This is a genomic window from Halorhabdus amylolytica (assembly GCF_004944975.1).
Classification (GTDB): Archaea; Halobacteriota; Halobacteria; order Halobacteriales; family Haloarculaceae; genus Halorhabdus; species Halorhabdus amylolytica.
Map to the genome: position 1 here is coordinate 58,182 of NZ_SPQG01000004.1, position 56,614 is coordinate 114,795.

The 56,614-nt window shown below is 62.1% G+C and carries 55 protein-coding genes, 1 tRNA gene, 1 pseudogene and 2 CRISPR repeat arrays (1 of these 59 running past the window's edge); of the genes and pseudogenes, 29 read left to right on the forward strand and 28 right to left on the reverse strand.

Translation table 11 applies throughout. The features are described from left to right. Positions 1–514 precede the first annotated feature (514 nt). From E3374_RS07160 to E3374_RS07170, 3 genes and pseudogenes are all read right to left on the reverse strand, one after another. Positions 515–973, reverse strand: a complete 459-nt coding sequence (locus E3374_RS07160; RefSeq protein WP_136688399.1) for a type II toxin-antitoxin system VapC family toxin — start codon at positions 971–973, stop codon at positions 515–517. Next, entirely contained in the window at positions 970–1,218 is a 249-nt protein-coding gene (locus tag E3374_RS07165) for a hypothetical protein (RefSeq protein ID WP_136688400.1), read from the reverse strand. Before E3374_RS07165 ends, E3374_RS07160 begins: the two co-directional genes overlap by 4 nt. Positions 1,219–1,387: 169 nt before the next feature. Next, positions 1,388–1,758, reverse strand: a pseudogene (locus tag E3374_RS07170) (winged helix-turn-helix domain-containing protein). 189 nt (positions 1,759–1,947) lie between these two features. Between E3374_RS07170 and E3374_RS07175 the strand changes: the two are divergent. The 6 genes from E3374_RS07175 (at position 1,948) to E3374_RS07200 (ending at position 5,892) form a co-directional block, all read left to right on the forward strand. Beyond that, entirely contained in the window at positions 1,948–2,610 is a 663-nt protein-coding gene (locus E3374_RS07175; RefSeq protein ID WP_248299410.1) for a YqjF family protein, read from the forward strand. Positions 2,611–2,676: 66 nt separating this feature from the next. Further along, the gene (locus E3374_RS07180) at positions 2,677–3,354 is read left to right on the forward strand and encodes a histidine kinase dimerization/phospho-acceptor domain-containing protein (protein ID WP_136688402.1); all 678 of its coding nucleotides are present in this window, start codon (positions 2,677–2,679) and stop codon (positions 3,352–3,354) included. Continuing rightward, positions 3,351–3,698: a sensor histidine kinase gene (locus E3374_RS07185; protein ID WP_169051799.1), complete on the forward strand. Its 348-nt coding sequence runs from the start codon at positions 3,351–3,353 to the stop codon at positions 3,696–3,698. The genes E3374_RS07180 and E3374_RS07185 overlap by 4 nt, the downstream gene beginning before the upstream one ends. Positions 3,699–3,839: 141 nt before the next feature. Next, on the forward strand, positions 3,840–4,157 hold the full coding sequence (locus E3374_RS07190; RefSeq protein ID WP_136688403.1) for a thiamine-binding protein: 318 nt from the start codon (positions 3,840–3,842) through the stop codon (positions 4,155–4,157). Positions 4,158–4,214: 57 nt separating this feature from the next. After that, positions 4,215–5,147, forward strand: coding sequence for a methenyltetrahydromethanopterin cyclohydrolase (gene mch, locus E3374_RS07195; RefSeq protein ID WP_136688404.1), 933 nt, complete (start codon positions 4,215–4,217; stop codon positions 5,145–5,147). A 70-nt stretch (positions 5,148–5,217) separates the two neighbouring features. Further along, entirely contained in the window at positions 5,218–5,892 is a 675-nt protein-coding gene (locus tag E3374_RS07200) for an HAD family hydrolase (protein ID WP_136688405.1), read from the forward strand. On the opposite strand, the gene E3374_RS07205 is transcribed toward E3374_RS07200, so the two are convergent. Next, positions 5,893–7,530, reverse strand: coding sequence for a GTPBP1 family GTP-binding protein (locus E3374_RS07205; RefSeq protein ID WP_136688406.1), 1,638 nt, complete (start codon positions 7,528–7,530; stop codon positions 5,893–5,895). Positions 7,531–7,678: 148 nt separating this feature from the next. On the opposite strand from E3374_RS07205, the gene E3374_RS07210 reads away from it, so the two are divergent. The 3 genes from E3374_RS07210 (at position 7,679) to E3374_RS07220 (ending at position 9,653) form a co-directional block, all read left to right on the forward strand. After that, positions 7,679–8,020, forward strand: coding sequence for a dihydroneopterin aldolase family protein (locus E3374_RS07210; RefSeq protein WP_136688407.1), 342 nt, complete (start codon positions 7,679–7,681; stop codon positions 8,018–8,020). A 72-nt stretch (positions 8,021–8,092) separates the two neighbouring features. After that, entirely contained in the window at positions 8,093–9,136 is a 1,044-nt protein-coding gene (locus E3374_RS07215; RefSeq protein WP_136688408.1) for a DUF7544 domain-containing protein, read from the forward strand. Positions 9,137–9,239: 103 nt separating this feature from the next. Continuing rightward, positions 9,240–9,653, forward strand: coding sequence for a DUF5790 family protein (locus tag E3374_RS07220; RefSeq protein WP_136688409.1), 414 nt, complete (start codon positions 9,240–9,242; stop codon positions 9,651–9,653). Between the two features lie 31 nt (positions 9,654–9,684). Here E3374_RS07220 and E3374_RS07225 read toward each other — a convergent pair whose 3' ends face one another. From E3374_RS07225 to E3374_RS07235, 3 genes are read right to left on the reverse strand one after another with little or no spacing between them, the layout of a single operon-like run. Then, positions 9,685–10,413: a creatininase family protein gene (locus E3374_RS07225; RefSeq protein ID WP_136688410.1), complete on the reverse strand. Its 729-nt coding sequence runs from the start codon at positions 10,411–10,413 to the stop codon at positions 9,685–9,687. Between the two features lie 59 nt (positions 10,414–10,472). Continuing rightward, the gene (locus tag E3374_RS07230; RefSeq protein ID WP_136688411.1) at positions 10,473–12,395 is read right to left on the reverse strand and encodes an ABC transporter ATP-binding protein; all 1,923 of its coding nucleotides are present in this window, start codon (positions 12,393–12,395) and stop codon (positions 10,473–10,475) included. 45 nt (positions 12,396–12,440) lie between these two features. Beyond that, positions 12,441–12,965 carry a DUF192 domain-containing protein gene (locus E3374_RS07235; RefSeq protein ID WP_248299411.1) on the reverse strand — a complete coding sequence of 175 codons (525 nt, stop codon included), beginning with the start codon at positions 12,963–12,965 and terminating at the stop codon, positions 12,441–12,443. A gap of 84 nt (positions 12,966–13,049) precedes the next feature. Between E3374_RS07235 and E3374_RS07240 the strand changes: the two genes are divergently transcribed. After that, a tRNA-Val gene (locus tag E3374_RS07240) sits at positions 13,050–13,124 on the forward strand. A 434-nt stretch (positions 13,125–13,558) separates the two neighbouring features. Continuing rightward, positions 13,559–17,738: a CRISPR direct-repeat array (repeat unit 37 nt; unit sequence GTTTCAATCCCGGTTCGGGTTTTCTGACTCCTGCGAC). A 110-nt stretch (positions 17,739–17,848) separates the two neighbouring features. Here E3374_RS07240 and cas2 read toward each other — a convergent pair. The 9 genes from cas2 to cas6 are packed head-to-tail and all read right to left on the reverse strand — an operon-like array spanning position 17,849 to position 27,363. Further along, positions 17,849–18,121 carry a CRISPR-associated endonuclease Cas2 gene (gene cas2 / locus E3374_RS07245; RefSeq protein ID WP_136688412.1) on the reverse strand — a complete coding sequence of 91 codons (273 nt, stop codon included), beginning with the start codon at positions 18,119–18,121 and terminating at the stop codon, positions 17,849–17,851. Positions 18,122–18,123: 2 nt separating this feature from the next. Beyond that, positions 18,124–19,128: a CRISPR-associated endonuclease Cas1 gene (gene cas1 / locus E3374_RS07250; RefSeq protein WP_136688413.1), complete on the reverse strand. Its 1,005-nt coding sequence runs from the start codon at positions 19,126–19,128 to the stop codon at positions 18,124–18,126. Next, positions 19,125–19,733, reverse strand: coding sequence for a CRISPR-associated protein Cas4 (gene cas4, locus E3374_RS07255; RefSeq protein WP_136688414.1), 609 nt, complete (start codon positions 19,731–19,733; stop codon positions 19,125–19,127). The genes cas1 and cas4 overlap by 4 nt, the downstream gene beginning before the upstream one ends. Then, positions 19,730–21,835, reverse strand: coding sequence for a type I-D CRISPR-associated helicase Cas3' (gene cas3, locus E3374_RS07260; protein ID WP_136688415.1), 2,106 nt, complete (start codon positions 21,833–21,835; stop codon positions 19,730–19,732). Before cas3 ends, cas4 begins: the two co-directional genes overlap by 4 nt. Next, positions 21,832–22,539 (reverse strand): type I-D CRISPR-associated protein Cas5/Csc1, encoded by a 708-nt coding sequence (cas5d, locus tag E3374_RS07265; protein ID WP_136688416.1) that lies wholly within the window; start codon positions 22,537–22,539, stop codon positions 21,832–21,834. The genes cas3 and cas5d overlap by 4 nt, the downstream gene beginning before the upstream one ends. A 4-nt stretch (positions 22,540–22,543) precedes the next feature. Then, positions 22,544–23,539, reverse strand: a complete 996-nt coding sequence (cas7d, locus tag E3374_RS07270; RefSeq protein ID WP_136688417.1) for a type I-D CRISPR-associated protein Cas7/Csc2 — start codon at positions 23,537–23,539, stop codon at positions 22,544–22,546. Beyond that, positions 23,536–23,979, reverse strand: a complete 444-nt coding sequence (gene cas10d / locus E3374_RS17845) for a type I-D CRISPR-associated protein Cas10d/Csc3 (protein WP_136688418.1) — start codon at positions 23,977–23,979, stop codon at positions 23,536–23,538. Before cas10d (E3374_RS17845) ends, cas7d begins: the two co-directional genes overlap by 4 nt. Further along, positions 23,976–26,477, reverse strand: coding sequence for a type I-D CRISPR-associated protein Cas10d/Csc3 (cas10d, locus tag E3374_RS07280; RefSeq protein WP_136688419.1), 2,502 nt, complete (start codon positions 26,475–26,477; stop codon positions 23,976–23,978). The genes cas10d (E3374_RS17845) and cas10d (E3374_RS07280) overlap by 4 nt, the downstream gene beginning before the upstream one ends. Then, on the reverse strand, positions 26,470–27,363 hold the full coding sequence (cas6, locus tag E3374_RS07285) for a CRISPR system precrRNA processing endoribonuclease RAMP protein Cas6 (RefSeq protein WP_136688420.1): 894 nt from the start codon (positions 27,361–27,363) through the stop codon (positions 26,470–26,472). The genes cas10d (E3374_RS07280) and cas6 overlap by 8 nt, the downstream gene beginning before the upstream one ends. Positions 27,364–27,489: 126 nt before the next feature. On the opposite strand from cas6, the gene csa3 reads away from it, so the two are divergent. Continuing rightward, the gene (gene csa3 / locus E3374_RS07290; protein WP_136688421.1) at positions 27,490–28,164 is read left to right on the forward strand and encodes a CRISPR-associated CARF protein Csa3; all 675 of its coding nucleotides are present in this window, start codon (positions 27,490–27,492) and stop codon (positions 28,162–28,164) included. Positions 28,165–28,273: 109 nt separating this feature from the next. Continuing rightward, a CRISPR array of direct repeats spans positions 28,274–31,448; the repeat unit is 37 nt; unit sequence GTCGAAGCAGGGAGAAAACCCAGGACGGGATTGAAAC. Positions 31,449–31,565: 117 nt separating this feature from the next. Here the strand turns inward: csa3 and E3374_RS07295 are convergent. Continuing rightward, the gene (locus E3374_RS07295) at positions 31,566–31,913 is read right to left on the reverse strand and encodes a hypothetical protein (RefSeq protein ID WP_136688422.1); all 348 of its coding nucleotides are present in this window, start codon (positions 31,911–31,913) and stop codon (positions 31,566–31,568) included. Between the two features lie 180 nt (positions 31,914–32,093). Between E3374_RS07295 and E3374_RS07300 the strand changes: the two genes are divergently transcribed. From E3374_RS07300 to E3374_RS07315, 4 genes are all read left to right on the forward strand, one after another. Next, a complete protein-coding gene (locus tag E3374_RS07300) occupies positions 32,094–32,279 on the forward strand; it encodes an HVO_0416 family zinc finger protein (protein ID WP_136688423.1) in 186 nt (61 codons plus the stop codon). Between the two features lie 91 nt (positions 32,280–32,370). Then, on the forward strand, positions 32,371–32,721 hold the full coding sequence (locus E3374_RS07305; RefSeq protein ID WP_136688424.1) for an ArsR/SmtB family transcription factor: 351 nt from the start codon (positions 32,371–32,373) through the stop codon (positions 32,719–32,721). 149 nt (positions 32,722–32,870) lie between these two features. Further along, positions 32,871–33,173, forward strand: a complete 303-nt coding sequence (locus tag E3374_RS07310) for a DUF7521 family protein (RefSeq protein ID WP_136688425.1) — start codon at positions 32,871–32,873, stop codon at positions 33,171–33,173. 113 nt (positions 33,174–33,286) lie between these two features. Then, on the forward strand, positions 33,287–35,128 hold the full coding sequence (locus E3374_RS07315; protein WP_136688426.1) for a UvrD-helicase domain-containing protein: 1,842 nt from the start codon (positions 33,287–33,289) through the stop codon (positions 35,126–35,128). Positions 35,129–35,152: 24 nt separating this feature from the next. Here E3374_RS07315 and E3374_RS07320 read toward each other — a convergent pair whose 3' ends face one another. From E3374_RS07320 to E3374_RS07330, 3 genes are all read right to left on the reverse strand, one after another. After that, entirely contained in the window at positions 35,153–36,274 is a 1,122-nt protein-coding gene (locus E3374_RS07320) for an RNA ligase (RefSeq protein WP_136688427.1), read from the reverse strand. Positions 36,275–36,410: 136 nt separating this feature from the next. Beyond that, entirely contained in the window at positions 36,411–37,301 is an 891-nt protein-coding gene (locus E3374_RS07325; protein WP_136688428.1) for a hypothetical protein, read from the reverse strand. 61 nt (positions 37,302–37,362) lie between these two features. Beyond that, positions 37,363–38,262 (reverse strand): bile acid:sodium symporter family protein, encoded by a 900-nt coding sequence (locus E3374_RS07330; protein WP_136688429.1) that lies wholly within the window; start codon positions 38,260–38,262, stop codon positions 37,363–37,365. A gap of 132 nt (positions 38,263–38,394) precedes the next feature. On the opposite strand from E3374_RS07330, the gene E3374_RS07335 reads away from it, so the two are divergent. The 4 genes from E3374_RS07335 to E3374_RS07350 all read left to right on the forward strand — a co-directional run bounded on the left by E3374_RS07335 (position 38,395) and on the right by E3374_RS07350 (position 42,171). Beyond that, on the forward strand, positions 38,395–39,048 hold the full coding sequence (locus E3374_RS07335; RefSeq protein ID WP_136688430.1) for an RNA ligase partner protein: 654 nt from the start codon (positions 38,395–38,397) through the stop codon (positions 39,046–39,048). 196 nt (positions 39,049–39,244) lie between these two features. After that, on the forward strand, positions 39,245–40,459 hold the full coding sequence (locus E3374_RS07340; protein ID WP_136688431.1) for an NAD(P) transhydrogenase subunit alpha: 1,215 nt from the start codon (positions 39,245–39,247) through the stop codon (positions 40,457–40,459). Further along, entirely contained in the window at positions 40,456–40,737 is a 282-nt protein-coding gene (locus tag E3374_RS07345; protein WP_135664000.1) for an NAD(P) transhydrogenase subunit alpha, read from the forward strand. The genes E3374_RS07340 and E3374_RS07345 overlap by 4 nt, the downstream gene beginning before the upstream one ends. Continuing rightward, complete coding sequence (locus E3374_RS07350) at positions 40,738–42,171, forward strand: NAD(P)(+) transhydrogenase (Re/Si-specific) subunit beta (RefSeq protein ID WP_136688432.1); 1,434 nt, start codon at positions 40,738–40,740, stop codon at positions 42,169–42,171. A gap of 45 nt (positions 42,172–42,216) precedes the next feature. Here E3374_RS07350 and E3374_RS07355 read toward each other — a convergent pair whose 3' ends face one another. Together E3374_RS07355 and E3374_RS07360 are read right to left on the reverse strand one after the other, a co-directional pair. Next, positions 42,217–42,462 carry a DUF7533 family protein gene (locus E3374_RS07355; RefSeq protein WP_136688433.1) on the reverse strand — a complete coding sequence of 82 codons (246 nt, stop codon included), beginning with the start codon at positions 42,460–42,462 and terminating at the stop codon, positions 42,217–42,219. A 45-nt stretch (positions 42,463–42,507) separates the two neighbouring features. Next, a complete protein-coding gene (locus tag E3374_RS07360) occupies positions 42,508–43,524 on the reverse strand; it encodes a PrsW family intramembrane metalloprotease (RefSeq protein WP_136688434.1) in 1,017 nt (338 codons plus the stop codon). Between the two features lie 101 nt (positions 43,525–43,625). Here E3374_RS07360 and E3374_RS07365 point away from each other — a divergent pair, with 101 nt between their 5' ends. From E3374_RS07365 to hisE, 5 genes are all read left to right on the forward strand, one after another. Next, positions 43,626–44,660, forward strand: a complete 1,035-nt coding sequence (locus tag E3374_RS07365; protein ID WP_169051801.1) for an NAD(P)/FAD-dependent oxidoreductase — start codon at positions 43,626–43,628, stop codon at positions 44,658–44,660. 71 nt (positions 44,661–44,731) lie between these two features. Then, positions 44,732–45,310: a pyridoxal 5'-phosphate synthase glutaminase subunit PdxT gene (gene pdxT / locus E3374_RS07370; protein WP_136688436.1), complete on the forward strand. Its 579-nt coding sequence runs from the start codon at positions 44,732–44,734 to the stop codon at positions 45,308–45,310. 190 nt (positions 45,311–45,500) lie between these two features. Further along, positions 45,501–46,970 carry a cytochrome ubiquinol oxidase subunit I gene (locus tag E3374_RS07375; RefSeq protein WP_136688437.1) on the forward strand — a complete coding sequence of 490 codons (1,470 nt, stop codon included), beginning with the start codon at positions 45,501–45,503 and terminating at the stop codon, positions 46,968–46,970. Further along, entirely contained in the window at positions 46,963–47,967 is a 1,005-nt protein-coding gene (locus E3374_RS07380) for a cytochrome d ubiquinol oxidase subunit II (protein WP_211194927.1), read from the forward strand. The genes E3374_RS07375 and E3374_RS07380 overlap by 8 nt, the downstream gene beginning before the upstream one ends. Positions 47,968–48,041: 74 nt before the next feature. After that, on the forward strand, positions 48,042–48,335 hold the full coding sequence (gene hisE, locus E3374_RS07385) for a phosphoribosyl-ATP diphosphatase (RefSeq protein WP_136688438.1): 294 nt from the start codon (positions 48,042–48,044) through the stop codon (positions 48,333–48,335). Between the two features lie 134 nt (positions 48,336–48,469). Here hisE and E3374_RS07390 read toward each other — a convergent pair whose 3' ends face one another. Both E3374_RS07390 and E3374_RS07395 read right to left on the reverse strand, forming a co-directional pair. Beyond that, positions 48,470–48,871: a hypothetical protein gene (locus E3374_RS07390; RefSeq protein WP_136688439.1), complete on the reverse strand. Its 402-nt coding sequence runs from the start codon at positions 48,869–48,871 to the stop codon at positions 48,470–48,472. 128 nt (positions 48,872–48,999) lie between these two features. Next, the gene (locus E3374_RS07395; RefSeq protein ID WP_136688440.1) at positions 49,000–49,401 is read right to left on the reverse strand and encodes a hypothetical protein; all 402 of its coding nucleotides are present in this window, start codon (positions 49,399–49,401) and stop codon (positions 49,000–49,002) included. Between the two features lie 129 nt (positions 49,402–49,530). Between E3374_RS07395 and E3374_RS07400 the strand changes: the two genes are divergently transcribed. From E3374_RS07400 to E3374_RS07420, 5 genes are all read left to right on the forward strand, one after another. Next, positions 49,531–50,499 carry an NOG1 family protein gene (locus tag E3374_RS07400; RefSeq protein ID WP_136688441.1) on the forward strand — a complete coding sequence of 323 codons (969 nt, stop codon included), beginning with the start codon at positions 49,531–49,533 and terminating at the stop codon, positions 50,497–50,499. 153 nt (positions 50,500–50,652) lie between these two features. Then, complete coding sequence (locus E3374_RS07405; RefSeq protein WP_169051802.1) at positions 50,653–51,516, forward strand: basic amino acid ABC transporter substrate-binding protein; 864 nt, start codon at positions 50,653–50,655, stop codon at positions 51,514–51,516. A gap of 4 nt (positions 51,517–51,520) precedes the next feature. Next, a complete protein-coding gene (locus E3374_RS07410) occupies positions 51,521–52,282 on the forward strand; it encodes an amino acid ABC transporter permease (protein WP_136688442.1) in 762 nt (253 codons plus the stop codon). Next, on the forward strand, positions 52,279–53,010 hold the full coding sequence (locus E3374_RS07415; protein ID WP_136688443.1) for an amino acid ABC transporter ATP-binding protein: 732 nt from the start codon (positions 52,279–52,281) through the stop codon (positions 53,008–53,010). Before E3374_RS07410 ends, E3374_RS07415 begins: the two co-directional genes overlap by 4 nt. A gap of 40 nt (positions 53,011–53,050) precedes the next feature. Continuing rightward, on the forward strand, positions 53,051–54,091 hold the full coding sequence (locus tag E3374_RS07420) for an amino acid ABC transporter permease (RefSeq protein WP_136688444.1): 1,041 nt from the start codon (positions 53,051–53,053) through the stop codon (positions 54,089–54,091). Positions 54,092–54,139: 48 nt separating this feature from the next. Here the strand turns inward: E3374_RS07420 and E3374_RS07425 are convergent, their stop codons facing one another. From E3374_RS07425 to E3374_RS07435, 4 genes are all read right to left on the reverse strand, one after another. Continuing rightward, a complete protein-coding gene (locus E3374_RS07425) occupies positions 54,140–54,877 on the reverse strand; it encodes an SIMPL domain-containing protein (protein WP_136688445.1) in 738 nt (245 codons plus the stop codon). Between the two features lie 90 nt (positions 54,878–54,967). Continuing rightward, positions 54,968–56,254 (reverse strand): TIGR00341 family protein, encoded by a 1,287-nt coding sequence (locus tag E3374_RS07430; RefSeq protein WP_136688446.1) that lies wholly within the window; start codon positions 56,252–56,254, stop codon positions 54,968–54,970. Between the two features lie 130 nt (positions 56,255–56,384). After that, positions 56,385–56,540 (reverse strand): hypothetical protein, encoded by a 156-nt coding sequence (locus E3374_RS17140; protein WP_169051803.1) that lies wholly within the window; start codon positions 56,538–56,540, stop codon positions 56,385–56,387. After that, positions 56,540–56,614 carry the 3' portion of a zinc ribbon domain-containing protein gene (locus E3374_RS07435; RefSeq protein WP_136688447.1) on the reverse strand. 144 nt of this gene lie beyond the right edge of the window, so 75 of the gene's 219 nt are visible here — the last part of the coding sequence; the start codon falls outside the window, past its right edge; the stop codon is at positions 56,540–56,542. The genes E3374_RS17140 and E3374_RS07435 overlap by 1 nt, the downstream gene beginning before the upstream one ends.

Consider the following 56,614-nt stretch of genomic DNA (forward strand, 5'->3'; position numbering starts at 1 on the left):
TCGCACTTCTACAATTTCAAACCGCGCGGAGCTATGTCTCCGCGCCATGTTCTGAATTTGCTGTGTGCGTCAACCGAGATTTGAGCACGCCAGTCGCAGGCCCGCGCAGGCGAACGAAGTGAGCAAGCAGGAACGTCTGGCATCTGTTCAAATTCCGATCGACGGAGTCGATCGGCGTTCGCGAACGTGCAGCGTTCGCTCACTCTCGGCCGTCGCACCTTCTCAACATTCCAACTCCCGAGCGACGCGTTTCATCGCGTCGCGATCCAGAATGCTGTGTGGTGCGGATGAGAGATTTGAATGAGAGAAGTCACAGCCCGGAACGGCCCGTAGGGCCGCATGCCCGGACTGTCTTCGCGTAGTTCAAATTCCGATCGACGGAGTCGATCGGCGTTCGCTCACTCCCGAAAGACTCACTTCGTTCCTCTTTCGACGTGTGCTTCGCTTAGCTCAGCACACTCTCGGCCGTCGCACCTTCTCAACATTCCAATACCGCGGAACGTTCCTCCGCACCTCACCGCGGCAGCTGCTCGAATCCGAGCGTTCGGAAGTCACCGTCGTAGGCGAAGACGTGTCCGACGTCCCGCGATTGCATCTGGACGCCGCTGAGCTGGTCGGTGAACGAAATCTCGTGATCGTCGTATCGCTGGAACGCCTGCCGGGCGGCGTCGTACTCCTCTTCGGCTTCGGCGATCACGGAGACGTGGTCCGAATCGAGCGTCCGGTCGAGCGCTGCCGTCGCGAGTTCGTAAGTCCCTTTCGAGAGCAGCAACGTCGCCAACTCGTCGACGACGTACGTACTGGTGTACAACGGTCGATACGGAACCTCGTTCGACCCGACCGCCTGGAGGAACGCCGTCGCTTCCTCGTGTTCGTCAGCCTGTGGGTGAAAGTACGCGAAGAGTCCACTCGTGTCGAGAAACAGCGCCGTTGACCCGTTCGAGGACGGTCGAAAGCGCTCCAGATCAGTCATTCGTAGAGATAGTCGTCGGTTTTCGCCGCGGTGAGCGACGAATCGTCGTCGTCGGCCGGCACGTCCCCGGCGAAGAACGGGTCGTCGGGATCGTGCTTCTCCTGTCGCTTCGAGAACTCGATCGCCGCCAGTCGGAGGACCTCTTTCAGCGGGAGTCCCTCCTGGTCGGCCACTCGGCGAAGTCGTTCGTACTCTTGCTCCGTAAGTTGCGTCTGGACAACTTTCGCATCGGCATCTGTAGACATGGTATTTTTCATGAGTATCTACATGCGGAGTGCATATAGTTCCCTCGGCTCAGGAGTAGAATGGACGAACGAGCGCTGTGGTGTCCAGTAGATGGGCGGGAGTTCGTGATCGATCGATATCGCCGGCTGCGAGTGCTCCCGAGCGAAGCGGTCGCCGACAGAAGTGTGCTCACTCGCTGTACGTTTCCAGCAACTCCCACTCCTCGCGCATGAGTTCACGCACGCCGTGGGTGAGTACGCCCTCGCCGAGCGAGGTCGCCCGATAGCACGAGTACAGCCCCTCGGAATCGGGCTCCTTCCGCTTTCGGTTCTCGACGAGACCGACATCGACGAGTTCGTCCAGGTGGTAGTGGAGCGTGTTCGATTCGACCTCGAGGGCGTCAAGCAACTCCGCCGCGCTCTTCGCACCGCTCTCGACGAGGTAGTTCAGGAGCCGAAACCGGGTCTCGTGCCGGTCGCCCGCTGCATGTCCAGATACTGTTCCAAGGAGAGTAGACTGTGTTCGGACAGCACCGCGTCGGAATTCCCTTCGACCATCATATCTCCTAGTCACCCATCCTCATTGAAATATCAGGGGATGCATCTTCAGCAGGACTCAAATCCATTATCAAAATGCTTCTTCTATGGTAACAGAATCCAGTCTGTAAGTGAACGTTCCCGAACGACAAAGCGCCTGGCACTCGTAGCGAACACATGTTTCCCGGACTGAGTTCGCGCGACGTGCTCAGGATGGAGTGGCGAGACGTATTCTTCATCCACTGGCCGGTCGATCCGGCTGTCGTGGAACCGACCCTTCCCGATAGCCTGGCAGTAGATACCTTCGACGACCGGGCCTGGCTTGGGATCGTCGGCTTCCGGATGGCCGACATCCGGCCACGGTTCGCCCCGCTCGGTCGCTCGTTCCGGGAACTCAATCTCCGGACGTACGTCCGCCACGACGGCGATCCGGGCGTGTACTTCTACACCCTCGACGCCGACGATCGCCTGGGGGTCGCCATTGCCCGGCGACTGTTCGCCCTGCCGTACTACCGGGCGGCAATGACCGTCCGGGACCGTGGCGGGGAAACGCGCTTCCGGAGTGAGCGACGGCATTCCGGGGCTCCACCGGCCACCTTCGATGCCACGATCGACCCGCGAGGCGAGCGCGAATCGGTCGAACCCGGCACGCTCGAAGCGTTTCTGGTCGAGCGATACCGTTTCTTCACCGAGCGGCGGGGATCGATCGCTGTCGGCGAGATCGATCACGAACCATGGCCCCTGCAGGACGCCGACGTGACGATACGGGACAATACGCTGTTCGAGGCTTCTGGATTCGAGACAGCCGGGGAAGACCCACACGTGCGATACAGTCCAGGGATCGACGTGACAGCGGGATGGGTGCGTGACGCCTGAGCGGCGTGCTCGGTAGATTCGGGAACCCCAGATTCAAGACCGAACGTCTTCGAGGCTTGGGACAGCATGAGCACGGATCCGTTCCGGCAGATCGTCGACCACCTCACGGAAGTCATCTGGATGCTTGAGGCGGATCTTGAGTCGGTCGTATACGTGAATCCGGCTTACGAGTCGGTAGTCGGCGTGACGCCAGAGTGTGATCCTGCGGCAGTCATCCATCCTGACAACGAGCGCGAGGCCAGGGAGTGGCTGGCCGAAATCAGGGCAGACATCGCCGACGGGAACCCGAAACGGGAGTACGTCCTGCAGGTGAACGTGGGAGACGGCGAGACCGAACGCTGGCTCGAAACCGTCGGCGTGCCGATCGTCGAGGACGGAGAGATGGTCGGACTCGCGGGGATCTCCTCGGACGTGACCGAGTACGTCGAGCGCGAACGCCAGCTCGAGGAACAGGTCGAACGACTCGACCAGTTCGCCAGCATGGTTTCACACGACCTCCGGAACCCGCTATCCGTGGCACTGAGTCACCTGGAACTGATGCGGGCCGGGAACGAGTCGGCGTCTGTCGAGACAGCCATCGACGCCCTCGAACGTATCGAGACAATCACCGACGAGTTGCTCGACCTCGCACAGGGCAACGGCGAGACCGGCGAGCGCGAGCGTGTCTCGCTGACCGAGGTGAGTCGGGGGCCTGGGACAACATCGACAGCCGCACGGCGACGCTGGACGTCGATCCCGCAGTGACCGCCGACGCCGACCCGGCCAAGCTCCGGACCCTCTTCGAGAACCTCTTCCGCAACGCGGTGGGTCACGGCGGCGACAATGTGACTGTGACGGTCGGCCCCCTCGAGGACGTCGATGGATTCTTCGTGGCGGACGACGGCCCCGGAATCGACCCGAGCGACCACGAGCGGGTGTTTGACCACGGCTACTCGACCGGCTACGGCGGCACCGGGGTTGGCCTCACGATCGTCGAACGGATCGCAACCGCCCACGGCTGGGACATCTCGCTGATCGAGAGCGAGAACGGCGGGGCACGGTTCGAGTTCCGCGACAGGGAGCCGGAGGCCGATCGAACTGGTCCGTAAGTGGGGTTACTTTCGACCGTTCGTGGTAAGCTGAGAGTGACGACATAAAGGCGGCCACACTCTGTTGTCGATCCCGGATCAGGTCGCCAGTGGGGGGACAGAACCGTCGAACATTTACTGGGCGCTGCCCAAGTGACGCTCATGACAGCGTTCGGCTTCCTGACGGTCGCACCGGTCATCGAAGGGAGCATGTCGGGCGAGGTCGCCAAAGCGGTGGCGGCCATCGAAGACCACGATGTCGGCTACGAGACGACGCCGATGGGGACGATCATCGAGGCCGAGGACCCTGCGGATATCTTCGCCGCCGCGGCCGACGCCCACGAGGCGGTCGACGCCGATCGCGTCGAGACGCTGCTAAAGATCGACGACAAGCGAGCCGTCGAGCACGCAGCCGAGGAGAAAGTCGAGTCCGTCGCTGAGGAACTCGGACACGAACCCGAACATGGACTCGAAGAGTGACGGCGTCAGGCGATCCCGCGTAGAATAGGTTTTCAATCCCCCGTTCGAAGCAGAGGCATGGATCAGCTCAACCGGATGGCGACCGAACTCGTCGACGAGGCACTGGACTTCGCCGACGAGTTGGGGATCGCCGAGTATCGACTCGACAACGAGGCGACTGTGCTGGACTTCGGCGTCGAACATTCCGGCGGCGTCGAGGCGGGGTTGATGCTTACCGAGATCCAGACTGCAGGTCTCGCTTCCGTCACCTCGCGGTTGGCGTCGGTCGGCAACGCCTCGATCCCACACGTCGAACTGACGACCGACCATCCGGCGATGGCGCTACTCGCCTCTCAAAAGGGAGGGTGGGAACTCGCCGTCGACGACTTCGAGGGGCTGGGCAGCGGTCCCGCGCGAGCGTTGGTTGCTGAGGAAGACATTTTCGACCGACTGGGCTACGCCGAGGCGTTCGACTTCGCGGTCCTCACCGTCGAGTCCGATTCGCTGCCGACCGATGCGGCGACCGTGCAAGTCGCTGATCTGGCTGGCGTCGGCGAGAGTGGGGTCTTCCTGCCAGCCTACGCGACGGCGTCGATCACGGGCAGCGTCTCGGCCGCGGCGAGGGCCGGCGAACTCGCGACCTACCGACTGTTCGAGTTGGGCTACGATCCGGCCGATATCCACTCGGTTTCAGGGAGCGCTCCCGTCGCGCCGGTCGCCGGAAGCGAGACGGCGGCGATGGCCCGAACGAACGACGCCGTCGCCTATGGCGGTGAGGTCCACCTGACCGTCGAATCGGCGTTCGACCGCTTCGAAGAGTTGCCCTCGACGGCCAGCGAGGAGTACGACCAGCCCTTCGCCGCTATCTTCGAGGATGCTGACTGGGATTTCGAGGAACTACCGGCGGATGTCTTCGGCCCCGCGAAGATCACTGTCGACGTGATCGGCGGGGAGACGACGGTCTACGGCGAGACGAACGAGGATCTGCTCGTCGAGAGCTTCGAGCTGTAGCGTTCGATCCTCCGCTGTGTGGCACTCACATCCGGAGTGGTTTTCAGTCGGCCCCCCGTCGAAACACTCGATGACAGCTGTCGATGCCGTGCTGTTCGATCTCGACGACACTCTCTGTGAGTATCGGCGACCCGCCGGGGACGTACTCGGAGCCGCTTTCGCGCAGGTAGGCGTCGAGCCGTGCTTCACGGTCGAGGATTATTACCGACGATTCGGGGAGTTCGTCCGACCTGGCGACGATATCCGGGACGTGCGACGGCGGTGTTTCAGCACGCTCATCGAAGAATCGGGGCTGGATGTCGACCTGGGCCGAGCGATCGCCGAGGCCTACGAGAGCGAGCGCGACCAGACGAACGTCCGCTTTCTCCCGGGAGCGGAGGCCGCCTTCGAGCGGATGATCGACCACTATCATGTCGGCATCGTCACCAACGGCGATCCGTGGATGCAGTCCCAGAAACTCGCCGGTCTGGGTCTCGACGACCGGGTAGAGACGGTCGTCCACGGCGGCCACGACGCGCCGTACAAGCCCGATCCAGAACCGTTCGACGAAGCCCTCGACGCGCTCGGCGTCGGCCACGAACGAGCAGTCCACGTGGGGAACTCCCTGGAATCAGACGTCGCTGGCGCACACAATGCCGGCGTCCGGTCGGTGTGGCTCAAGGGAGACAGCGAGATCGATCCGGATCCAGTCCCCGATTATCGGGTTGAGTCGATGCACGACGTCGCCGAGGAACCCTGGACCTGATCACTCCACACCCGTTACGTCCGTCACTGTCCCGACGCCTTTCGACCGCCCTTCCCGGAAGACGAATCGTTGCCCTTCCTCGACGAGATACGGTCGAAATTTGAAACGAACGCGCGTACGGCCACTGTCGCCCGGCAGGAGTTGCCCCCCCTCGGGGTAGAAGGCGGCGGCCTCGCTGATCGTCTCCAAGTGAACCACCGGTTCGTATCCATCGCCGATCCGCGTCGGGTGGTTGAGCACCATCACCTCGGCCTCGAATTCCCGGACTGGGCGGGGATCAGCCTCCCGCGGGAGGAGGACCATCCCGCGCTCGACCTCGGGTTCCTCGACGCCTTTCAGCGCGATGCCGACGATCCGGCCCGCACGCGCCTTCTCAACGCGGTGGTAGTGCATCTCGATGGAACGCGCTTTGACCTCGCGGAATCGGCCGTCGGCCATCGGCCCGAGCAGCAGTTCGTCGCCGGCCTCGACGCGGCCGGCGTTGATCGTCCCCGAGGCGACCGCGCCAACTCCAGTGACGTTGTAGGATCGGTCGACGTACATCCGGAACTGGGCGGTCTCGTCGCCACCGGTCTTGGGCAGGCGCTCGAAGAGCTCGTCCAGAACGTCGAGACCTTCCGACGTCACCGCGCTCGTGGTCACCACCGGAACGACTGTTTCGGAGATCTCCTCGACCGCTGCATCGAGACCGTGGCGGTCCACCCGCAGCGGAGTCTTCTCGACGTCCCGCAGGAGGCGCTCGACCTCGCGTTCGACCTCTACGACGCGCTCCTCATCGACGAGATCGGCCTTCGTGATGGCGACGATAGTCGGGAGTTCCGTCGCCAGCAGGATCCCGAGGTGTTCGCGGGTCGTCTTGGTCGGTCCGTCGTCGGCGGCGACGGTCAACAGTCCGTAATCGAGTTTCTGGCCGACGAGCCCCCGGATCGTCGTCCGGAGCCAGGGCTCGTGTCCGACCGTGTCGACGAAACTGACAAGCCGATCGGCTTCCTCGACGACGCGAGCGCGGTCAGTCTTGCGATCCGGGTTGTCCATCCTGACCGGGCCATCGTCGTCGAACCCATAGACGCCATAGGAGAGGTCCGCCGACAGGCCACGCTCGACCTCGTGTGGGCGGACGTCGAGGAACGATCGCGTTCCGCCCTCACCATCGTCGGCCTGGCCCGTCACGAGCGATCCCACCAGCGTGGACTTGCCGTGGTCGACGTGGCCGGCCGTCCCGACGACGATGTGTTCGTCGTCTTCCATCACTGCGCCTTCCCGGATCGTCGCGACGCCGACGATCCCGCGTTCGCCGGCCTCACCACGGACGGCGTTGCCGTCGCCGTCGACGCCCCACGTTTCGACATCCTCGATGTGAGCGCCAGCCTCATCGGCCAGAAGCGAGAGGACGTCCATCGACTCCGAGAAGGCGTCGGGTTCCAGGCCCGCGATCCCGCCGTCGTCGGTGACGCCGACGACGTAGGTGGCCTCACCCTCGCCGCTGAGGACGCGGTGGCGTAACTGGGCAGCCAGACTCTCCAGTCGGCCGTCGGTAAGGTGGATCTCGCGGGTGAGTCGTTCCTTGAACTCGACGCTGCCGCCCTCCCGCTCGCCGCGCTCGATCGCGCGCTCGAGGACGGCCCGGTCGGGGTTCATGCGGGTCGCTAACGGGGGTGCCACCAAAAACCTTCGCCGGTATTGAGTCTGTACCGGTCAGTATCGACCGGTTGAGAGACGTTGACAATCGCATCCGAAGCGTGACCCGACAGCGAAGGGTTTTGCCAGGTGCCCTCTCAAAGCCAGTATGGCACCGACCGACGCCCAGCAGGCGTGTTTCGAACTCGGAATCAAGTTCGGATCACTGTACCATCAGTTCGCCGGCACGCCGATCAGCCCGGAAAGCGCGCCCGATTTCGCCGCCGCGATCGAGAGCGCGATCGAGAATCAGCCCCACTGTCGGGACGTGACTGTCGAGATGAAGACCGAGGCGATCCGGGGAGCGATCGATGCCGACGTAGGGTACACGGAGTTTACCGGCGAGTTCGCCGACGTGGAGATCGTCGTCGCCTACGAGGGGATCGAGGCGACCGCTATCATGGAGATGACCGACGGGTATCCGCGGATGCGGCTGGTCTCGGTGGCGTGAGCGGTCCGCACCCCGCTTCAGGGCGTGAAGTCGGGCAACAACGCTAAGACGACTCCGGGTGGAACGGACGGTATGAGCCTCTACGCGGTCGAACGAATCGACGACGCCGTGGACATGACACGGTCGTTTCTCACCCCCATCGACGCAGGGCGTTGGGGAAGACTGGCAGTGATCGTCGCGTTCCTGCTCGGTGGTACGGGCGGTGGGGGTGGAGCCGCATCGAGCGTGACGAACGCTCCCACGACTGCCGGATCGATGCCGGAGAGTGGACTCCCCGAGTTCTCCGTCGAGTTCCCGGAACTCTCCTCGACGGCGGTCGCGGCAGTCCTCGGCGTGATCGCGTTGCTGATACTGGTCGGGTTGATCGTCGCCGGGATCGGCGCCGTCATGGAGTTCGTCTTCGTCGAGTCGCTCTCGACGGCCGAGGTCCACGTCCGGCGGTACTTCCGTCGCCACGCCGGGAAGGGACTGCGGCTGTTCGCCTTCCGGTTCGTTCTCGGACTCGGGACACTGGCCGTCCTTGGTGGAGCCACCCTGTTGCTGTTCGGGGACGTCTTTGCGGGTCTGCTCGCCGGTGACGTCGTCATGCCGTCGGCGAGTCGCCTCGTCGTCGGCGCACTCGTCCTGGTTCCGCTCGGACTCGTCGTCGGGATCGCCGTGGCGCTGGTCAACGGATTCACGACGGAGTTCGTCGTCCCGATCATGCTCCGTGAGGACCGCGGTGTCCTCGCAGGGTGGCAACGCTTCTGGCCGACGTTGGTGGGCCAGTGGAAGCAGTACGGGACGTACGTGGTGGTCGCGTTCGGCCTCCACATCGTCACCGAGATCGCCGGGAGCATCGTCCTCGGGATCGCCGCCGTCGCACTGGCGATCCCGTTCCTGATCGTCGCGGTGCCCGTCGGCTTCGGGATGGTCGGCGGCGGGACGATAACGGCCGGGACGATCGTCCTGCTGGCCACGCTACTGGCGCTGTATCTGCTCGTTCTGTTCGTGGCGGCGGCCGTGATCTACGTTCCGATCAAGGTCTTTCACCGCCAGTTCGCCCTGCTGGTCCTGGGGGACACCAACGCCGAGTTCGACGTGCTTGGCGATCGTCGGTCGTCACTGTCGGCGTGAGGACACCCACCACTCCCGTCGCGTGTCCGAGCGCCGCCGACCGAGCTCGTTTACTTTCAGTTTCGGGCAACCTTTTAACCCGAGTGCGATTGAATTTCCGCTCATGAGTCAGGCAACACTCGACGACGAGGATCTCTTCGGGGAAGCGGCCAGCGAGATGCGCGAAGACGTCGAGGAACACCTCGATGCGACCCGAGCGGCACTGCCCGACGTGGACGCCATCTGGGCGGTCGAGGCCGACAACACGCTTGGTGTGCTCAACGCTCTGCGGTCGGGGCTGGACCCGGATGACGCCGAAGAACACCTCCGGGACGCCAAAAAGTGGTATACGATGGGCGAACGCGCCGACGCCTTCGAGGACGCCGGGGATCTGGAGAACGAGATCGAGGAACTCGAAGGCATCGTCACGGACCTGACCGAGGCCCGCGAGGAGGTGGGCGAGTTGACGAGTACGATCCCGGAACTCAAAAGCGCCCTCGAGTCGGCCGCCGAAGCCAACGACGCGGACGACGAGTAAGCTCGCACCCGGCAGGACGGTCCGCTCGTCCTCACTCCTCGTGACGATCACGTTCGGCGACGCGTTCGAGGAGGGTCGCCAATGCGTCGGCGGCCTCGGCGAGCAACCGCTCGCCCAGTTCCCCGTTGCCATCGGCCGGATCTCCCACGACCCCGTTCGGCGCGAACTCGTCGGTGTCGTAGGCGAGATTGACGCTTCCCTCCCACTCGCCCCAGCGGTCGGCGGCCCCCTCGCCACCCCTCTCCTTGCTATCATTGTCGATCAGTTCCGGAGTGACGTGTTCGAGCAGTGCTGTCTCGACGGGTCCCGCGTGGCCCATCTCGATCCCGTCGGGATCGACGGCCTCGAACCAGGTGAAGGGGACGACGTAGGCGTCGCCGCCTCTTGAGATGCGGGCGCAGACTTCTCTGAGCGCGGCAGTATTACCGCCGTGACCGTTGACAACCACGATCCGGTCGAAGCCGTGGTGGGCCAGCGCCTCGATCGTCTCGCGGACGTACGCCCGGAAGGTGTCCTCGCTGACCCACAGTGAACCCGGGAACGCGCGATGTTCCGCGGAGACGCCCACGTCGATGGACGGGGCGATGACGACCTCGCGATCGGTGGCGTCGACACCCGCGTGGGCGACTGCCTCCGCGGCGATCGCGTCGGTACCCAGGGGGGCGTGTGGACCGTGCTGTTCGGTGGATCCGACCGGAAGGAGCGCGAGGGGCGTCTCGAACGCCTCGACATCGGTCCAGGTGGCTTCGGAGAGCTTCATGTCTCACTCGGGAATCCCCTGGCGCAAAACGTTTCCGCGAACGTCGGCGCCCGATCGCGTTAGTCGTCGGCTTCGGTCTCGGTCTGTGCACGTCGCCGGGCTGCTCGTTCGATGAACTCCTGAGGGAGTTCGTCGATCTCGCCGGCCTGGACCGCCCAGAGTTTGGCGTAGAGACCGTCCTCGGCGAGCAGATCTGCATGAGTGCCCCACTCGACGATCCGGCCGTCCTCGATGACGACGATCTTCTCGGCGTCCTTGATGGTCGAAAGACGGTGAGCGATCGCGAACGTGGTCCGGTCGGCTGTGAGTTCGTTCAGCGAGCGCTGGATCAGCATCTCCGTTTCCGTGTCGACGTCGGAAGTCGCTTCGTCCAGTACGAGGATGTCGGGATCTTTGAGGATCGCACGGGCCAGAGCGATCCGCTGACGCTGGCCGCCCGAGAGCTTGACTCCGCGTTCGCCGACCTTCGTGTCGTAACCCTCGGGCAGGTTCTGGATGAACCGGTGGGCTTCAGCCATCTTCGCGGCCTCGACGATCTCCGCCTTCTCGACGTCGAAGGTGCCGTACTCGATGTTCTCCCGGACGGTCCCGTAGAACAGGAACGTCTCCTGGCTGACGTAGCCCATCGCCTGCCGGAGGCTCGGGATTGTCGCCTCGCGAAGGTCCGTCCCGTCGACCTCGATCGCACCGTCGTCGACATCGTACATCCGCAAGAGGAGTTTCATGACCGTCGATTTGCCCGCGCCGGTTGGCCCCACGAGGGCCACGGTGTCGCCGCCTTCCACCTCGAAAGAGATGTCTTCGACGATAGCTTCTTCGTCATCGTAGCCAAACGTCACGTCGTCGAATTCGACGTGGCCGTCGGTGACTTCCAGCGGTTCGGCGTCGGGATCCTCGACGATCCGGCTCGGCGTGTCCATCAGCCCGAAGATACGCTCGCTTGAGGCGTAGGCGCGCTGATACATGTTGATTATCTGTCCAAATTGGGCCATCGGCCAGATGAACCGCTGGGTATAGAGGATAAAGGCGACGAACTGGCCGGCCCGTAGCGACCCCGACAGTGGGCCAAGCGGTTCGCCAAGCACCCACAAGCCCCCGACGATGAACGTCAGGACGAACCCGAGCCCGGAGATCAGCCGGAGACCCGGGAAGAACTTGATCCGCGTCCCGATAGCGTCCCAGTTTGCGTCGAAGTAATCGCTGGAGACGTCATCGACACGGTCGGACTCGAAGCTCTCGGTGTTGGCGGCCTTGATGACCTGGATACCGCCGAGATTGTTCTCAAGACGGGAATTGAGTTGCCCTACTGAGGAGCGGACCTCTGCGTACTTGGGCTGGATGATCTCGATGAATTTCTTCGTGAAAAAAGCGATGACTGGGACCGGAACCAGGGCGATCAGTGCGAGTTGCCAGTTCATCGAGAAGAGAATGACAGCGATGCCGATCACCATGATGGCGAGTCGGAAGAAGGAGTTCATGCCGTCGTTGAGAAAGCGTTCGAGGCGGTTGACGTCGTTCGAGAGGATGCTCATGAGTTCGCCGGTCTGCTTGTCGGCGAAAAAGTCCATGTTCAGCCGCTGCATCTTGTCGTAAGTGTCCGTTCGGACGTTGTGCTGGATGTTCTGAGAGAAGGTGTTCCAGCCCCAGTTGCGCGTCCAGTGGAAGACAGCGCCGATCAGAAAGGCCGCGGCGATGATACCCACCGTGAGCCACATCTGGGCGACCTGCCCGTCGGGGAGCCAAACATCGGGGACCAGCCAGAGGCTGTAATCTTGCTTGCCGAAGATGGCGTCGATGGCGACGGCAAGCAGGAGCGGCGGTAACAGATCGAGAATTCGGGCGACGACGCTACTGACGAACCCGATTGCGAAAGGGAACCGATACTTCCAGCCGTAGGTCCGAAAGAGCCGGGCCATCGGGCGATCGACGCGCTCGCGGACGTCCTCGAACACGTCGTCGTCCTCAAGATCGGAAACGCCCATCGAAACGCACGACGGGCCTGCAGTTGAAAAGGCCGTCGCACCCCCTCAATCGTGGACGGACTGGGGAATCGAAACGCGATCGCCGACGCCGATGCCGGTCTCGTTCGTCCAGCCGTAGGGCACTTCGAGGACGTACCGGCCCTGTCCCCGGTACCCCTGGTTCGGGTTATCGGCATTCTCGGCGAGGGGAGCGTGGTGGACTGTCGTGATCTGCCCGTCGGCATCGATGAAGATGATGTCGAGCGGGAACGACATGTTGCGGTCGTCATCGTCGGGCATCACGTAGGCGTAAGTCCCCGTATTTTCGTGGACGAACAGCATCCCTTCGCCATCTTCGAGGGTGTCGGTTTCGCTGAGTCCGACCCAGCGTTCGTGTTCGGTGTCGGCGATCCGGACGTCGACAGTGGCGAGCGTGGTGTCGTTCTCGTCGTGGATGGTGACGGTGGCTTCGCCGTACTGTAATGGCGAGAACAGTCCGGCGAGTGGCCCGCCCGGACTGGAGAGGACGAGAATCGCCGCCAGAATGAGTAGTCCGACGGCGGCGAGGTTGAAGAGGTGACGGGGGGACACGTCCGGGTACACGGGTGGCGACGGTGAAAGCGTTCGGGTGAGAAAGTAAGGGTTATTCCGTCCGGTAGGGAAGGTGGATGTGGCGGGTCCGTGGTCTAGGTTGGTTATGACGTGGCCTTTACAAGGCCGAGGTCGGTGGTTCAAATCCGCCCGGACCCACTGAGTTTTCGCGGCGCTCACTTACGAGCGCCGCGTATGCGAAGCGGCGGGTGGATTTGAAGCGAGGAGCGAGAGGTGAGCGAGCGTAGTGATCGAACGGGAGCGACTGTGGTTCAAATCCGCCCGGACCCACTCACCTTCTGCACGATTCGTAATTACGCCGTTTTCGTGGCGTTCAATGCTTATTATCGGTGATTGGGTCGTTCCTTCGCCGGTCAAATCGGGGGTCTCGACGGACGAATCCGTTCAGTCCGTGAACGGGTTCGGCTTCCTGAGGGGGGTTCCAGCCAGATAATGTGGAGAAGTGCTAATCAAAGTATTGGAAAGAACTAGTCAGATCCATACGCCAGATAGCAAGCAACATTAATTCCAGTCTGGGTTTTCTCCCTGCTCCGACGGTCGTCTACGACAACAGTAGAGGCTCGATCGTCATCGTTTCAATCCCGGTTCGGGTTTTCTGACTCCTGCGACCATCTGGACCGACCCCGTCCTCGCACTGACCCGCTTGTTTCAATCCCGGTTCGGGTTTTCTGACTCCTGCGACCGGACCAAAACCCTGGTTCAGATGCCGTCACAGTCTGTTTCAATCCCGGTTCGGGTTTTCTGACTCCTGCGACCCGACTTAGAAGCGGGGACGGGGGTCGTCTTCAAGTTTCAATCCCGGTTCGGGTTTTCTGACTCCTGCGACGACTGGATTTGGAACGTCAGTCAGCCGTTGCATCGGGTTTCAATCCCGGTTCGGGTTTTCTGACTCCTGCGACGAGAAGAAGGGACTGAGACTAGAGACATCGAGGACTTGGTTTCAATCCCGGTTCGGGTTTTCTGACTCCTGCGACCCGGTCGCGAGGATCCCGAGGCCGAACAGAGTTAGTTTCAATCCCGGTTCGGGTTTTCTGACTCCTGCGACCCTCCAGGTCGAAGTCGTCGGGCCGGATCTCCAGCTGTTTCAATCCCGGTTCGGGTTTTCTGACTCCTGCGACAGTAGCCGGTTGGCCCGACTTTCGTCAGCTCGCCGAGTTTCAATCCCGGTTCGGGTTTTCTGACTCCTGCGACCCTCGACGCTTTGGGGTGTGGTGAGCATCACGGCGTTTCAATCCCGGTTCGGGTTTTCTGACTCCTGCGACGATCGAGTACGCGTCGACGACGATCTCGGGCAAGTTTCAATCCCGGTTCGGGTTTTCTGACTCCTGCGACAGGTGACGATCGGATTTGGCGACGCCGAGGCGATCGAGTTTCAATCCCGGTTCGGGTTTTCTGACTCCTGCGACCGTCGACGGTCTTGTTCACCAACGGCACGGTCACGTGTTTCAATCCCGGTTCGGGTTTTCTGACTCCTGCGACGACGCTGGTTTTCATGAGGTCCTGCCAGCGGACGTGTTTCAATCCCGGTTCGGGTTTTCTGACTCCTGCGACTGATTGCCTGCTCTCGCTCGATATCCCGGCACTTCCGTTTCAATCCCGGTTCGGGTTTTCTGACTCCTGCGACCGTACCACACCCGTTCACTATCGTCCACGGTCTGCCGTTTCAATCCCGGTTCGGGTTTTCTGACTCCTGCGACGGGGACAAAGCAGCGACAGGAACCAAGACGTACCGGTTTCAATCCCGGTTCGGGTTTTCTGACTCCTGCGACCCGCTGACTCACCAGCGACGCGGTGCGCCACTCACCTGTTTCAATCCCGGTTCGGGTTTTCTGACTCCTGCGACGACCGCGGGCTGGCCGACAGAACGGACGGCAGCGGGTTTCAATCCCGGTTCGGGTTTTCTGACTCCTGCGACCCATGTCTAACTGAATATCCGCTCTAAGAGACTGGTTTCAATCCCGGTTCGGGTTTTCTGACTCCTGCGACAAGACGGCCGACGGCGCTCAGACGCCGTCGACCAGTTTCAATCCCGGTTCGGGTTTTCTGACTCCTGCGACAGGAGGGATCGGAGAACTCCCACGAATGTCTTCCCGTTTCAATCCCGGTTCGGGTTTTCTGACTCCTGCGACGGGTAAACGTCGTCGACGGCGAGCTCCTCGGCGGCCTGTTTCAATCCCGGTTCGGGTTTTCTGACTCCTGCGACTCGACATCGCAGGCTACAGCGACGTCGCGCTCTACAGGTTTCAATCCCGGTTCGGGTTTTCTGACTCCTGCGACGCGTGGATGATACCGGCCAGCAGCAGCAGGTCGACGTTTCAATCCCGGTTCGGGTTTTCTGACTCCTGCGACGGTGTTTGTGGGTCGGACGATCCGCCCGGGCTTGTTTCAATCCCGGTTCGGGTTTTCTGACTCCTGCGACAGGACGAGCCACTGTCGCTCGGTCTCGTTGACCGTGTTTCAATCCCGGTTCGGGTTTTCTGACTCCTGCGACCGCCGAGACGCTCTCCCTCCTCGAGGTCCCCACCCAGTTTCAATCCCGGTTCGGGTTTTCTGACTCCTGCGACGCGAGAACTACGAACGGGGGGCTGACGCCAACGTCGAGTTTCAATCCCGGTTCGGGTTTTCTGACTCCTGCGACACGAGTCGAAGACGTCCATCGCCAAGCGGCTGACTGTTTCAATCCCGGTTCGGGTTTTCTGACTCCTGCGACAGCGTGACGTTCGTGTCGACGCGATCAATCGGCGAGTTTCAATCCCGGTTCGGGTTTTCTGACTCCTGCGACCGAGAGATAAAAACCTTGCTGCTTGGATCTGACTCGAGTTTCAATCCCGGTTCGGGTTTTCTGACTCCTGCGACCTCGGTGTTGCTCATGTCAAATCACCGCCGTCGATGTTTCAATCCCGGTTCGGGTTTTCTGACTCCTGCGACTCGTCGACGGCGTGTCCGGGGCGTTGGCATCCCCGCGTTTCAATCCCGGTTCGGGTTTTCTGACTCCTGCGACGGAACTCGTCGTTTCGGCGTCGGGCGACACGGATGAGTTTCAATCCCGGTTCGGGTTTTCTGACTCCTGCGACATCACCCCGTAGTTGTACCGGACGATATGCACCCACCGTTTCAATCCCGGTTCGGGTTTTCTGACTCCTGCGACGTCGAATCTTTGACGACCGACTGACTCGTCGTCAGGTTTCAATCCCGGTTCGGGTTTTCTGACTCCTGCGACCCCGACAGCGTGCCGCCCGAGGATGTGCCGATCTCCGTTTCAATCCCGGTTCGGGTTTTCTGACTCCTGCGACGCGACACTCGACGACTCCGAGCTCGTCCTTGATGGTTTCAATCCCGGTTCGGGTTTTCTGACTCCTGCGACGAGATCGCCGAACAGTGGGTCGGCCGGGTGCAGGACGTTTCAATCCCGGTTCGGGTTTTCTGACTCCTGCGACCGTCGGCCGATCCGACGCGAACCGAACGCATGGGCGTGTTTCAATCCCGGTTCGGGTTTTCTGACTCCTGCGACCTGACGGATACCAACTTCCATGACCTCGTGTTGTTTCAATCCCGGTTCGGGTTTTCTGACTCCTGCGACGGCGCAACTGGGTGTGGGAACGGTTCGTCGACGACGTGTTTCAATCCCGGTTCGGGTTTTCTGACTCCTGCGACCCCAGAAGTGGGACGCCATGAGGGCCGAGATATGATGTTTCAATCCCGGTTCGGGTTTTCTGACTCCTGCGACGTGTCGGTCGATGTCTGAGCGCAACGACACCGACAGGTTTCAATCCCGGTTCGGGTTTTCTGACTCCTGCGACCGCGCCGAGCAAGCCCGTCAGCGTCACCGGCGATGTGTTTCAATCCCGGTTCGGGTTTTCTGACTCCTGCGACTTGTCGAGGACAAGTCGGTACCCCGTCGCTTCCGTGTTTCAATCCCGGTTCGGGTTTTCTGACTCCTGCGACCGGTCACAACGTCGTTCGACCGGAGCACGTTATCGTGTTTCAATCCCGGTTCGGGTTTTCTGACTCCTGCGACGACGCGGTAGCCGTCGCCCTCGCGTTCGTACTCACGGTTTCAATCCCGGTTCGGGTTTTCTGACTCCTGCGACATCCTGTCAGCGGGCGTTGCGTCGAGTTGGAGGTCTTGTTTCAATCCCGGTTCGGGTTTTCTGACTCCTGCGACAAGGCCAGCGCCCCGCCCGCCCACAGGATGAGGATCGTTTCAATCCCGGTTCGGGTTTTCTGACTCCTGCGACTCCGAGTCCGTCTCGCGGTCGGTGTCGTCAGGCATCGTTTCAATCCCGGTTCGGGTTTTCTGACTCCTGCGACCGAGCTCTCCCTTGACGAGATCGTCCGACAGACTGGCGTTTCAATCCCGGTTCGGGTTTTCTGACTCCTGCGACTTGATATAGCCGCGCTTACCCCATTAACATCCACCTGTTTCAATCCCGGTTCGGGTTTTCTGACTCCTGCGACCGGAGGATCGGGCGAAAGACCTCCAACTCGACGCAAGTTTCAATCCCGGTTCGGGTTTTCTGACTCCTGCGACCTCAAGGTGGGCGACTTCTCGATCACTTCTCCGGTCTTGTTTCAATCCCGGTTCGGGTTTTCTGACTCCTGCGACATGCCTGACTGCAAGGTGCGCGAACAGACGATCGAAGTTTCAATCCCGGTTCGGGTTTTCTGACTCCTGCGACGGTAACGAGGTTACTCCAATCATACTGGTTGACCTTGTTTCAATCCCGGTTCGGGTTTTCTGACTCCTGCGACAGGGGGTGAAAATCCGGCGAGAGGGGCAATAAATCTTCCTCCGGGCGCGAATATCGTCAGTCAGTTCGTCGATGGGGGCTGTACAGAGAGTTCAAAAAGGTCCACGAAACTCAGAGTACGTTGGACTGCTCGTCGGGTTGGTCCGCACCGAGATTCGAGATATCGTCGAGGCAGGACTCACAGAGTCGGTAGATCCGAATCCGATCTCCGTCATCCGGATCGATGTGTTTCTCCAACTCATCCTCCAGCTCGACACGTTCGGTTTTGTTCACCTCCAGTTCGAACACGCTGTACTGCTTCCAGGCTCCGTACTTCTGGAGCGTTCGGTAGACCTGCCGGCGATTGGCGTCCTCGCTCACGTCGTAGGCGATTGCCAGGCGCATGGTTAGCGATCGAACGCAAGGGCGTGGTATTCGTCGAGTTCGTTCGTGATCGCCTTTCGCAATAGTATCGCCTGCTGGCGGACGGCTTTCCGACGCGTCACTTTGTACTCGAAGTACGGATGGGTCAACTCTTCCTGCATGAAGTCGTCGAACTTCGAAAGGTACGTCTTGAAGGCGTCGTCGCTCAGATGGTTGTCCTTCGTGAAGTCGTCGTGGGTGAACACGCCACGGTTGATCAACCGCGTCACGAACGCGTCACAGAAGATCGGCCGGAACTCCTCTTCGAGGTCGAGCGCCAGCGACGGACGACCGTGCCGATCAGCGTGGAGGATGCCGAGGAACGGATCAAGGTTGTACTGGCGCAGAGCGCTCATCGCCTCGTTCTTCATGAACGTGTAGGTCAGCGACAGCAGCGAGTTGACGTGGTCTTCAGGTGGACGTTTGGTCCGCTTTTCGAAGGTCCAGCCCGAGACCAAAGTCTCGTCGAGGCGATCGAAGTACCGCTCGGCAGCTTCGCCTTCCGTCCCGCGGAGGTCGTCCTTGTTCGAAGCGTTTCGAACCCGCTCGCCGAGGTCCTTCAGTACGTCCGTGCCGTGGACGCCCTTCCGGGAGAGGAGCGTCCGCTGGTTACGGATCTTCGCCGCGATCATCGCCTTCGCGATGGCGAGTTCCTCGGTGTATCCTAGCGAATACTGAGCACGGCGGATCTCGGCGATGGTGTTCTTCTCGGGGACGAAACTCCCGCGGTACTTGCCGTTCTGGGTGAAGTAGTTGAGGACGATCCCGTGTTCGTTGGCCTCGGCGACGAACGGCGTCGTGAAGTTCACGCCCCCGAAGACGTTGATCGTGTCCAGTTTCTCCTTGGGGTAGGTTGCGAGTTCCGGATCTTCATCTTCCTCGGCGTCGACGTCCCAGACGACGATCCGTCCCTCGTCGGTCCGGACTTGGGTTCCCTGCTTGGTGACGTAGACGACCGACTCGTCGAACATCCCCTCTGTGGCCTTCATGCGTGATCCTCCCAGCCCGTGCCTTGGGCGCGTTCGGGCTCGAGTTGGGCTGTTTCGGCAGGCATGCAGTATTCGCGGGCTGAACAGCCGTTGCACTTGTTCGGGTTGTCGGTGAACGGTGGAATCGAATCGACTGACATCGATTGAATCCGGGAAACGATTTTTGAAACCGCATCGCGATGCTCCTCGGTGATGTGAATCGCGTGACGTTCGTCGGTCGAATAGAGATAGATGTAGCCGACGTTCACCGGCTCACCGATGGCTTCTTCGAGCAATAGACAGTACGCCGCGATCTGTACCTCGTCGCTTGGGTAGTAATCCCCACTCTCGGCGCGTTTTCGCTCGATCGGAGTAAGAGACCCACGATCACTCTCGACGAGGTCGATCTTTCCGTGCAACCCAAGAGTGTCCGACCGGAAGTACCGTTCCCTGGTCCACCCGCCACGTCGAGACTGTGCGGCGTGTTTCGACCGGCCATCGACGAGTTCGTACGGCGTAGCGATCTGATCGTGATACCGCTGGTAATAGTATCTCCGTGGGCAGTAGACGTACTCCTGTAACGCACTCACGTGAACCAGTTCGTCGCGAAAGTTCGTCCTCGTCATAAGCCATCGAGGAACGACCCGTCGTCACTGCCTGTAAGCCGTTGCTCTTGTTCGAGTAAGTGACAATTGAGGTATAGAGCGTCCGTGCCGATTGCCAGACTGTGTAGCTCTTTGTTCTGGACGCGGATCGGATACAGGAAGAAAAAGTCATCGAGATTGTACTGCCGTTTCACTCGACTCGGTGCCCCGCTGACAGCGTAACAGAGAAGCCCTGACTCATCGCCATCAGAACGCTCGCCACGTTCGCGAAGTCGTTCGTTCACCTTCGTCACCGATGGGACGCGGGAACCAGTCCCGTTCGGATCGACACCGATCTGCAATCCCGACTGTAGCTGCGGTTTCCGACCCGTGTTCGACGTGTCGTCAATCCACGCGTTCAGGGCTGGCCCAGTGAAATACACGCTCCGACCGAACCCGTCGTCGTTCGTGTCGATCGTTCCGTCGTAGACGCAGAACCCATCCACGTAGCGCTCCTTGCGCTCTATTTCAGGGTGCTGTTCCGACGGCACGTGTCTTTGGAAGGTGGTTCTGTCGACAAACTCGACATCGCCATACCGAAGCAAATAGAACAGGTCGTAGGTCGTGACGCGATCAGTCGTCCGATCGTAGACGAGCGCCTGAACGTTGTCGCCTCGGTACCATTGCAGGGCCGTCAGGACGCGCCAGTCGAGTGCGTCAGTGAACGCCTCCATGTCACGGAGCGAAAAATCTGTTCCAGAGCCGACGCCGAAGTGTCGTCTAATCCGATCCAGCGTGGCTTGTTTGATCGCCTGCTGGTCGTCGGGCGGCGCGTTCCGGAGTCGATAATCGAGGTGCTCGAAGGCTTCGGCGGCGGAATACCGTGCATCGAACGTCTCAGGTTGTCGTGGGTCCGGATAGACTTCGTCGAGGATCTCGTCGAGTTCGTACCGCGTGATCTTTCGTTTTCCCTGGTCTGACAGGGCATCCGCCACTGTCGAAGGGACATAACAGCGCGCTTCTTTCGGGTCGCTTGCCGAACGCAACCGCCCGAGGCGCTGCAGGAAGCTCGCACGATTGTGTCCGGCGAATAGGATTCGATTCACGTCGAAGTCGATCCCGACCTCGACGGCCGAATTGCTGACCAAGACGTCGAATCGGTCGAGCTTTTCGGCTTTGTTTTCCCCGTAGAAACCGTCGATCCGTTCTACGTTCCCGTCCAGTTCATCATCGAGCCACGAGTACACCTCTCCGACTTCGTGAATCCCGTCTAGCATCACGACAGTCCGTCCGCCGCGACAGAACTCGAGCGTCTCGTCGCTGTCTTCGAACAGCTGATCGGCCGTGCTGAACGTCTGAGCGGAACGAACGTCGAGTTCGACCGGTGGCATCACGCCGAACCAGTCGTCGCCGGGCGAATCCGTGTAGGCTTTCCGTTCCTCACTCTCGTGTTCTGTCACCCGGTAATACGGGGCCTCCATCGCGTCCTCGAACAGTCGTCGTTGGCGCTGGTCCGGCGTGGCGCTGAGAAACGCCACCTTCCGGAGTGCGACGATCGCCTCGTCCTCGGATTGCATTTCGTCGAGGAGAAACCTGAGCGTGTTCTGTTCTTTCCGACCGGCGCGGTGGAACTCGTCGACGACCGCGACGTCGAAGTCCTTGTACTCGCGAGAGCCCTTTCGGTAGAGCCCACGTCGCATCATCACGAAGATGTCCGGGTTCGTGAGGAGAATGCGCTGGTCGTTGTACCGCCCTTCTTGTCGCAGCCAGTCGTCGAGGACCGCTCCGTGAGACGTCGAGCCGAAATCGTCGCTGCGTTCTGCGAGCGTCGACGCCGTCGCTTTCAACACCGCGACGTCGTGGTCGATGTACTCATCGACTCGGCGCTGAATTGCCTCCTGCTGGTCGGCGACGAGAGCATTAGTGGGATAGACTGCGATCGCGTCCATCCGATTGTCGAGTACAGGGGCGAGCCACGCCGACGTCTTTCCACCCCCTGTGGGACTGTCGTTGACGGCGACGAACCGATCCTCGTTTTCGAACAGTCGCTGCATCTCTCCCTGGTGAGCGAACGGGGATACATCGAACGGGTACGGTTCGTCGCGTGTCCGCAAGGCGACCCCAGCGAGATCGAGTGCCGTCATCGTTTCGTCGCGAGGAAGGTGAGTTCAGTAGGGAACCGAACCCGGTCGTCGGCCCCTCGGTCGATAGTGAGGTACTCTCCGGTGTAGTCGCCTTGCATGACGATGGGGGTCGGTTTCATCGATTTCGTGATGACGTTCCCCTCCGGTGGTTCCGGATGGTCGTATGCACCGATCGGGTGATTCAACCTGAACTCTCCGGACTGTCTGGTCGCGGACCGATGCTGAATATCGAGTCGCGCCTTCCCCCGTTTCTTCCCAAGGCGAACGTATTGGGGTAATCTTTCGTCGACTTCCATCGCGGACGGACCGCGGGGAATGACGAAAAACCTGAGCGGAGTGCCATGTGCGAGCGAGCGCCGCCGCCCGTAGGACGGCAGATTTTGCTTGGCGTTCGGATCGTCCTGGGCCGAATAGTTCACTTCGGCGTACTCGTCACGCGTCGCGTTGTAGGTCGTCGTCACGTAGTTCGGAGACGTTTCTGGCACGGGGGCCGCGGGCGAGACGTACACGTCGGTAATGTCCGCGGTATCCTCGACGTAGGTGGGTTCGTACGACGTGTCCACGTAGCGACCGCTCGCCAGGCCCAGCGCGTAGTAGAGGGCCGTATTGAGGATGTAGGGCTCGGTGTCCGCCAGGCGTCCGACCTCTCGGGACGTGAAGGTGACTTCGCCCCGCGTTCTGAGGGTCGCTTCGAGAACCTCCATCGCTCTATTCAGCCTGACCCAAGAACGCGGTCGAGTGGTCGCGTTGTTCGGCGAGCACCTCGGCGAAGTCGTCACCAGTTGCCACGTCAACGATACTGTCGACGGTTTCCTGGGGAACCCGCTGTAAGTCGAGGCGGTCCGCGTCGATCGAATCTTCGAATGCACTACTGACGTGTTCGGCCGTGCGACCGGGATCGAGGGCCTCAGCCATCACGACATCCGTCGCTGACTCGTAGTCCGTCGCGTCGTCAGCCTGGAGTCGGGCGATCGTCTCGCGAGTGAGCTCGAGGTTTGCCGGCCCTTCCTCGCCGCCGACGTAGACGCCGAGGATCCGATTGTTGACCCGGCCAAGGCGTGACGTCGTGGCACCGTACCGCTTGTTTTTCGCCGTAATTCCGAGCACGAATGCGAGTTCCGCAGGCGTCGCATCCCGAAGCGTGACGACGCTGGGGAACATCGTCCCCGGCTCGAAGAAGTCGGGTTCACGGATGGTCGCCTCGGCCGACTTGGCGTAATCGTCGCCAGGGGCGTTCTGGAACTTCTCGTCGATCACGACACTCGCGTCCCGGAGGGAGTAAGCCGTATCGTACATCACCCGAGACGTGATCGAGACGTCACTGCCTTCGTCACTGCTCGCGGCACTCCCGTAGAGGATGCACTCGACGCAGTCCTGGCACATCTCGTTGACCTGCATCGTGCATTCGTCTTCGTCGTCCTCGAAGAGTCCCAGGTCACGCTGGAGGGCCTTGCCGAAGCGCCGATCGCTGCCGGTCTGCTTTCGCATGAACATCAGCCCGGGAGCGTAATCCATCTGTCCGTCTTCGGCGTCGAGTGCGACTGTCGCGATGTCGGCGTCTTCACCGTTCGTCGTGAAGACGGCGTGGCTCTCGAGTTCACGCAGGACGAGGATGTTCACGAAGTTGCTCCGCGGGCGGAGCGTCATTTCGTCTGCGGGGACGGTACCGGGTTCGAGTTCGGGATAGGTGCTCTGGTCGATCATTGATCGTCAGTATCGTCGGATTCGTTGTCGAACTGTTCTCGCTGCAGGCGGAGCGTCGCGGCGTAGAACCCGTCGGCGAGGTTGTTGGCCCGCCGTTTCAATCGAGAAGGTTTGCCGTCGAACATGTCGATCAGTACCTTATCGACGAAAAACTCGGCGTACCGCTCGACGCGCTCGTCGTAGGTTCCATCCACGGTACTGTCTTCATGCGGGACACGGTACACCTGTTCGCTCCGCTCGGGGACCTTCCCGACGCGGCCGGCGACGGCGTCGATGGCGTCCTGCCGGGAAATGTCGAGCGGACCGAACTCCTTGACTGCCTTGACGCTCTCGCGGAACACGCGCTCGATTGCGTACGCCTTGTCGTTCCCTGGCGCGGGCCGGATCACGTCGAACGCTCGAGCTGCGAGTTCCGATATCGTATCGCTCGTTTCTTTCATTCGTGTGATGATTTCGTTTCAATAGTCGTCGAGTCGATGCCGGTTTCCTGATCAAGCACTCGCGCTTCCTCCAGCAGGTAGCGAGCGTTACTGCCATCATCGGCCTGCGCGATGCGCTTGAGCAGGTGCGATCCAGGGAGTAGCTTGTTTCTGGTCACTCGGAGGAATTTCGCGAACAGCGCGTCGTTCCGGTCCGTACCGTACCCGAGTTTGATCAGGGCCGAGGCGGCGCGTAAACGGGACTTCAGCTCGGATAGCCGGATCTCGGTCCCGTAGAAGTCGTGGACTTGCGTGAATCCGGCCCCGATCCTGGCGTACGTCTGGAAGTCTCTCCCTCTAACGTCCGGGATCGGCGACTCCGAGACGTACACGCGCAGCCCGGCGTAAGCCGCGACGGCGAGTGCGACGTACACGCCGAAAAACTGGAACTCCGTTTCGTTGTCCTCCGGTTTGTAGTATCCGAGCGTGCGCGCCCCGAACTGCGAGCCAGGATCGAAGCCCTGGTCGAGCGTCTCGGCCATCTGTCGGCCCGACTCCTCGTCGAACAGTGCGCTCTCGAATCCATCCACCTCGGTCGAGTCGAGATCGCCAGTCAACCAGAGAACTGCCTCGGCAAGTCGACCGAGTTCGATCCGGCTCTCGCCGCTGAATTGGCTGAGCACGTTACCGTATGAGCGCCACGAGAGCGGCGTATAGAAGTAATCGGGCACCAGGTGGATGAACAGTCGGCCACCCTCGCGACGGGAGGCACCAGTTTCCCGGAGGGACAGTTCGATCTGACAGGGAACGCACGCGAGCAGATCGTCCGGTTTGCCGGCGTCCACAGGGACGTGATTCGAGTATCCGGCCTGGAGTGTCGTCAGCGACTTCGGTGCTTCGAGGTCGCTCTTGCGCGTGCTCGTGGTCCCTCGGTTGCAGAGGACACACGTCTTCCCGCGTCGAGTGGCATGGTACTCCTCGAAGGGATCGCTGAGCGTCGTGTCGCTCGCCGGCATCGGTCGCCCATCGATCGACACTACGTCGGAAACGTACGCTTCGAGTTCCGATCGGAGATTTCCGGCGTGAGCTTCTTCGACGATGTCGGTCCAGTCATCAGCAAGTCGATCGAGACCCGCCCGGACGCGATCTGTAATGTCTCCCACCGAAGTCACGCCGTCCTCGATCAGTACCTGGCCGATGCCGTAGGAGTATTCCCATTTCCCGCCGGCCGTGGGGGACAGATCGTCGTCTTCACTTGCGGCGATTAGGCCATCGCGGACGCCGGATGAAACACCAAAAACGTCACAGGTGACTTCGAGGCTCGACCGGTCGTCGTCGATCTTTTCGAGGATCGGATCGACGAACGCCCGACGGACGGTATACGCCAGTCTTGCGTACCCGACAGGCCTCCGCGTTCGTTCTATCTCTATTGGGAGGTGTTCCTCTATGCCAGCCATCGAGTCTGCCATGCTGTCGGTGGGTTCGTCGTCCCCGTCAGCATCGCCGACTGACTTCCGGACGACTGCACCGAGAACCTTGTCGGCACCGGCATAGAAGAACTCCTGATCATTGATTCCGTAGAATCCCATCGAACGCGTGGCGAGGTTATTCGTCAATTCACTCGAATCAGCGTAGGCATCGTGGGAGCCCCGAATGTTGGTCTGTAACTGATCGATGATCTCGGCCACAAACTCTTGATCGACGGACGGCCGGTCCGCACCCTTTGGAACGACATACACACAGCCATCCTGATATATAGCAAGAGGTTGATATTCGAACGTACCCAGGCAATCGGAAATCGCACTATTGAGGAGGTTCGTCAAGATGCCTTTCACGTCATCAAGGACGTGCCGTCGGAGTTCAAACTCCGATTTGAGATACGCGCTATCGATCGCGCTCTGGACTGACCCGTCGGTGGCTGCTTCAGGAGTGTCGCACGAGGCGAGTCCGTCAGCGACGCGGATGAACGGTCGAAGATCGTCGAATCGCCTGGTCGTCTGGTCGTAGTTAGCCGTCCAGTCGTCGTGGTGATCGATCGCACACGAGCGGAAGTCCTTCGGATCGAGACCCGGCGCGAATGTGTCGAGTCCGAATCTCTCGACGTACTGCTGAACTTCATTGGCCGGGATGTCGAATCGACTGTTCGGCTCTGCGTCGCGCTCTGGATCGAGTTTGTGAACGTCGTGTATCGTGAACAGAGCGATTGCGGCCCGCAAGTCGTCCTCATCGAGAGTATACCCATCGAGCGAGCGCACGGCGTCGTTCAACTGTGCGAGGACGAACACGCCGTTTCGTACGTGATTGAGCAGTGACTGATCGGTCTTTCCATATTCTACGCTCTTCGCCGCCTCGAATCCCCAGCCTTCGTTTACGAGTTGAGGATCGACCTCGGTCCGGAAATGCTCCAGAACCGTTTCTTCGACCGTTTGGTCCTCTTCGCTTGCTTCGTCTTCTGGTGCCGAATGGAGGTTCCCGAGAACTGAGTCTAGAACCTCCATCTCCGATCGTTCATCAGTCATCTGTAACGGTCACCTCCACACTCCCACATCCCCGAGCCACGGCACTTCCCACACCACTGTATTCCCCGAACAGCGCCAGTGCTGTCACCGCGTTCTCGACGCTCTCGCTCGCGCCCTTGAACTCGTAGGCGCACGTGCCCGTGAACCCTTGCGAGAAGAGGTTCCGGTTCTCCCCGTCGTCGTTCTCGACGCGATTGACCAGCACGCTGTGGGTATCGAGACAGTAGCCGTCGCGTCGTCCCGGATCGGGTTTCTCGATCACGCCCGCCTTGATATCCTCCTTAGACAGATCTATTTCCAGATCGTCAGGACACGAATTTTCCCACTTTCCCAACAGTGAGTTGAACACCGCCCACCGATGCGGAAACATCGTTGTCACTTCCCCACTCTCTTCGATGCACGTCGCCGTCTCGAATTCCATCTCGATTGTTGGATCGTCGAACTCGCTCGCCCGCTCGAGTAACCCTTCGTAAGTCGCGTTCTCGCTCTCGAAACTCTCCACGCGGAGCGTTCCGTGTGAGAGCTCGATCGAATCGTTCTCGAGTACCAACCCGGAGACGAGCCCCTGGAAGATCTCCTCGTCGGCGGGATCGACCACCCCGAGTGAGAGATCGTAGGTGTTGTTCGCCCGAACGGTCTTGTGGTGTGGTCGATCGCTACCGTCGAACCCTCCCAATAGCCCACTCACGTGCAGACTTCCTAACGCGCTGTCGTGGACTCGAGCACTCACTGACGAGTCTACGTCATCGAGGACGGACAGCAGGGCACTGTACACGGAGTACCCGTCGGAGACGGGAACTGGAAACGACTCCGCCGGACGGAGCGTGAGATCGATCCGACGGAGTCGACCCGCTCCGTCGGTCTCGTTTTCTAACTGACGTGCCATCGAATACCGCCACACTCGACCGGGAGAGTGATAAAAATACCGGCGCACTGATACGAAATACTTCCAAACAGATCCCACTGAAGTGCAACGGTACGCCTTAGTGAGCCGGCTGCGATGGGACGGTAAATGCGAACGTACATCTCGACGCTGGGATTCCACGAGACCAGGGTCACGCGACCGGTAATCAAACACGGGATCGACGATGGAGATCGCGTCGTCCTCGTTCGGCCTGCTAATGACGGGAACAGCGAGAGGGCTGCAGACGCGGTCGGGTACGTCGAAGATATGATCGCGGAGATCGAACCCGATGCCACAGTCACGACCGAGCAGGTGGACACGAGTGGGTTCATGGCGACGACATTGCAGTGTAGCGATCTGTTGACCGCGGTCGATCAGGATCGCGATCTCGTCGTTAACTTCGGTGGAGGCGCACGCGAGGTACTGCTTCCGTTGTTGATCGCGACAGTACTCCATGCGCCGATCGTTGATCAAGCGTTCCAGTACACAGACGTTGACCAGGAGGTGGAGACGGTCCCGATCCCGAATTTGACGACACAGATTCCCTCGAGTGCCGTCGATACGTTCGAGTTGCTGGTCCATCTCGATCGTGAAATGGCGCTGCCGGAACTGGCTACAGAGAGCGACAAGAGCAAGAGCACGGTCAGTCGACACGTGGAGTCGCTGGCCGAAGCTGGCGTGTTTGAAACTTGGCTGGAGGACAACGCGAAGTACGTCTCATTGTCACAGACTGGTGTATTGATCGCCCGTGCCTGCCCAAGTGAGGACTTGACTGCTCTGTAGTTTCGTAGACCTTTATCAAATGGCTGTATAGCCCCGGTCGACGAACGACCACCACAAAATGACGTCACCACAAAGATTTATTGCCTCTCTCGCCGGATTTTCACCCCCAGTCGAAGCAGGGAGAAAACCCAGGACGGGATTGAAACTCACCTTGCGGGTTGCCCGTTCCATCGCCGAACTGACGTCGAAGCAGGGAGAAAACCCAGGACGGGATTGAAACATCGACGCCGTCGAGTCCATGACGGACGCCCTCGGCGTCGAAGCAGGGAGAAAACCCAGGACGGGATTGAAACACGTTGATCGCCGATTTCGCGTCTTCGCTATCGACGCGTCGAAGCAGGGAGAAAACCCAGGACGGGATTGAAACGAGGTGACGGAGGTGGCGGACGGAGCGGGGGAGTCCGTCGAAGCAGGGAGAAAACCCAGGACGGGATTGAAACGAGGTGACGGCGAATGAGTGACGAGAACCTCGGCGCGTCGAAGCAGGGAGAAAACCCAGGACGGGATTGAAACCAGAAGCGGGTCGGCGTCACCGTCGACGAACCCGAGCAGTCGAAGCAGGGAGAAAACCCAGGACGGGATTGAAACGTCGCCGATGCGTTCGGCGAGGCGGTCGACCTCGGCGGTCGAAGCAGGGAGAAAACCCAGGACGGGATTGAAACGCCGCCGAAGACGATACCGACTACTCGGCCGTGGCCGTCGAAGCAGGGAGAAAACCCAGGACGGGATTGAAACGTGTGAACGCTGACATGTTGGAAGGGGATCACTACATGTCGAAGCAGGGAGAAAACCCAGGACGGGATTGAAACTCGTCGAGCTGCTCGCGAAGGGTCTCGACCGCTGCGGTCGAAGCAGGGAGAAAACCCAGGACGGGATTGAAACTGGAACTCACCGTCGAAGGGCGCTACGTCCCGCGAGGTCGAAGCAGGGAGAAAACCCAGGACGGGATTGAAACTTGCGGCCGTGATCCAGAAAGACGCCGATGTCGCCCCGTCGAAGCAGGGAGAAAACCCAGGACGGGATTGAAACGCTATTCGTGTATCTGCTGGCAGGTTATACAATCGTCGAAGCAGGGAGAAAACCCAGGACGGGATTGAAACTTGTAGGTTTTCCCGTCCGGCGTTTCCACGGTTGGTCGAAGCAGGGAGAAAACCCAGGACGGGATTGAAACATCTAAACGTTCCATCAACGCTTCTGTATCAACCGTCGAAGCAGGGAGAAAACCCAGGACGGGATTGAAACTTGCACCCTTCCCAGAGGCTTTGACACTCTTGGGTGCGTCGAAGCAGGGAGAAAACCCAGGACGGGATTGAAACAGGAGATCGCCCGTGCTGTCCCCGCCCTCTTGCCCGGTCGAAGCAGGGAGAAAACCCAGGACGGGATTGAAACAGCGCTCAAGGAGGTCGGTCGGAAGCATCGCCTGGTCGAAGCAGGGAGAAAACCCAGGACGGGATTGAAACAATAATGGGCCGTGTGACCGTTCTCGGCCGGTCCGGTCGAAGCAGGGAGAAAACCCAGGACGGGATTGAAACGCGTCGATCAGCTCCCAGCCGTTGACGGGATCGGGCGTCGAAGCAGGGAGAAAACCCAGGACGGGATTGAAACACAACTACGAGACCGCAACTGAAGGATCGGACTACGAGTCGAAGCAGGGAGAAAACCCAGGACGGGATTGAAACTACATCGTCGCCGAAGACGTCCCGTACCCGGACCACGTCGAAGCAGGGAGAAAACCCAGGACGGGATTGAAACCGGATTCGGTTGTACGGAGTCGATACTGAGTCGCAAGGTCGAAGCAGGGAGAAAACCCAGGACGGGATTGAAACGAACAGACAGCCTGGTCTATTGCTATGAGCCATAACGTCGAAGCAGGGAGAAAACCCAGGACGGGATTGAAACTGCTCCCGAGCGTCGTGATGGAGTGGGGTGGCTGGGGTCGAAGCAGGGAGAAAACCCAGGACGGGATTGAAACCGGGAGACCGCCCCCTAATGCGTCCTCCTCGATGACGTCGAAGCAGGGAGAAAACCCAGGACGGGATTGAAACAAACGGGTAGTTCGACATATACTGATACGGACGATGTCGAAGCAGGGAGAAAACCCAGGACGGGATTGAAACTTTTCCGACGCGTTCACGACTGACGACGCACTCGGGTCGAAGCAGGGAGAAAACCCAGGACGGGATTGAAACAATAGCGACTTGTCGCCTTCTTCGTCTTGCCATTCTGGTCGAAGCAGGGAGAAAACCCAGGACGGGATTGAAACGAGTTTTTCGAGGAGTGGCCTGAGGATGAGTCGAAAGTCGAAGCAGGGAGAAAACCCAGGACGGGATTGAAACATCCGGTCGGGTACTGGTGCGATTACTGCGGTGAATGTCGAAGCAGGGAGAAAACCCAGGACGGGATTGAAACATCCGGTCGGGTACTGGTGCGATTACTGCGGTGAATGTCGAAGCAGGGAGAAAACCCAGGACGGGATTGAAACTGGATAGCGTTTGCCAGAGAGAACGTCAATCCAGTGTCGAAGCAGGGAGAAAACCCAGGACGGGATTGAAACTGGATAGCGTTTGCCAGAGAGAACGTCAATCCAGTGTCGAAGCAGGGAGAAAACCCAGGACGGGATTGAAACATGATGAATGGATTCGCTTTCAGCAAGAGAAACATGTCGAAGCAGGGAGAAAACCCAGGACGGGATTGAAACACCGGCTACGCCGACCCGTCGGATGCGAACGCCTGGAGTCGAAGCAGGGAGAAAACCCAGGACGGGATTGAAACCCCATCGCCATTGTTGTTGATGACTGATGCGGCGTGTCGAAGCAGGGAGAAAACCCAGGACGGGATTGAAACTACGTGTTCCCGTCAGTCGTCGTGACGGTCTGGCCCGTCGAAGCAGGGAGAAAACCCAGGACGGGATTGAAACAGTACACCTACGACATCGACGTCCTGTGTATCTACGGTCGAAGCAGGGAGAAAACCCAGGACGGGATTGAAACAGCGGTCGTGGGAAAATGGTAGTGGACGACGGCTCTGGTCGAAGCAGGGAGAAAACCCAGGACGGGATTGAAACACAGTGCGGACACTCCAACCGACAGAACTCGTCGAGGTCGAAGCAGGGAGAAAACCCAGGACGGGATTGAAACAGTTGATCGCTAGCCATTTCTTCCGGCATGGCGACGACGTCGAAGCAGGGAGAAAACCCAGGACGGGATTGAAACGTGGGCCTCTGCATCGCTCTGATGCTCGTCTGAATGTCGAAGCAGGGAGAAAACCCAGGACGGGATTGAAACGTCACAATTCAGGCATACGAGCGCCGCGTATGCGAAGCGGCGGGTGGATTTGAACCCTGGAAGTCACAGCCCGCGCAGCCGAGTGAAACGAGGCGAGCAGGAATGTCTTCAGCCGGTTCAAAGCCGGTCCAGCCGACCCTGTCGAACGGTCCACTCACCGCCGTCTAGGAGTTCCTCGAGCATCGGCCGTAGGTCGGCGCCAGCGACGCCGAAGAACTTCTCGCGACCGACGGGGGTCCGGAAACGGACAATATAGGTGTAGTCGGTCGCCTCAAAGACGGAAAGCGACGCATTGGCACCCTGATTATGTACGTCCAGCTGTGGCGGCGCGTCCCCGCCAGTGACGCGCGATCCCAGCCCCCAGCTCAGCGATTCGATCGCCGCCCGATCGATCGGCAACACGTCGGTGAGGTGGCCATCCTGTCCCGATCCGTGCTCGCCCGGCCCCGTCTCACGGGATGACATGTCCACCCGTACGACACCGACACCCAAAAAGCGATCCCTTTCCGCGCGGTCAGCAATGACCCTGCGACCGGGTCGTTAACAGTGGATTTCCTTCCAAAAGAGGTTCGCGTTATCTAGTGACGTGGTAACACGTGTATGAACCAACAAACATATATGCTGGTGTGGTATACCATGTCATGTATGGCCACCGCACCGAGCACCGACGAGGTGATCGACGAGTTCCTCTCCCAGCGTGGACACGAAACCGGGACGGTCGATTGGGAGGAGAACTATAACAAGAAGCAGTGTCCGGACTGTGGTGGGTTACACGAGTCGACAGCAACCGAGTGCTCGGTCTGCGGGTGGGTACCCGCGGGTCCGAATTGACGTCTACCGCCCGATAGAGACGGGATATCACCGTCAGCTGACACCACTCGCCTCACAACATTTTTGAGTACTGCTTGGGTACCTCACTGCAGTGGGAGACGAACGACCGATCGAGGAAGTCCTCGACACGATCGGGGACGAACACGCGCGACACGTTCTGGCGGCTGTCAGCGAGGAGGCAAAGTCCGCCAAGGAGCTCAGCGAGCAACTCGACCTCTCCCTGCCGACCGTCTACCGTCGGCTGGAGATCCTCCAGGAGCACGACCTGGTCACCGATCAGACAGCCGTCGCCGACGACGGCAACCACTACAAAGTCTACCAGTCGAACTTCGAGAGTACCGTCATCCGTCTGGAGGACGACGAGTATCGGGTCCGGATCTACCGCTCGGAGAACCTCCCCGACCGGTTCGGGAAACTCTGGGACGATCTCAATGTGGATTGACAGTCCGAGACGTGTCCGGTCGCGGCGACGGATGACGGTCCCGTGATCGGCGAAAAAAGCTCTGGAGTCCGGCCCCAGTCCGACCGTCGTCGGCCGTATCTGTCAATGATTACATTGATATACCGGGCTCATCAACTGACGAGCGAACGATGGTTTCCAGCGTCGTCCAGTACGGGCAGGCGTTTCTCGTGTTGTTGCGACTCATTCTGTTCGGCCTGACGCTGGGTATCACGGTTATCAGTTTTCAGGCCTACCAGCAACGCAGATCCGAACGACTCCAGTACGCGTTCATCGGCTTCGCGTTCATCAGTATGGGAGTCGCGGTGACGAACATCGTCTCCCAGATGTTCACGGCCGATCCCTCTCCAGGTGCGCGATTGTTCTTCAACATCACCCAGACGATCCCGTTCATTATCGGTTTTGCTATGCTGTACCTTTCGCTGTATCGGTGACTGTGGGTACCTCTCGCTGTCTCGGTGATGTCAATCCGGGAGACACACGTCGCGTTCGCGACTACCGGCAAAAGTCACGGCGCTTATGAGGGAGTAGCCCCACCAGTTGTGCAATGACCGATTCGACGCAGGTGACGCGCCTGTTCGGCGGGCCCGGCAGCGGGAAGACGACGGCCCTGCTCGACCGTGTCGAGGAACTGCTCGAGGACGACGACGTCGACGTTCGTGACGTCCTGGTGGTCTCGTACACGCGAGCGGCGGCCGCGGAGGTCCGTGAACGGCTGGCCGAACGACTGGACGTTTCCTCGCGGTCGCTGAAGGGCAACGTCTGTACGATGCACGCCAAGGCCTACGAGTTGCTCAACCTCTCACGGGGAGACGTGGTGAGCGAGTCCGACAAACAGGAGTTCTGTGAGGAGTATGGCATCGAGTACGAGGACCAGTACGAGGGCGGCGGCCGTCGGACGGCCCGCTCGACCACCATCGGCAACAAGATCATCGCCACCAGCCAGTGGCTCCAGCGAACCCGCCGGGACGTCGCCGACTGGTACGACGTCCCCTTCAAGTGGAACGAGGAGACGGTCCGACTCCCGCCGGATATCGACGAGAACGCCCAGACGGGAAACAAGTATACGCCGACCTGGCCCAGCGACGACGACCGAATCGACGTGCCCGAGGTGATCCGTGCCTGGCGGTCATACAAGGGCGAACACGAGGTCGTCGGGTTCGCGGATATGCTCGAACGCGTCGCCCAGCGTTCGTTGCTCCCGAACGTCGAATACCTCGCTATCGACGAGTTCCAGGACATCACTACGCTACAGTACGACGTGTACGAGGAGTGGAAGCCCCACATGGAGAAGGCCCTGATCGCGGGCGACGACGACCAGGTCGTCTACGCCTGGCAGGGGGCCGATCCACGACTGCTCTTAGAGGAGGAAGGCAAGGACGTCATCCTCGATACGTCCCACCGTCTCCCCTCGAAAATCCTCGATGTCGTCCAGCGTGAGGTCAGCCACATCGACGAGCGCCAGGAGAAGGACCTCTCGCCGCGCAAGCAGGGCGGGGCAGTCGAGGCCGTCAGGACCCCCTCGGTGCTCGACCTCGTGCGGAACGTCCGCTCGACCGTCGAGGAGGACGACGGCTCGCTGATGATCCTCTTTCGGGCGCGCTACCAGATGTTCCAATTCATCGACGAGTTCATCGACGAGGGGATCCCCTTCGACGTGATGACCGACCAGCGCATGTGGACCGATCGGTTGAGCGACTACGTCAGCGGGATCGAAGCGTTGGCCGACGACGAGGATCTGACGGCACTGGAGGTTCGCCGGCTGGCGGATATGCTCGCCGACACCGCCTTCGGGACCGGCGAGCGCGACGACCTCTTCGACGCCGTCGAGGAGCGCCAGGAGGACGCCGAGACGGACGACCTGGAAGCCATCATGGTCGAACCGGACCTGGTTCGTGATCACGCCCCCTTCCTGCCGGAACCGCCGGCCGCCGCGGACATGGTCCGGAAGGTCACCAGCTTCCAGGAGCGAGCCATCGAGGCGTACTTCCGCGGAGACTACCAGGACATGCCGACCGACAGGGTGCGGGTCGGGACGATCCACAGCGCGAAGGGTCGCGAGGCCGATCACGTCTTCGTCGCGACGGACCTCACCGAGAAGGTCGTCGAGCAGATGGCCGCGACCGTCGATCAGGAGGGTATCGAGGTCCCGGGCGTCGAGGAGTTCACCAAACACACCAGTCCGGTCCCGACACTGACCGACAACGAGCGCCGCGTCTTCTACGTCGGCATGTCCCGAGCGCGCGAACGGCTCGTCGTCCTCGAGAATCTCGTCGACGGTGCGCCGACCCTTCCGATCGACGTTCTCCTGCACAACGAGCCCACCGGCGCCGATCCCGAGGAGAGTCTCGCTGAGATCCTCGGCGAGGAAGTCGCCGTCGTCCACTGACGCCTTTCCTGTCACCTCCGCCGTTCATTCGTCGATCAGTTTGCCTTCGAGGTAGTCGCGGGTGTTGTCGCGTGTCGCCTGTGCGACCTTGACGAACGAAACCACGCGCTGGCCGTCCTCACGACGGTCGCTCCCGATCTCGAGTTCGATGCCCTGATCGCGGAGATGGGAGAGCAACGCCTCGATCACGTCGGGATCGCCCCGGACCGTGTGTTCCTCACCGACGGTTTCACCGCGTTGGACCGCTCGAATGGTTTCGATCGCGGGTAGGAGGATCGACTCCCCCAGTTCCTGTGCGCGCTGGCGGGACTCACCCCGCGTTCGATCCAGTTCGACGGCCTGGAACGCTTCCCGGACGATCCGCGGGAAGACGAAGTCACGCCCGTAGTCGAAGGGAAGCGAGAAGGCGTGGTCGAGATCGGCCCGATGCGTGACCGACGTGGTGTACTTCAACTGGTGCGTGCCGTCGATCGATTGCATGACGACGCCTTCCCGCCCCTCGCGGTCGAGGTCGGCGATTATCTCCCGGAGTGCCTCCGGCGTTTCCTCCGGCTTGTACTCGCCGAATGCGGGAACCTGCGGGAGACCGTACTCTTCGCACAGTTCGCGTCGGCGTGGCACTGATAGCGGCGTTCCAGTCTCACGGTGGCGCACGTCGAAGACCTCGACCCGCGCCGATTCGACTTCCGGATAGTCGTGTGGCGTGTAGGGGTTTTCGGGACCGAGCAACTCCCCACAGAGCATGAGATCCGGGTAGTCGTCGAAGAACGCGCCGGGATCGAGCAGCTCGCGAACCTTCGCGGTGGTGTACGGACAGAGATAGCCGCTCCGGGTGAACCCCAGGACGTCGCCGTCGATCGCGGCGACCCGGACGTTGTAACCGTTGCGTTTCTCTTCGACGGTCACCCGGCTGTCGAAGTACTCGGGGATTCCGGGGTCGAGCACGAGTGTTCGCGGGATCGATGGGAATCCGTGGACGACCTCGCCGTCGACGATCGCCGTCCCGCGTTCGAGACCCCGGCGCGCGTCAGTGAGATGGCGATAGCGCCGCCCCTCAAAGGTATCGTGCTGGAACTGTTCGAGGAGATCCCCGAGATCGTCCGGCGGTACGCCGAGGGCAGCGGCCAGTTCCGGGTCGGCGTCCATACCTCGATCTACGGTCGCGGGCGATATAGGTGTGGTGCCACACCGCACAGCCCAGCTCACGCGAGCACGAGGAGAGTCCTCGGCGAGGCCGAAGAGATCCGCGCGGAACTCGAACGGGATGCAAAACCGGGCGCGATCACAGGGACAGCACGTTCATCCGGATGGCGAGCCGGAACAGACCGATCCCGATGATGAGTAAAGTTCCCAGGAAAGCCAGGACCTGGATCGTCGTGAGCTGGCGCTGTCGGTGTTGCTCGGACGTGATCTCGATATTCTTGAACAGCATCCCCACGATCTCCTTGGCGTAATCGATGTGCTGGCCGAGTTCGGGATCGTCCAGATCCCACTTTTCGACGGCGTAGGCGTATCCGGCCTCGGTCTGCTCGACGCGCTGGAGCAGGTCGGAGATTTCGCTCTCGTCCGTGCCCGGATCGAAGTCCCTGGTCTTCCGGATACACTGTGAGAGGAAGTCGTGACAGACCTGGCTGAAGACGGCGTTCCTGTCGTAGGCGTCCGTCTCCACCACCGCGGTCCCGACGGGGATGTCATCCAGGTCGAGTTGCTCGCCCAGTACCGTCCACTCAGTACGGGCGATGTGACGGTACAGCGATTCGACGATCCGCAGGACATCGTCGGCATCTCGGTCGTCCGGGACCTCCGCTATCAGGGTCCCGATGACGGTGTAGCGACACGCGATCGGGTTCTCGGTGTCCCAGCCACTCGCCGGCAATCCCTCGATCTCGAACGGATCCCCGGTCTCCGTTGGGGGCCGGAAATCGCGACCGCCGTCCCGGTTCACCCCGTCGAATCGATCCGTTTCCGGTGGCACCTCGCGGAGGTTCCTGGCTCCAAGTTCGAGCGTGAATCGGATCGTGTCCCCGGCGAAGCGGTCGCCGTCGTCGATCCAGTTTCTAACCCGACACGGGACCACGATCCGCGGATCGACGATCGGCCCGTCCCCCAGTTCCCGTTTGAATTCCGTGTAATGAGCGATAGAGCGCGGCACCCAGACCGCGACATACGTCATACGTCCGGACTGGCAGTCGTCCCTAAAACCGATATGGTTCCCGGTAACACATGCCAATGAGTCAGGATCGGGCCACGACCAGCCCCGCGACGAGTTGCTGGATGACGTAGTACGTGACGACGGCCACGACGACGCCCTCGGCCTGGAGTGCCCCGCTTACGACGACGGCGACGCCGAGGTTCTTCAGTCCGGTGGCGAAGAACAGTGCGCGGCCCCGCGCTGAACCGACGCCGGGGATGGCGGCCGCCCCCGTCGCCGCCCCGAGCACGAGCACCGTCACGCACAGTGCCACCACCGCGACGCGCCCGACGTCGGCCGGGACGGCCGTCCCGAACGGGCTGGTCGCGATCCCCACGTACACCAAGGTCCCGATGACGGCCAGCGAGAGGCGGTCCAGTCCTCGCTCGCCGACCGTGCCCGCCGGCACGATCCAGGCGAGCACGAACCCGCCCGCGACGACGAGTGCCACTTCGATCAGCAACGAAACAGGGGACAGCGAGACGCCCGTTCCGAGCAACCCGGTGATGACCAACGGCGTGACAACCGGCGCGAGAAAGAGGGTGACGAATGTGATGCCGGCCGTCAGGACGACATCCGCGTCACTGAGCCGCGCCCAGACCAGCGCGCTCCCGGTCGTCGTGGGTCCTGCGGTCACGACGACGACGCCAGCCAGCGCCGCCGGGGGGAGGACTGCCCGCCCCACTCCGAACGCGACGACCGGAAGCGCCAGGAAGGTCCCGATCAGTCCGGCACTCACGAGCCACCACGGCCTCTCCAGTACGTCCCCGACGTCGGCCGCTCTGATCGACGTGTAGACCAGCATCGCAACGAGGGGTCCGACGAGCGGTTCGAGCCCCGATCCGGGGCCCGGCACCGCGATCCCGAGCGTCGACGCCGCTACCACCACCCCCACGCTCCGGAATCGTGCGAGTATCGTGATCCATCCGTCCGGGATCGACACCACGCTCTCTCTACGCGCGGTATTCGTCGACGTCAATTGTTTCTGTCGCTCCCGGACATCCCGTTTCGCGGTTGTCTGCTTCAGTTCGGAAGCCGGCGGAGAACCTTTGCCGGAGGCCACACAAGTCCCTTTATGTCCGAGAACCCGCTCAAACAACGGTTCGTCCTCGATACCTCGGTGTTCATCACTCCGGAAATTCGCACCGAAGACGAGGACCTGGAGGCGGCCGTCGAACGGTTACTTGACCTCGTTGCGGAGGCGAAACTCGAACACAACATCTCCTGTTACATGCCGCCCTCGATCAACGAGGAACTGACGACGATGCTGGAGGAGCGCGACGTCGGCGAGGAGACGATCGAGAAGCTGAACACGTGGGTCATCACGAAGAGTCCGGCCCAGTACGAGGTGATGATCCCCGCCGAGATCGTCTACGGGTTCATCGACGAGATGAGTGACCGGGTCAACCGGGGGCTTCGCGTCTCCGAGAAAGCCGTCCGGAAGGCCGAACAGTCCCGAAAGGAACCAGACCACGAGCACATGAGCGAGGTGGACAAGGTCATCTCCGATCTGCGGGACGAATACCGGCGGGCGCTCCGGCAGGGGGTGCTTGACTCCCGTGAGGACTTCGACCTGCTGATCCTGGCGCGGGAACTGGACGCTGGCGTCGTCACCGAGGACACTGGGATCATCAACTGGGCGGAGGACTTCGGCCTCCGTTATCTTCGCGGGCGGTCGTTCCCGCCGCTGATCGAGGAGTACCTGGCGGCCGGTGACCGGATCGGGTAAACGGTCGAGCCTACGGCTTGCGTTACCGGAAAAAGTTGAACTATTCGTTTCGGTTGACGCATTTTTTGCGAAAGTCATAATACCACGAGAGCAGTGGATCCGCTACCCGACAGTCTATGTTGAACTACGTCATTACACGTCGGATCGGAGGGTCCGTGGAGAGGGTATCCGGACGCCGTCGGTCGACGGAGGGGCTATGATCGTCGGCGTCCCGGCCGCACGCGAACCTGAGACGCGCGTCGCGATGACGCCGGCTGTCGCCGAGGACCTCATCGAGGTCGACCACGAGGTACACGTCGAGTCCGGCGCTGGCGAGGGGGCTGGCTGGGACGATGTGGCCTACCGCGAGGCGGGCTGTGAGATCCGCGACGACCGCGAGAGCGTCCTCGCGGATGCCGAAGTCGTCTTCGAGGTCACGGCGCTGGGCGCCGTCGACGATCCCGACCCCACACAGTACCGTGAGGGACAGGTCGTCGTCGGGATGCTCGGTCCGTTCGGGATCGACGACGCGACCCAGAAAACGCTGGCCGAGGGCGGTGTCACGGCCCTGGCGATCGAACTCGTCCCGCGGATTTCCCGCGCCCAGAGTATGGACGCCAACTCCTCGCAGGCCAACGTCGCTGGCTACAAGGCCGCCGTCCAGGCCGCCGAGCAACTCGACCGGATGGTCCCGATGCAGATGACCGCCGCCGGGACGGTCCAGCCCGCGGAGGTGTTCGTCATCGGGGCCGGCGTCGCCGGTCTGCAGGCTATCTCGACGGCCGACCGGCTGGGCGCGTCGGTGAGTGCCTACGACATCCGGCCGGAGGCCGCAGAGGAGATCACGAGTGTCGGCGCGGAGTTCGTCGAACTCGATGTCCACACCGACGACGCATCGGACGAGGAGGGCCACGCCGTCGAACAGGACGAGGAGTTCTACCGCAAGCAACGCGACCAACTCGGCGAAGTCGTCGCCGAGTCGGACGCGCTGATCACGACCGCAGCGGTCGCAAGCGGTGAGGCGCCCCGACTCGTCACCGATGAGGCGATCGCTGCGATGGACGACGGCTCCGTTGTGATCGACCTGGCGGCCGACGGCGGCGGGAACTGCGATCCGACCAGGCCCGACCAGCGGGTCGATCACGAGGGCGTGACCGTCCTCGGGCCGACGAACCTCCCGGCGACGGTCCCCCGAACGGCGAGTCAACTCTACGCCAACAACCTGGTGAATTTCATCGAGAACATGCTCGAAGACGGCGAACTGACCGTCGACACTGACGACGAAATCGTCGACGCCACGCTGCTGACCCACGACGGGACCGTTCGGAACCCCCACCGCGACGATAGCGAGGCGGACGATAGTGAATCGAACGGGGACGGACAGCCTGAGGAAGCTGACGACGACGCTACTGACGGAGGTGAGTCGGCGTGAGTCTCGTCACTAACCTCACACTGTTCGTCCTGGCGGCGTTCTTGGGCTACGAGATCATCACGAAGATCCCCACGAACCTCCATACGCCGCTGATGTCCGGGGCGAACGCTATCTCCGGGATCACGCTCATCGGTTCCGTACTCGTCGCTGGCTCGGGTGAGACGACGCTGGCGACGGTGCTCGGGGTACTGGCGGTCGTGATGGCGACGATCAACGTCGTCGGCGGGTACCTCGTGAGTCACTTCATGCTCTCGCAGTTCAACCGGGGTGGGCGCTGAATGGCCGACGGCGTTCTCGGACACCTGCCCCCGTCGGCGCTCGAACTCGCCTATCTGGTCGCGGCGATCTTCTTCATCCAGGGGCTACGGGACATGACCCATCCCCGGACGGCCACGCGAGGAAACCTCACCTCCTCGGGCGGGATGTTCCTGGCTGTCGTCGCGACGGTCCTCTATTTCGAGATCCTCTCGCCGGCACTGCTGGCTGTCTCGCTTTTGATCGGCGGAGCGGTCGGCACCTGGCTCGCGGTCAGCGTCGAGACGACCGAGATGCCCCAGCTCGTCGGGCTGTTCAACGGCTTTGGCGGCGGAGCATCGACGCTTGTGGCCGGTGCCGAACTCGTCGACGCGACCGGGGGTGGGCTCGGACTCGAACTGACCACCACGGCGGCGATCGCGGGGATCGTCGGGACGGTCACCTTCTTTGGGAGCCTCGTCGCCGCGGGGAAACTCCACGGGCTGGTCGGAGACTCGCCGATCGAGGGGCGGACGAACCAGATCCTACAGGTCGTCTTCTTCGCCGGCGCGGTACTTGCCGGGCTCTTCCTGATGGTTCAAACTGGATTGCTCGGCGAAGCGCCCCTGGCCGGTTGGCTGCCTGCCTACTGGGTGTTGGTCGCCGCCGCGGCGATCTTCGGCATCCTGCTGGTGTATCCGATCGGGGGCGCGGACATGCCGGTCGTGATCGCGCTGTTGAACTCCATGTCGGGACTGGCCGCCGCAACGACAGGGTTCGTTCTGGACAACACGGCGCTGATCGTCGCCGGGACGCTTGTCGGCGCGGCCGGACTCATCCTCACCTTCATCATGTGTGAGTCGATGAACCGCACGCTGACGAACGTCCTCTTTGGCAGCATGGCCGAGGGGAGCGACGAGGACATGGAGGACATCTACGAGGGCAATATCACCGAGACCTCCCCCGAAGAAGTCGAGATGATGCTCGACGCTGCCGAGCGCGTCGTCATCGTCCCCGGCTACGGAATGGCGGTCGCCCAGGCCCAACACGCCGTCGCGGAACTGGCCGACCTGCTCGAAGAGAACGGCGTCGACGTCGAGTTCGGCATCCACCCCGTCGCCGGCCGGATGCCCGGACACATGAACGCCCTGCTCGCCGAAGCGGACGTCGACTACGAGAAGATGCGCGAGTTAGAGCAAGTCAACCCCACGTTCTCCCAGACGGACGTGGTGATCATCACCGGCGCGAACGACGTGGTCAACCCCTCGGCCAAGGAAGACGAGGGGAGTCCGATCGCCGGGATGCCGGTCCTGGAAGTCTGGGAGGCCCGGTCGGTGATCGTCAACAAGCGCAGCCTCTCGCCGGGCTTCTCGGGAATCCCGAATCCGCTGTTTGCCAACGACAACACGAGCATGCTCTTTGGCGACGCCAAGCAGTCGATGCAGGATCTGGTCGACGCGTACAACGAGAATCACTGATCGCGTTGCGAGTCAGCGCTCGTTTTCCGGCGAACTTCAGTGGTCTCAATCGTCGTCAGTCGAGTCGGTTTTCACGATCCGTTCAACGAGACCGCCGAGCCCCCGTTCGAGTAGATCACCGAACGTGACGATGTAGCGTTCGATAGCGAAGATCAGGCCGACGATTCCCAGAAACGCGAGCCCCCCGAGGAGTCGGCCGCTGGCGAGGAAATCCAGCGCGATCACGACGATCGGGGCGACGATGACGACCGTCCCGGCCTGCCCGATCATCTCCAGTATCCCCGAAGCCATGGAGGTCCGTACCGTTCCAACGGTAAAAAGACCAACGTCAGCGATTCACGGATCGAACTCGGTCAATTCGGACTCGACCGAGCGATCCGGGTCTGGTCGTGTCGCCAGGTAGGCCCGTCGGTAGGCGCGCAATTTGCCGAGCAGGAACGTCAGTAACAGGCCGTCGTAGACGATCACGAACCCGACGAGGGCGACGAAGGGGCCGATCCCGAAGGCGTTTGCCACGCCGAAGGGGACGAACGAGACCAGTGCGTTGTACCCACCGTGAACCAATGCGGCGATCAGCAGGCCCTTGACGACGATCGGGCCGGCGTCGTCGGGATTGAACTTCGCCAGCCCGAGGTAGTAACCCGCGATCGCCGAGTAAATGACGTGGCCTGGGCCGGCGAGCGCCCGGACAGTCGCGATCCCACTGCCGCCCGCGAGTGTCTGTAACCCGCCCTGGGCAGACGTCTGTGCGGTGATGTAGAGGGTGTTCTCGATCGTGGCGAACCCGAGTCCGGCGATGGCCCCGTAGACGGCGCCGTCGATCACTGCGTCGAAGCGGCCGTCCCGGAAGGCGTGTAAGCGAACCGCAAGAAGTTTCACGCCCTCCTCGACGGGACCGACGACGACGAAAAACATCGCGACCATCCCGAGGGCGGGGACGCCGACCAGCGCGGCCGATCCGACGAACACCGGCTCCAGCAGGGAGTTGACGATCCCGGCGAAGCCCGCGAACAACACGCCGAGCAGGAAGGTAGCCACGAGCAGGGACAGGGGTTCGCCAGTCGTCACGTCGGCTCGCCAGACGTACACCGCCAACGCGAGGGCGGGAACGGCCGAGAGAACGGTCAACGTACCGATCGCCGGATCGGTCACGGTCCCCAGGCCACCGAGGACCACTTGCACGACGAGGATCAACGCGGCCAGCGCCACGACAGCCGAACGCGCGAGCGCCAACAGTACGTGATAGACGATCACGGCGACCCGGTCGAGACGACTCCGGGGGTCCCACTCGACGATGTCCTGTAGATCCAGCGAGTCGTCTGCGACGGCCTGGATCGGATCGCGGCGGTCCATGCGAGTCCGTCCGGCCGGCGGCGACAAGTGTCTACCGGCGATCCCCGCGAGCGATACCGGACGTCACCCGGATTTAAACGATGGCGGCCCAAGTCACGCCCATGCCACGGTCGGTCTGCGTCGTCGGTGGGGGCATCGCCGGTGCCGGGACCGCCTACGCGCTTCCCGAGGACGTCGAGGTAAGCGTCCTCGAGTCCCGGTCGGTGGGCGGGCGACTGGCGAGTCGCCGTCGCGAGGGGTGTGTCTACGATCACGGCGCGGATCACCTCCGGCTGGCCGACGACGACCGCGCCGAACTGGTCAAAGCCGTTGTTGGTGATACATTGATCGAGATTCCCGAGCCGATCCACCAGTTCGAGGCCGACGGGACGATCACCGACCGACCCGACGAATTCACACGCTGGAGCGGCGAGAACGGCATCGACGGCATCGTCTGGGCCGTTCTCGAGGCGGCCGGCGCAGATGTCGAAGAGGGCGCGACCGTCACCGGACTCGCCTGCGACGACGGTGAGTGGGTCGTCTCGACCGGGCGCGACAGCCGACGTTTCGATGCGATCGTACTCGCGACGCCGGCCGCCGCGACGGCAGTCCTGCTGGAAGCCGCTAACTGGGACGCTCCCGTCCGGCGGCGACTGGCGGACGTCGCCGCTGACGTCCCGCATCAACCCGTCGACGTCGTTGCGTTACACTATCCTTTCGAACTCGACGTGTCCTACTACGGCCTGGTCAGCGTCGAGCGTGCCAGCGACGTCGTCTGGCTCGGCCGCCAGGAGTGCAAACCCGGGCACGTTCCCGACGGTGAGTCGTTGTTGACTGTCCAGCTTGGCACCCTCTGGTCGGCCGCTAACGCTGGCGCTCGCCCCCAGGAGACCGCTCTGGAGGTCGCCCACCGCGTCGCCCCGCTGGTCGGGGACGACCGTCTGCGGGAACCGGACTGGTGGGACCACCACCGCTGGGGTCGCGGACTGCCGTCCGGGGGTCCCGAAGCGTCGCTGTGTGATAGAACCCTCGAGTACGATCTCGCGGTCGCCGGGGACTGGGTGGCCGGCGTCGGCCAAGCCCACGCCGCACTCGATAGTGGGCTGGCTGCCGGCCGGAAGCTTGCCGAACAGTTCGGGCTCGAACCGGTCGTCTGAGCCCACCGTAGTTCCCGGTCGTCGACGACCCGAAGGGAGAGCTTTTTCGCGTTCGATCGGCAAGCCGTAGTATGGCCATCACCGCCGGTGTCGTCGCCGTCCAAGGGGACGTCAGCGAACACGCCGAGGCCGTCATCGAGGCCGCCGCCAGCCACGGCGAGGCCGCCGAAGTCATCGAGATCCGCGAGTCCGGGCTCGTCGGGGAGTGTGACGTGCTTTTGATGCCCGGGGGCGAATCGACGACGATCTCCCGGCTGATCCACCGCGAGGGGATCGCTTCCGAGATCCGCGAGCACGTCGCCGCGGGCAAGCCCGTCCTCGCTACCTGTGCCGGGCTGATCGTCGCTGCGAACGACGCCGGCGACGACCGGATCGAGACGCTCGATCTGCTGGACATCCGCGTCCAGCGCAACGCCTTCGGCCGCCAGAAGGATAGTTTCGAAGCCCCGCTCGACGTCGATGGGCTTGACGACCCCTTCCACGCGGTGTTCATCCGCGCGCCCGTCATCAGTGAGGTGGGCGACGCCGAGATCCTCGCCACCTGGGAAGACCGGCCGGTCGCGGTCCGTGACGGTCCCGTCGTTGGGACGTCTTTCCACCCGGAACTGACTGGCGACCACCGGATCCACGACCTCGCCTTCTTCGATTAGACGGCGCCCCCGGTGGAGGACGTTCGGATCACGTATCCCGGGCGGCTGACGACGCGATCAATTACCCTCGACTTTTGCCGCTTCAGAAAATACAGTTCGCCCAAACATAAAAATATTTTCGGCAATTCTCGATCGATGGGAGAAAACCGCTGTCTTATCGGTCCGGTAGTTCGAACCCGCCCCCAAACGAATGCACGTAGCTAGCCAGATACTCGAGGGTGCGTTCGGGGCCGGACCGGCGCTGGATGGATGGGTGTTGTTCCTGCCAGCCGAGTTCGCAAGTCGAGTCCAGTTCGGGTGGACGATCAGCGTTCACATTCTCTTTGCGGCCCTCTCGATCGGGCTCGCGCCGTTCATCGTCTACTTCACGTGGAAAGACGTCAGGACCGACACGGAGCGCTTCAGTCGGTTGCGGTCGTTCTGGCTGAAGGTCTTCGCCGTCGGGTTCGTCATGGGGACGGTCACCGGGATCCCGATGAGCTTCCAGTTCGGGACGAACTTCCCGCAGTTCTCGGCGGTCGCGGGCGAGTTGATCGGCGGTCCGCTGGCCTTCGAGGCGAAGATGGCGTTCTTCCTCGAAGCGGTTTTCCTCGGTGTGTTGTTGTTCGGTCGCGAGAAGGTCAGCGACCGGACGTACGTCCTCTCATCGGTGCTGGTCGGCTTTGGCGCGTGGCTGTCGGGTTTCTGGATCCTGGTCGTCAATGCCTGGATGCAGACCCCCCAGGGCTACGAGATGATCACGCGCAACGGGATGGAAGTCGCGAAGCTGACCGACCCCATCGCGGCGTTTCTCAACCCGCGACTCCCCTGGATGTACGTGCACATGATCAACGCGTCGGTGATCTCCGTGGCGCTACTGGTCGCCGGTGTCGCCGCCTACATCGTCTGGAAGAAACGTAACGCGAAAGCCTGGAACACGGCGCTGAAGATCGCCATCCTGATTTTGATCGTCGCCGCGCCGCTGCAGGCGGTCCACGGCGACGCCTACGGTCGTCACGTCGAGAACACCCAGCCACAGAAGTTCGCCGCCATGGAGGCCCACTACGAGACGGGGACGGCGGACCTACACCTCTTTGCGATCCCGACGAGCCCCGACGCGATCATGAACCCGAGCGAGGAGAACCTCTTCGCGATCAGCCTTCCGAGAGTCGGCTCGTTCCTCGCCAGCGGGGGTGACTTCGACGCGGTCGTGAAAGGCCTCGACGAGTACGAACAGAACCCGCCAGTGCCGCTCGTGTTCTGGTCGTTCCGGATCATGGTCGGACTCGGGTTCCTGTTCATCGCCCTGGCGTTCTGGGGTGGCTATCTCACCTACCGCGGCCGACTCGCCGACAGCAAACGCTATTTGCGGGCGATGATCGCCGCCTCGCCGCTGGGTTTCGCCGCCCTGCTCACCGGCTGGTACGTCACGGAGATCGGCCGCCAGCCGTGGGTGATCCAGGACGTACTCACGACGAGCGAGGCTGTCTCGACAACGCTGTCCTCGGCAGAGGCGACCACGAGCCTGGTCGCGTTCGTCGTCATTTATATCGGTCTGGTGCTAGCTGCGCTGTACGTCCTGCGGTGGCTGATCGAGGATGAACTCCGCGACCTCGGCGTCGAGGAGTCCGCGGACGATCACTGGTACGGCCCGCTTCCGGAGGTGGCAAGCGATGATTGAGCCACTGGTGATTCCGGTCGATAGGTATCTCCACCCATCGCTGCCGGAGATCTGGTTCGGGGTGGTAATGTTCGCGCTGGCGATGTACGTCGTATTGGACGGTTTGGACTTCGGGATCGGGATGTTGTATGCGACCCGTGACGACGACCACGACCGTGAGACGATGCTCGCGGCGTTCGGACCGATCTGGGACGCCAACGAGGTGTGGCTGATCGCCTTCGGGACGATGTTGCTGGCGGCGTTCCCGGACGTCTACTCTCGACTGCTGGCCGACAACTACCTGATCGCGCTCGGATTCGTCCTCGCCTTGCTGTTTCGCGGTGTCGGTCCGGAGTTGCGCGAGCAACGCGAGGACGAACAGTGGCGACGAGCCTGTGACTACTCTTTCGTCGGTGGGAGTGTACTCGCCCCGTTCCTGTTCGGCGTGCTCGCCGGCTCGTGGGTGTTCAGTGTGGGGGCGCTCTCGCTGCCCGCGATCCTGACCGGCGTCGGCCTGGTGGCCGTTTCGGCGGCCACCGGCGCGGCGTTCCTGGCAGCCAAGACCGGCCCCGCGCTGGCCGAAGAGATGCGCGATCTCGGGATACTCGCGACGATCGCCTATCTCGGTGGCGTGGTGGTCTTGCTCGCGGTCGTGATCTGGACTGACGCCGGGGGAGCCGCCGGGACGATCCTCTCGGCTCCCGGGATCGGCATCGTCGCCCTCTCCGTCATCGCGGGTCTCGGTGGCATCGTCCTCGCCCTCCGCGATCGCTATCGGGCGTGGCTCGCGAGCGCGCTCGCCCTGCCCACGTTGCTGAGCGTCCTCGTCGCGCTGTTGCTGTATCCGACGATCTATCCCGCGACGGGGCTGACGGTGAGCGATGCCGTGGTCTCGCCGCTGGCACTCAACCTCACAACCGTCCTCGGGTTCCCTGTCCTCGTCGTCGTGCTGTGGTACTTCAAGTTCCTCTATGGCGTCTTCAGCGGGCCGATCGAGGCTGAGGGATACGGCACGTAGGTCGTGATCGTCCGCCGTGACGCTTGGACGGTCGCTTCGACGCGCTTAGGGGCCGGCCACGCGTGGACTCTGGCATGACCGACGACGAGGCGATACTCGACGAACTGTTCGCGGTGATCGAGGACCGCAAGGAGACGTTGCCCGAAGACTCCTATACAGCGTCGCTGTTCGCCCACGAAAAGGGCGAGAACGCCGTCCTGGAGAAGTTAGGCGAAGAGTCAACGGAACTGATTCTCGCTGCCAAGGACGACGATCACGAGGAGATCGCCCACGAGAGCGCCGACATCGTCTATCATCTGCTCGTGTTGCTTTCGATGAACGACATGGATTTGACGGACCTTCGGGCGGAGTTACGCGAACGGCGGTAGCGAGGTCGAGCGACCGACGGGAGCGAGACCTCGAACAGGTGAGCGGTGACGAAGGAACCGCGAACAGCGAGGCCGACCGCAGGGAGGCCTCGGAACGGGCGAGCGGTGACGAAGGAACCGGAATCAGCAGACACTCATCGTTCGGCGATCCACTCGCGGGCTTCGTCCATGTCGGCGGTCACCATGCTCTCGAAATCGAGATCGGACATCTCCTCGTAGAACTCCTCCATGTCCATCTGGGAGATCACGCTGTCTCGATGGACGGTGACGTCGTACTCGATGCCGGCGTCGATGACCTTCGGTAACCACTCCCCTAAGAGCCACTGTTGGTCCTCTTCGTTGTGTGCTTTGATCCCACGCGTGTTCACGATCAGTTTCCGGGCGTCCTGCTCTTTGATGAACGCAAGGAGGTCGTTTGCCCCGTCACGAAACTGTTCCCCCGTCGAGAACGCTTCCCAGTAAAAGACGACGGCATCGATCTCCTCGTCGTACTCCATGGTGTACAGATCCGTTTCTTTATGGGCATTCTGTGCCATAAAACGATCTTTTACCGCTTCCCTAATGATTCAACCCCTCTAAATATCACGAGAGATAACCAGGGCGTCGCTCGGAGGTGCTCGTCCACGCGACGAGAAGTCTCGACTTCACGCACGAGCAGTCTGGGTCACTGGGAAGCGAGCCACTCGCGGGCTTCAGCCATGTCGTCCGTTATCAGGTTCTCGAACGGCGCGTCTTCGATCGGGTCGACGGTTTCTTGAATATCCATCTCGGCGATGACACTCGATCGATGGACGTTGACGGAGTACTCCATCCCGGCCTCGATCATGTTGGGGATCCACTCTGCTTGGAGCCACTGTTTGTCCTCGTCGTCGTGGGCCTTGACCTCCCTCGTGTCGACGATCAGTTTCGAGACGTCACGCTCTTCGAAGATATTCAGCAACTCGTTGGCTCCCTCCCGGAACTTCTCGCCGCTGGAAAACATGTTCCAGGTGTGGACGACCGCGTCGATCTCGTCGTCGTATTCGATGGTGTAGGCGGTCTCGTCTCGGAGTATCTCTCCCGGCATAGTGAGATGTGGACAGATATCGGTCTTAAATCTCCGTTTCCGAATATCACTCCTGATACGCGACCGTCGATATCGCTCGCTGCGGCGGGAAGAACGCCCTTTTACCCGCCGACGGCCTATCGTGCTCCAATGAGTCATCCATTCGAGAACCTCCCGACGACCCCGACGTCGGAGGAACTCATCGACAAGGCCTTCTCGCGGGCAGCCCGAGCGGGCCGGGCCAAACAAGGCCACGAAGCCCAGGAATCGATGCTCCAGACTGCGTCGAACATCCTCTCTGACAACTTAGAGAACGTCGTCACTGCCTGGCCGGACTTCGACGAACTGGACCCCTTCTACCGGGAGTTGGCCGACGCCGAGAGCAGCGTCGACGAGTTGCGTCAACACCTCTCTGAGGTCACCTGGGCGAGCCGGAAGACCGACGACATCCGCGACGAGTACCAGTCCCGACTGCGTAACGCGGACGTTGACGGCGCACGGAAACTCCGCAAGCAAGCGTTCGCCCGACTGGCGGACGTCACCCGCGAAGTGAGCGACGATCTCGCGGCACTGGGTGAGGCGCGGGACTCCCTCCGGCAATTCCCTGACATCCGGCCCGACGAACCAGCGATCGTCGTCGCGGGCTACCCCAACGTCGGGAAGTCCTCGTTCGTCAACAGGGTGACGCGGGCCGACAACGAGATCGCTGCCTACCCGTTCACCACCACGCAGATCCACGTCGGCCACCTCGAACGCGATCACATCCGCTATCAACTCGTGGACACGCCAGGGCTGCTCGATCGTCCGCCGGAGGAGCGTAACGACATCGAGAACCAGGCCGTGAGTGCGCTGGAACACCTCGCCGACGCCGTGCTCGTACTGGTCGACCCCAGCGGCGAATGTGGCTTCCCGATCGACGTGCAACTCGATCTCCGGAACGATATTCTCGACCGGTTCGAGGACGCGCCCGTCCTGACGGTCGCCAACAAAGCCGACCGATCGCGGGACGTCGAAGCCGATCACTACATGAGTGTCACCGAAGACGAGAACGTCGAGGGGGTCCTCGAGGCGGCGATCGAGGCCGTTGGCTACGAACCGGAACTGCCCTTCGAGGAGTGAGTCCGTTAGACGAACGTCTCCATCCAGGCCGGTCGCCCCCAGAAGTGAAACGATCGATCATCCTGATTTCGTGCCACTCGCCTGTGATCTTCCGGGTTTCACGGCCCGACGCGTCCGAAACGCTGAAATAGACGCTGGACAGGGTACACGAACATGAAACGCGAATTCAGCATGGATCGTCGCGCTTACCTCAAGAGTGTCGGTGCCGTCGGGGTTGCCGGCCTGGTTTCCGGGTGTCAGGGAAGCGAAACGACGACCGAGCCGGCCGAGGACGCGGAGACGGACACCGGCGCGGGAGCGACGACCGACGCCGGCGCGGGCATGACCACCGAAGGAGCCGCGGGGACCATCGTTCCGGGGACTGCACCGGGATTCCCGCCGTTCGAGTACCGGACCGACGAGGGCGAACTGGTCGGGTTCGACGTCGACCTCGTCGCCGAGGTCGTCGGGCGGACCGACTATCAGCTCGGGGAGTGGGTCGACATGGACTTCGGCGCCCTGATTGGCTCGCTGAACAACGGGGAGATCGACCTTATCGCCGCCGGCATGACCATCAACGACAAGCGCGACCAGCAGATCGACTTCTCGGATCCGTACTGGGAGGCCAACCAGGCCGTCATCGTCCGCGAAGACGGCGACTTCCAGCCGTCGGCTGTCGGCGACCTCTCGGGTCACCGCGTGGGCGCCCAGTCGGGGACGACCGGCGAGGACCAGGTTGAGGGACTCATCGAGGACGGCACACTCTCAGGGAGCGACTACCGGCAGTACGACAACTACACGCTGGCCGTCCAGGACTTAGAGAACGGCAACGTCGACGCCGTCGTGATCGACGTACCGGTCGCCGAGAACTTCGCCGCGAACCGCGCGGTGACGATCGCGTTCACGATTGAGACCGGCGAGCGCTTCGGCCTGGGGCTGCGCGAGGACGACGACCGTGTTTCGGCGATCAACGACGCCCTCGCCGAAGTGCGGGACGACGGGACGTACGACGAACTGGTCGCTGAATACTTCGAGTAAGTCGATGGTCGTGTCTGGCGCGTTACGGAGCCTCGATCCGGCGCTCACGAGGACGGCCATCGTCCTCCAGAGCGGTGACTGGGGCGTCGTCGCGAGCAACTTCGACTTCCTGCTGGTCGGGACCGCCGTCACCATTCTACTGACTGTCAGCAGTCTCGTCCTCGGGTTCCTGGCTGGGTTCCCCGCAGGGGCGATCGAGGTCTACGGGACGGGGCGGCTCCGGGGACTGGTTGCCGGTGCCGGCGTCGTCCTGCGGGGGACGCCGATCGTCGTCCTGATGATGCTGTTTTACCTGGGTCTGCCGATCCCGCAGCTCGGGACCGTTCCCGGCCTGGAGATCCGCGTATCGCCGTTTATCGCGGCGACGCTGGCGCTTGGCCTCCGGAGCGCGGCTTATCAGGGACAGGTGTTTCGCGGGGCGATCCAGTCCATCGACGACGGGCAGATGGAAGCCGCCCGCGCGATCGGCCTCCCGCGGCGCGGGGCCGTCCGTCACGTGATCTTCCCGCAGGCTGTGAGGCGGGCGCTTCCGGGCTTTCAAAACGAGTTCACGATCGTCCTGAAAGACACGAGCGTGGCTATCGCGATCGGACTGGCCGAGTTGCTGACCCGCGCTGAGTACCTCTTCGTCCAGCCCGAGCGCTCGACGGCGATGTTCGAACTCATTCTCGCGGTGAGTGCCATCTACTTCGTGCTGACGTTCGCGACCAACCGGACGCTCGATCGGCTACAGACACGCTACGCGATCCCGGAGGGAGACGGATGACACTACTGGAACTCGAAGACATCGAAAAGGCCTACGAGAACGAGGAGGTATTGCACGGCGTCAGCCTCGGCATGGAACAGGGCGACGTCGAGGTGCTGGTCGGCCCCAGCGGCGCCGGGAAGTCGACGCTGCTGCGGTGTGTCAACCGCCTGACCGAGATCGATGCCGGAACCATCCGGCTGGCCGGCGAATCGATCCACGACCTCGACTCGAACGACCTTCGCCAGCGCGTGGGCATGGTCTTTCAGGACTTCAACCTCTTTGCCCACCGGACGGCGCGGGGCAACGTCACGCTCGGACTCGAGGAAGTCCTCGGGATGGATCACGACGAGGCGGTCGAACGGGCCGAGGCCCACCTCGATCAGGTCGGTCTGGCCGAACAGGCCGACTCCTATCCCGCCGAGTTGTCCGGCGGTCAGCAACAGCGCGTGGGCATCGCCCGCGCACTGGCGATGGACCCCGAACTCATGCTGTTCGACGAGCCAACCAGTTCGCTCGATCCGGAACTCATCGGCGACGTACTGGCTGTGATGAACGACCTCGCGGCCGAAGGAATGACGATGCTGTGTGTCACCCACGAGATGGGGTTTGCCCGTTCGGCGGCCGACACGCTGACGATGCTCGACGGCGGGCGGATCGTCGAGCGTGGGCCGCCCGAGCGACTGTTCGAGAACCCACAGCACGAACGGACCGAATCGTTCCTCGGCCAGTTCACGGACTTCGAGTGACGATGGGTTGCGATCGTCACACTTCGGCGGTGATCGACCCGTGACTGACGGCAACACGACCGACGACCTTGCCGATGAGCGCGCCTCGCTCGTCGAGCAGGTTCCGGAACGTCGTCGGATTGCGATCGCTATCGTCGGCGCGGTGTTCTGGACCTGGTTACTTGCCCGCTGGGCGTACCATAACGCGCTGCTGGATGTGATCGCGACGGCACTGGGGTTCCCGGATCTGATCCGATCGGAGGTGCCGGTGTTGGTCCGGCAAGGCTGGATCCCCGGGGGCCCGTTCCGGGCCGTCGCGGATGCGGTCGCGGGCGTCGCGAACGCGCTCGGTCCGGCCGACGTGCTGCTTGAGTGGCTGGTCTGGCTGGCCGACCTGGCGGCGTTCGCGGCCACGATCGCGCCGAAACTCGCAGACGGAGCGTTCATCACTGTCTACCTGACGGTCGTCTCGTTGCTCCTCGGGCTGGTAATCGCCGTGCCGCTGGCGGTGGCCCGTGTCTACGGTGGCCGCGTCCTCAGTACGCTCTCGCTGGGGTACACCGAACTGATCCGGGGGACGCCCCTGCTCGCACAGTTGTTTTTCCTGTGGTACGCGCTACAACTGGGGAGCGTGGCCCGCGCGATCGGGTTCACCGGTGAGCCGCCGATCCCACAGGCGGCCGCGATGGTCGCAGTCGTCGGGTTCACGATCAACTCCGCGGCCTACCAGGCCGAGTACATCCGGTCTGCGCTACAGTCGATCGATGCGGGACAGCTGACCGCCGCCCGTGCCGTGGGGCTGGACATGCGGGGGACGATCCGCCACGTCGTTCTGCCCCAGGGGTTGCGGCTGGCGATTCCCGGCTGGACCAACGAATTCGTCTATCTGATCAAGTACTCCTCGCTGGCGGCGTTCATCACCGTCCCGGAACTGTTCCGGGCGGCAGAAGGCGTCGGCTCGGACACGTTCCGGTACACCAAGGTGTACGTGATCGTCGGGCTGTTCTACCTCGCGCTGGTGCTGACGACGGCCCTTGCGATGGGACGCTTCGAGGCTGCCGTCTCCATCCCGGGACTGGACAGTTCCGGGAACCAAGAGTAGCCGGCCGGCCGTCGATGTTTCGGCGAGGCAAACGACTGCACGGACGTATCACGCCGTCGCGTTGTAGACGACCTGGACGGACGCAGAGACGTCGACCGGACCGCTCTCGATCGACGTCGATCCGCCGGCGTCGGCGGTTTCGGTCATCATCGCTTGCTCGACACGGTACGGCCGGACGTTGACGTCGCTGGCACTGATCGCTGCAGCCCCTTCGACGGTGAGATCGGCGCTGTTAGCCAGCGTTCTCGCCTCCTTTCGGGCGGCGTCCATCGCATTCCGGAGAGCCTTCTGTCGGAGGTCTGCTCGACGGTCCACGGAAAGCGTAAAGGAGACGCCCTGAACTCGGTTCGCTCCACTGTCGACGACGCCGTCGATCACTTCCCCGACGCGATCGGTGTCATCGAGGGTGATCTCGAAGGCGTGGATCGCCCGGTACTGGGTTGCCCGCTCCGATTCGGGACCTTCCCGGACTTCCCGGATGTTGTAGTAGTCAGTCTCGACCCGGTCGTCCGGGATCCCGAGTTCTTCGAGGGTAGACCGCAAGGAGGTCACGTTCTCGGCGACCTGGGTGCGGGCAATCGCCGCGTCGTCGGTGGTCGCGACGACGCCGACACGCAACTGGGCCTGATCGGGGTCGGCCGAAACGTCACCCGACGCGGCGACCTCTATCTGTCTGTTCGGTTCATCCGCCTGTCCGTCCGGCGAAACAGCAACCGCAACGCCGACCGCAGCGAGTACCGTCACTGCGACGAGTGTAACCACGAGTAGTATTCTGTTCGTACGCATCTCTTCCCAGTTCGGGCGGGACGTAAATACCCGTATCCATAGCTCAAACGAGCCTTTGAGTCTCGGGACGGTCGTCCCGGCCCGCCACTTTCAGGTTGTCGACTCGGTCGTGACGTACCGGACCTCGGTCGAGACGTCCCGGTTGACGAGGGCGTCGAGACGATCGTCGAGTCGATCAGCCAGGTCGGGGGGGCCGTCGTCGGGCGGGACGCCGACCGTGACGACGATTCGCCGGGGTTGCTGGAAGAACAGCCCGCCGGTCCGTTCGATCGAGACGTCCTGTACGGTCACATCCGGTGTTCCGGCGACGGTCTCGGCGACGACCTCGTCGATCTGTCCGTCGACGGTCGCTCGCGTGTAGGTGTCGAAAGTGACGCCGCCGAGGAACACGGACAGGACGGCGATGGCGATAGCGAGTGCAAGCACACGCTTGATCGTGCTCGAACGCGCGTCGTCCTCGCGGAACCAGTGGGTCGGCCGATAGCCCATGTACCACAGCACGGCCAGGGCAGCCAGATTGATCGAGAGAACGTTCACGAGCGTCAATACTCCCGATCCGAGACTAACTGTCGGCAACCCCCAGGCGATCCCGATCCCGACCGTCGCCGCGGGCGGGATCAACGCGACGGCGATCATGACGCCGACCAGCGCCGTCGAGACGCCCGTCGAGAGGCTGACGACACCCGCGACGCCGGCCCCGAGTGCGACCACCAGCGAAAGGAAATCGGGCAGGAGACGTTCCCGGACGGCCGGGATACCGGTTACGTCGAGCCCGGGTGGGACGAGAAACAGGTTCCGGACGAGGAAGGCAAAAACGGCGGAGCTAAGGACTGCCAGTCCGAGCCCCGCGATCTGTAGCCCCACACCCCGCCGGAAGAGTTCGTCGTCGTCGACGACCGTCCCGACGCTTGCGGCCATCGCCGGGCCGATCAGCGGCGCGATCACCATCGAACCGACGATGACAGCCGGCGAGTCCAACAGCAGTCCGGCGGTGGCGATCACCGCGGAGACGACCGTCAGGACGACGTAACTCGGCGTCGCGGGCGCCAGGTCGGCAGCCTTCGAGGTGAGCTCCTCGCGAGCGATCCGCTCCTCGTCGCGCTCCTCGGCGTAGCGCTCTGCGAGTTCATCAAACCGTCGGGAGATAACGGTGTTGGCCTCGACGACCACGGTGTAGGCCTGCTCGTCGAGGCCCGCCTCCCGAAGTCGTTCGAGTACTGGCTCGACGGCGTTGGTCGGCAGCGGAACGTACGCCACAGCCGTGTACTCCCGGCCGCTGGTCTCGTCGGTCAGGACGTAGTCGACGTCCTCGGCGTCCAGGGCGTCCTCGATGGCTTCCCGCTTGCCCGACGGGATCGTGATCTGGACGAGACGCACACCCGGCCGGTCGGTCGGTACGCCCAAATACTTGTGGTTGGTCGGCCTGGCTCAACGAAGGGGTCCATAGACTGACAGCACGGACGACGACGAGTTCACCGCTTCTCGCGAACGTAGCGCGACCGGGTACTCATCGCTCTTGACGGGTGTCCCGCCGGGCGGCCCGTTCGGCGTCGTCGCGGTCCATCGTCTCACGCTGGTCGTGTTCGGCCCGGACGAGGCCATAGAGGACGAGCGGGAGGGCGAGCGCGACTACGAGCGCCAGGATGACGATTCCCGTGGCCATCACCCAAGGAACACGTCGACGATGTCACTCGTCCCGGAAGTCGTGTCCCGGTAGAGTTCCGAGTACCCGCAGTT

Coding starts and splice junctions, on each gene's coding strand:
- csa3 (WP_136688421.1), top strand. CDS start 27,490: ATGCGAACGTACATCTCGACGCTGGGATTCCACGAGACCAGGGTCACG.
- E3374_RS07320 (WP_136688427.1), bottom strand. CDS start 36,274: ATGGACGCCGACCCGGAACTGGCCGCTGCCCTCGGCGTACCGCCGGAC.
- E3374_RS07160 (WP_136688399.1), bottom strand. CDS start 973: ATGACTGATCTGGAGCGCTTTCGACCGTCCTCGAACGGGTCAACGGCG.
- E3374_RS07230 (WP_136688411.1), bottom strand. CDS start 12,395: ATGGGCGTTTCCGATCTTGAGGACGACGACGTGTTCGAGGACGTCCGC.
- E3374_RS07215 (WP_136688408.1), top strand. CDS start 8,093: ATGAGCCTCTACGCGGTCGAACGAATCGACGACGCCGTGGACATGACA.
- cas6 (WP_136688420.1), bottom strand. CDS start 27,363: ATGGCACGTCAGTTAGAAAACGAGACCGACGGAGCGGGTCGACTCCGT.
- E3374_RS07350 (WP_136688432.1), top strand. CDS start 40,738: ATGGCCGACGGCGTTCTCGGACACCTGCCCCCGTCGGCGCTCGAACTC.
- E3374_RS07310 (WP_136688425.1), top strand. CDS start 32,871: ATGGTTTCCAGCGTCGTCCAGTACGGGCAGGCGTTTCTCGTGTTGTTG.
- E3374_RS07400 (WP_136688441.1), top strand. CDS start 49,531: ATGAGTCATCCATTCGAGAACCTCCCGACGACCCCGACGTCGGAGGAA.
- mch (WP_136688404.1), top strand. CDS start 4,215: ATGGATCAGCTCAACCGGATGGCGACCGAACTCGTCGACGAGGCACTG.
- hisE (WP_136688438.1), top strand. CDS start 48,042: ATGACCGACGACGAGGCGATACTCGACGAACTGTTCGCGGTGATCGAG.
- E3374_RS07360 (WP_136688434.1), bottom strand. CDS start 43,524: ATGGACCGCCGCGATCCGATCCAGGCCGTCGCAGACGACTCGCTGGAT.
- E3374_RS07315 (WP_136688426.1), top strand. CDS start 33,287: ATGACCGATTCGACGCAGGTGACGCGCCTGTTCGGCGGGCCCGGCAGC.
- cas7d (WP_136688417.1), bottom strand. CDS start 23,539: ATGATCGACCAGAGCACCTATCCCGAACTCGAACCCGGTACCGTCCCC.
- E3374_RS07225 (WP_136688410.1), bottom strand. CDS start 10,413: ATGAAGCTCTCCGAAGCCACCTGGACCGATGTCGAGGCGTTCGAGACG.
- E3374_RS07365 (WP_169051801.1), top strand. CDS start 43,626: ATGCCACGGTCGGTCTGCGTCGTCGGTGGGGGCATCGCCGGTGCCGGG.
- E3374_RS07175 (WP_248299410.1), top strand. CDS start 1,948: ATGGAGTGGCGAGACGTATTCTTCATCCACTGGCCGGTCGATCCGGCT.
- E3374_RS07340 (WP_136688431.1), top strand. CDS start 39,245: ATGATCGTCGGCGTCCCGGCCGCACGCGAACCTGAGACGCGCGTCGCG.
- cas10d (WP_136688418.1), bottom strand. CDS start 23,979: ATGAAAGAAACGAGCGATACGATATCGGAACTCGCAGCTCGAGCGTTC.
- E3374_RS17140 (WP_169051803.1), bottom strand. CDS start 56,540: ATGGCCACGGGAATCGTCATCCTGGCGCTCGTAGTCGCGCTCGCCCTC.
- E3374_RS07405 (WP_169051802.1), top strand. CDS start 50,653: ATGAAACGCGAATTCAGCATGGATCGTCGCGCTTACCTCAAGAGTGTC.
- E3374_RS07300 (WP_136688423.1), top strand. CDS start 32,094: ATGGCCACCGCACCGAGCACCGACGAGGTGATCGACGAGTTCCTCTCC.
- E3374_RS07180 (WP_136688402.1), top strand. CDS start 2,677: ATGAGCACGGATCCGTTCCGGCAGATCGTCGACCACCTCACGGAAGTC.
- E3374_RS07395 (WP_136688440.1), bottom strand. CDS start 49,401: ATGCCGGGAGAGATACTCCGAGACGAGACCGCCTACACCATCGAATAC.
- E3374_RS07165 (WP_136688400.1), bottom strand. CDS start 1,218: ATGTCTACAGATGCCGATGCGAAAGTTGTCCAGACGCAACTTACGGAG.
- E3374_RS07295 (WP_136688422.1), bottom strand. CDS start 31,913: ATGTCATCCCGTGAGACGGGGCCGGGCGAGCACGGATCGGGACAGGAT.
- cas1 (WP_136688413.1), bottom strand. CDS start 19,128: ATGAAGGCCACAGAGGGGATGTTCGACGAGTCGGTCGTCTACGTCACC.
- cas3 (WP_136688415.1), bottom strand. CDS start 21,835: ATGACGGCACTCGATCTCGCTGGGGTCGCCTTGCGGACACGCGACGAA.
- E3374_RS07210 (WP_136688407.1), top strand. CDS start 7,679: ATGGCACCGACCGACGCCCAGCAGGCGTGTTTCGAACTCGGAATCAAG.
- cas4 (WP_136688414.1), bottom strand. CDS start 19,733: ATGACGAGGACGAACTTTCGCGACGAACTGGTTCACGTGAGTGCGTTA.
- E3374_RS07335 (WP_136688430.1), top strand. CDS start 38,395: ATGTCCGAGAACCCGCTCAAACAACGGTTCGTCCTCGATACCTCGGTG.
- E3374_RS07380 (WP_211194927.1), top strand. CDS start 46,963: ATGATTGAGCCACTGGTGATTCCGGTCGATAGGTATCTCCACCCATCG.
- E3374_RS07375 (WP_136688437.1), top strand. CDS start 45,501: ATGCACGTAGCTAGCCAGATACTCGAGGGTGCGTTCGGGGCCGGACCG.
- E3374_RS07415 (WP_136688443.1), top strand. CDS start 52,279: ATGACACTACTGGAACTCGAAGACATCGAAAAGGCCTACGAGAACGAG.
- E3374_RS07410 (WP_136688442.1), top strand. CDS start 51,521: ATGGTCGTGTCTGGCGCGTTACGGAGCCTCGATCCGGCGCTCACGAGG.
- E3374_RS07200 (WP_136688405.1), top strand. CDS start 5,218: ATGACAGCTGTCGATGCCGTGCTGTTCGATCTCGACGACACTCTCTGT.
- cas10d (WP_136688419.1), bottom strand. CDS start 26,477: ATGACTGATGAACGATCGGAGATGGAGGTTCTAGACTCAGTTCTCGGG.
- E3374_RS07355 (WP_136688433.1), bottom strand. CDS start 42,462: ATGGCTTCGGGGATACTGGAGATGATCGGGCAGGCCGGGACGGTCGTC.
- E3374_RS07220 (WP_136688409.1), top strand. CDS start 9,240: ATGAGTCAGGCAACACTCGACGACGAGGATCTCTTCGGGGAAGCGGCC.
- cas5d (WP_136688416.1), bottom strand. CDS start 22,539: ATGGAGGTTCTCGAAGCGACCCTCAGAACGCGGGGCGAAGTCACCTTC.
- E3374_RS07425 (WP_136688445.1), bottom strand. CDS start 54,877: ATGCGTACGAACAGAATACTACTCGTGGTTACACTCGTCGCAGTGACG.
- cas2 (WP_136688412.1), bottom strand. CDS start 18,121: ATGCGCCTGGCAATCGCCTACGACGTGAGCGAGGACGCCAATCGCCGG.
- E3374_RS07390 (WP_136688439.1), bottom strand. CDS start 48,871: ATGGCACAGAATGCCCATAAAGAAACGGATCTGTACACCATGGAGTAC.
- pdxT (WP_136688436.1), top strand. CDS start 44,732: ATGGCCATCACCGCCGGTGTCGTCGCCGTCCAAGGGGACGTCAGCGAA.
- E3374_RS07205 (WP_136688406.1), bottom strand. CDS start 7,530: ATGAACCCCGACCGGGCCGTCCTCGAGCGCGCGATCGAGCGCGGCGAG.
- E3374_RS07325 (WP_136688428.1), bottom strand. CDS start 37,301: ATGACGTATGTCGCGGTCTGGGTGCCGCGCTCTATCGCTCATTACACG.
- E3374_RS07190 (WP_136688403.1), top strand. CDS start 3,840: ATGACAGCGTTCGGCTTCCTGACGGTCGCACCGGTCATCGAAGGGAGC.